Genomic DNA, 56,255 nt, shown 5'->3' with positions numbered 1-56,255 from the left:
GTCGTAGAACCCGGCACCGCGGCCCAGCCGAACTCCCCGGTAATCGACGGCCAGAGCGGGCACGAACACCAACGAACACCGTGTCACGGACTCCGGGTCCAACACCGGACCGCTCGGTTCGAGCAATCCGTAGGGAGCCGCCCGAAGGCTGCCCCGACCTGTGTATTCTGCCCAGTGCAACGGCCCCGGTTCCCTCGCGACCGGGACCAGAACCTGGGGGGTTCGATGAAGAAGTCCGTCGAGCAGGTCGAGTGAACCAGGTTCGCTCCCGACCGGCACGTAAGCAGCCACAGCACTCGCTCCCCGCGCCGAATCAGCCGCGGCATGACAGAGTTTCCTGGATTCCTCGGCGTGAAGTTCGGCGCTGAGAGCGCGACGAGCGGTCAGGACATGACGTCGCCACGCGTCCTTGGACACAGGCGTCGAAAACTCACCGTTCGTCATAAGTTTTCAGCTTAAGCACCAACGGAAAACAGCCATCACACGCGGAGCGAATCCGCAGCGAGCATGGATAGGGTAGGCAATATGACAGACGCGTCGACAGGTCCGGTACGGCATTTCAGAACTGCGATCGTTCCCGCCGCAGGAATGGGAACCCGATTCCTGCCTGCCACCAAAACGGTCCCGAAAGAATTGCTGCCCGTCGTCGATACGCCGGGGATCGAATTGGTCGCCGGTGAGGCCGCCGATTCCGGCGCACAGCGTCTGGTGATCGTCACATCGCCCGGTAAGGACGGTGTCGTCGCACACTTCGTCGAGGACCTCGTCCTGGAGACCAAGCTCGAAGCCAGCGGCAAGCTGAAGATGCTCGAGAAGGTCCGGGTGGCGCCCGCGCTGCTCGACGTCCAGTCGGTCGTACAGAAGGAGCCGCTCGGACTCGGCCACGCCGTCGCGTGCGCCGAGGAAGTGCTCGACGACGACGAAAGCGCCGTGGCCGTGCTGCTTCCCGACGACCTGGTGCTTCCTCGCGGTGTTCTCGACGTCATGTCGCGCGTCCGTGCCAAGCGCGGCGGTTCCGTCCTGTGCGCATTCGAGGTCCCGGAAGAGAACGTCTCCGCCTACGGCGTCTTCGAGGTCGAGACGGTTCCCGACGCCGTCAACCCGAACGTGCTCAAGGTCACCGGCATGGTGGAGAAGCCCAAGCGCGAAGACGCCCCGTCGCTGTTCGCCGCGGCGGGCCGCTACCTGCTCGACCGTGCGATCTTCGACGCGCTCCGACGCATCGAGCCCGGCGCGGGCGGCGAACTTCAGCTCACCGACGCCATCGCACTCCTCATCGAAGAAGGCCACCCGGTCCACGTCGTCGTCCACCGCGGACCCCGACACGACCTCGGAAATCCCGGAGGATACCTCCGCGCTGCGGTTGACTTTGCTCTCGAACGTGATGATTACGGTCCGGCGTTGCGTGAGTGGCTGACCGAGCGTCTGAGTGACGACTGGGCGCCGCAGCTCACGAAGTACGAGTAGGCCCGCGAAGTGTGAAAATCGGAGGAAGGGCCAGATGCGCTCGGTTGAGGATCAGCAGACCCGAGTGACTGCTGCGGCAGTTGCACCGCGGCCTGTTCGGGTCGCGATCTCGGAAGCGCAGGGCCTGCTCTGCGCGGAAGAAGTCGTCACCGAGCGCCCCCTGCCCGGCTTCGACCAGGCGGCCATCGACGGATACGCCGTCCGCAGCGTCGACGTCGCACAGGCCGGTACCGACCTGCGCAACGAGGACGACGAGCGGATCGAACTCACCTTGCCCGTCGTCGGTGAGGTGAGCGCAGGGTCGCGTCAACCGATCCGATTGCAGCCACGGCAGGCCGTGCGCGTCGACACCGGTGCACCGCTACCGACGCTCGCCGACGCGGTGTTGCCGCTCGACCGCACCGACGGTGGACACGCACGGGTGAAGGTCTATCGACCGGTGCGCTCGGGCGACTACGTCCGCAAGATCGGCGACGACGTACAACCCGGCGACGTCGCCGTCCGGTCCGGAACCATCATCGGAGCTGCTCAGGTGGGCCTGCTTGCCGCCGTCGGGCGAGACAAGGTGCTGGTACACCCGCGCCCGAGGCTGTCCGTGATCTCGGTGGGTGGCGAACTCGTCGACACCGATCGGACGCCGGGCCCAGGGCAGGTCTACGACGTCAACTCCTATTCACTGGCCGCCGCGGCCCGCGACGCAGGCGCCGACGTCAACCGCGTCGGAATCGTCAGCACCGACCCGAAGCGACTGCGCGAAGTGGTGGAAGGTCAGCTCATCCGCTCGGAGATCGTGGTCATCGCGGGTGCGGTCGGTGGCGGTGCATCGGACTCGGTACGCGAAGCGCTGTCCGAACTGGGCGATCTGGAAGTCGAACGTGTCGCCATGCACCCCGGATCGGTCCAAGGCTTCGGCCAGCTCGGACGCGACGAGGTCCCGACCTTCCTGCTGCCCGCGAACCCCGTCAGCGCGCTCGTGGTCTTCGAGGTGATGGTCCGGCCGCTCATTCGCATTGCGCTGGGACGCAGGCAGCCGATGCGCCGCACCGTCACCGCACGCACCGTCGCGCCCATCACGTCCATCGAGGATCGCAAGGGATTCCTGCGCGGCCAGCTGATGCGCGACGAGGAAACCGGTGAATATCTGGTCCAGGCACTCGGGGGAGCGCCGGGCGCGTCGTCTCACCTCCTGGCGACGCTCGCCGAGGCCAACTGTCTGGTCGTCATCGACCCCGACGTCACCGAAATTCGGACCGGTGAAGAGGTCGACGTGTCCTTCCTGGCGCAGAGGGGATAGCGCTTCATTCGAGTGGAAATGCGTCCTGGGGGACGCATTTCCACTCACATACTCAGGGCGCCTAATATCGAAAAATGTCACGCACGTGGTCGAGCCACCCTGGGTGGCCGGCGAAGTTGGGTCCTCTGACGGTGTCGGCCGGAACGGTGACGCTCCGCCCGGTGCGCCTGCGTGACGGTGCATCCTGGAGCCGGACGAGGATCGCCGATCGTGCACACCTCGAGCCGTGGGAGCCCACAGGTGAAGGTGCATGGGTTGCACGCCATCACATTTCTGCTTGGCCAGGCCTCGTGTCGGGTCTGAAGTCGGAGGCCCGCAAGGGCCACATGCTGCCGATGGCGATCGAGCTGAACGGCGACTTCTGTGGCCAGCTCACCGTCGGCAACATCGTCCGCGGGGCGCTCCGATCGGCGTGGATCGGATACTGGGTCGCCAAGGAAGTCAACGGCCACGGCGTCGCAACGGCGGCGCTGGCGCTGGGCCTGGACCATTGCTTCGGCCCCGTCGGCCTGCACCGAGTCGAAGCGACGGTGCGGCCGGAGAACCACGCGAGCCAGGCCGTGCTGCGCAACGTCGGGTTCCGCGAAGAGGGACTGCTGAAGAACTACCTCGACGTCGACGGACGGTGGCGCGACCACGTTCTGGTGGCCATGACGTCCCACGAGGTACAGGGGACCGTCGCGGATCGATTGGTACGGGCAGGCCGAGCAGCCTGGGCGTGAGCATCTCCGCTGACGGCTCGAGGCTCGTGTGACTAAAGTGACGTGTGTGTAATTCGGGTCGGCGCGTCTCCGCGGTTAGGGCACCTCTTCCGCATAGCCTGATCCAGTCACCGATGTAACCGGATCTGCCTCGGAAGGAGAACGCGCGCGATGCCCAACTCGATCATCTGGATCGGTCTGGTCGCCATCTGGGTGTTCGTTCTGCTCCCGATGATGACGAGCAAGCGTCCTCGGATCATGCAGACATCCGACGTCGCCTTGGCCACCCGCGTACTCCATCGCGGCGGCACCAAGCGGACGGCACGAGGGCCCGCAGCCGGCCACGCCAGCGACCCGGACTGGCGGCCCGAATACGACGAGCGCGTATCCGCTCCGGCGAGCGTCGTCTTCGGACGGCGCTCCGAGCACACCGACCCATCCGGTCGCGAACACCCGAACACCCAGGCGGAGGACCGTATGGACACTCACGCAGATCCCGATATGGACGACATGAACGACACGGACGTCGCCGACGAGCGGGACTACGTTCCCAACCGCCGGGGGCGCGGCGGATTCGATCCCGAGGCCGACGCCATCGCCCGTGCCGCCCGCTACTCGTTCCGCCAGCGCGCAGTGCTGGGACTGGTCTTCGCGGCCATCACCACCGGCGCGCTAGCCGTGATCCTCACTCCGATGCTGTGGTGGGCGTGCGGTCTGGCGGTGCTGTCGTTGGTGGGGTACCTCTACTACCTCCGCCGTCAGGTGCAGATCGAGCAGGAGATCCGTCGCCGACGCATGACTCGCATGGGCCGCTCCAGGCTCGGTGTCGAGTCTCGTACGGACGACGAGCTCAAACTGGTCCCGCAGCGTCTGAGGCGACCGGGTGCCGTGGTCCTCGAAATCGACGACGAGGACCCGGAATTCGACCACCTGGACCATTACGACGAGCCGTTCCAGCAGCAAGGTTCGATGGACGACGACATCCGACGCGCCTCGGGAGCATGACGCCTGCGCGCCTTTGATATGGTTGCTCAGCGGTTCGCGAGGATCGCAAGAAGGGGCTGTGGCGCAGTTGGTAGCGCGTCTCGTTCGCATCGAGAAGGTCAGGGGTTCGATTCCCCTCAGCTCCACCAAGAATCCAGCTCCACCAAGAATTCAGCTCCACCAAGAATTCAGCTCCACCAGAAATGCTCGTACGAACAAGATGAGGCTCGGCCCGGTTATCCGGGCCGAGCCTCATTTGTTCGGTGCGTCTGGGATCAGTTGGAGGAACCAGCGCCCAGCAGGTCGATGATCGGGATGTCCGATGCGGAGCTTCCCGTGGTGCTGCCGGTGGAGAGAAGGCTGGAGATGAATGCTGCGAGATCCATGCGGTGAGCTCCTTGTACTGAAGGGGTGTTGTTCGCGAACGTCGTCGGCACTGACACCGACAAGAAGTATTGATACAGGATTCAATTCGGTCACGTCCACGGTTACGGAAGAAATCATCCCACTGCAGTCTGTTTTTGAGAGGTATCACAAGCAACTGGTCTCGGCGGGGCCATCCGATCGTGATGAATTACTGGTCTGTGGGCACAGTCCGTCGTGATGGCGGGGAGATCGAACCGGTAGGCTTTGGCCGGAAAATGTTTCAATCAGTATCGATGGTCGACGTCTACTGGGGAAGCGTCACCCCGGTCGCGGGCTTGTTCGCCGCGACCCCGAGGTAGTGGAGTGGTGTATGGCTTTCGAGATCGTCGACCTCGAAGAAACCTGGGTTGCCGGTCTTCCGGTTCGCAGCCCCAAGCGTGCGCTGGGGCGGCTGAACGACCCTGCTCTCGATCAGGCGTGGTCCTCCGTTCTGAAGCAGGACATCGGTGGCCCACTTGCCTCCGTCTACACCGATTTCGCACCGGGCATCGGCTCGTACAACACCCAGATCGTCGGTTACCGCTGTTCGGCACTCTCCGAGGTCACGCGGGGGCATCTGGTCGCGCGTATCCCGGCCGCCAAATACGCCAAGTTCTCGTCCGTCGGCCATTTCCCGGATGTGATGGTCCGGTTGTGGCAGCAGATCGAGCACGCGGAAGAGCAGCACGAGATCACGCGTACGTTCACCGCCGATTACGAGTGTTATCCGCACGCCTACAAGATCGACCTCTATCTGTCGATCGAGCAGTCGGGGACGCGGGCGTGAGTCATCGAGTGACCGCACGTAGCGCGGAGCTGTTCGGCGGCCTCGTCGCGCCCAGGATCACCCCGGGCGCAGAGGCCAGCACCAGCGAGCTGTTCCGGTTCCTGCGCGAACGAATTCGCGATCAGCACTTGGGGCCTGTCGACATCAGCACCGTGTACGTCCCGGACGCGGCCGGTGATTACAACGCGGTCGTCGCAACGCCGTTCGATTCTCCGTCGGACGTTCCGGTGGGTGACGTATTCGTATCCGTACCCAGTGGGGTGTATGCGGTATTCGTCCCCGATGGGGTAATTCAAGACCCCATCGAGGACGTGTGGGCCCAGGTCGAGGACGCCACAGCTAATGGCGAGCTATTCCGGGCATACAAAGAAGACATCGAAGTCGTTACAAAAACCGGCGAAGTGGAACTTTATATTTCGATAGTTATCTGATTCGTCCAACGCGTCACTTATTCGTCACTCGTGGATCACAATAGTGATACATGTGAGGTTAGTATTGTCCTGCGCAACCGGACTGTCGGGTGGGTCGGCGAATTCGAAAACACGGGTTCGGAGCATTCCTCGAGCGGTCTCAGCAGGGCGGCGTCGGTGTCATGAGTAGGCAACTGAGCAGGGGTGAGTAGTTCATGGTTAGGCAACTGAGGGCAGAAGCCACGCGTGCAGCAGCATTGCGGGCGGCCGCAGATCTTTTTCTCGAGGTCGGACACGCAAATGCCACACTGAGCCAGGTGTCGGCGAAGTCCGGAGTGACCAAAGGCGCTCTGTATTTCCATTTCGCGTCCAAGGAAGAGCTCGCTCGCGCCATCGTCGACGAGGGCCATGAGCGCGTCTCCACCGCATGTGCCGGCCTCGTGGATTCGCGGTCGCCCGCACTCGAGTCGGTCATCGGCATCTCCTACTCCGTCCTCGAACTCGCCGCGTCGGATCCGCTGGTCCGCGTGATGTACCGCCTGCAGATGGAGATCGACGGTTCCGAGACGGCACGCGGCAGTGTGTTCGGCACCTGGGGCAACATCTTCGAGCACCTCTTCGACCGTGCGATCGAGCACGGGGACGTGGCCGACCATCTGGATTCGTCCAACGCAGCCCTTCTCGTGTGCGAGATGCTCGCCGGCGTGTTGATGGTGTCCGAGGCTCAGTCGACGTTGGAAACCGCGCCGTCGAGGATGGAGAAGGTGTGGAACACCGTTCTGCCGTCTCTGGTGCCGCCGAACAAGCTCGGATACTTCCGCGAATTCGCGGCCCGCAGCCTGTCCAGTTTCGTTCCTGCCTCCGAGCTGGTGAACGAGTCCGTCCACGTCTGACGCCTGCTTGCGGAGTCTCGGAACCAGGCGGACACTGTGTGACATGAACCACACAGCACTGACCGAGCATCGAATGTCCGACGCCGAGCTCCGCAAAGCAATCAAGACGCTGCAGAGCAGGGCCGACGACGCCCGCCATCGCGGAGACGAGGACGATGCGACGCGCATCGAATCGACCGTCGCCGATTACCGTGAGGAAATGTCGAAGCGCCTCTAGCCGAATCGTTCGGTTTTGATGCGTGGCGGTAGGTGGCCGTCCTGCACCAGCAGGTCTGCTGCTGCCTCGACGAAGCCTGTCGGTCCACACACGAAGCACGACGGCGCGAACTCGGCGGGCCATCCGTCGGCGACGAGATCGTCCGACGTCAGTCTGCCGACGCGGCCTCGGTACCCGTCGGGTGCCTCCCTGGTGAAGCGGTATGCGACGTCGATCCCGCCTGGCATCGAGCGAAGCTCGGACGCGTACATGACCTCCGCGGGTGTGCGTACCGAATAGACGAGGCGGAAGGGAGTCTTGCGTACCGCCGTCCTGCGGGCGCGAAGCATCGACATCAGAAGAACGACGCCGGAGCCGCCTGCCAGGAGCAACACCGGGGAAGGGTCGGATTCGTTCCAGACGAACCATCCGCCGATCGGTCCGCGCATTTCGACCTGCTCGCCGACCTCGAGGACCCCGGTGAGATACGGCGACACCTCGCCGTCGTCGACGTTCTGAACGGTGAGCGCGACGGTTTTGCCGTCCGTAGGAGTTGCTATCGAGTAACTACGCTGCGCCGAGTAACCGTCCTCGGCGGTGAGGCGCACGTCGACGTGCTGCCCCGGCAGGTGGCCCGGCCAGTCCGGAATGTCGAAGACGAGGGTCTCGGCGGTCGAGGTTTCCCTGATCTTCGCGACGAGTGTTGCAATCAGCCATTTCAATCTCCCTGATACCTCTGCTCCTGCCACGGATCGCCGTAGTCGTGGTACCCGTTGCGTTCCCAGAACCCGGGCTCGTCGCGCATGAGCAAGGTCAGCTTCTCGATCCACTTGGCCGATTTCCAGAAGTACAGGCCCGGAACGAGCAGGCGCGCCGGCCCACCGTGCTCGGGGTGCAGCGGTGTGCCGTCGTATTCGTATGCGAGCCAAGCCTTTCCGTTGCGCAACTCGCTCAGCGGCAGGTTGGTGGTGTACCCGTCACGCCCATGGGCCATCACGTGGGTTGCGGTGGTCTCTATCCCGTCCAACACCGTGTCCAGTGACACCCCGCGCCACCGAGTGTCCAACTTGGACCACTTGGTGACGCAGTGGATGTCCACCGTCGGCTTCTCCGCGGGCAGAGCGCGCATCTCGTTCCACGTCCAACGATGCTTCTCGCCGCGCTCGGTGACGACCGTGAACTCCCAACCCTCGGTACGAACGCGAGGGGTAGGCCCGACGGACAGAACCGGGAAATCGTCGGTTCGGTACTGGCCGGGCGGGATACGGGACGAGTCGCCTCTGTTCTTGCCGACGAATCCCCTCGACACTATTGCCATCGGACCAGTCTCCTCCGTCGACACCACCAGCGACAACCGGGCGGGCGCGTAGGGTGCGAAGGACACATTCTTCGAGTTCGTGGGGGACGAGACACACGATGACCATCAAGGATCTGCGCGGAAAGAAGACGCTCGTCACGGGGGCGGGCAGCGGAATCGGGCGTGCCACGGCCATCGCCGCGTCCAAAGCGGGCGCAGCGCTGTACCTCACCGATATCAACGAGGTGGGATTGAAGGAGACCGTCGCGGCGGTCGGCTCGTCGGTCGAGATGTACGAGGCCTTCGACGTCTCGGACTACGAGGCCGTGACGTCGTTCGCGTCCACAGTGCACGAGTCCGTCGACAGCCTCGACATCGTCATGAACGTCGCAGGGATCTCGGCGTGGGGAACGGTGGAGAACCTCGAGCATAGGCACTGGAAGTCGATGATCGACGTCAACCTCATGGGCCCGATCCACGTCATGGAGAACTTTCTTCCCGCGATGGTGAAGGCAGGCCGCGGTGGTCATCTGGTCAACGTCTCGTCCGCGGCCGGTCTCATTCCACTGCCGTGGCATGCCGCCTACAGCGCCAGCAAATACGGATTGCGCGGAGCCTCGGAAGTCCTGCGCTACGACCTCAAGCGGCACGGCATCGGCGTCAGCCTCGTCGTACCGGGCGGGGTCAAGACCGGCCTGGTGAACACCGTGGAGATCGCGGGCGTCGACCGCGAGGATCCGCGAGTGCAGAAGCTGCAGCATCGATTCGAGAAACGCGCCGTCGAACCCGATGTGGTGGCGGACGCGATCATCACGGGAATCGTCAAGAACCGCTATCTGGTCTACTCGTCCAACGACATTCGCTTCGGGTACTGGTGGGCTCGAAAGTTCGCGCCGCCCTACGAGTTCGTGCTGCAGAAGGCCAACGACCAGTTCGGGAAATTGCTGAAGAAGTCATAGGTCGACGTCCAGACGACGTGCGCCCGGTCCACTACCTGCCAACTCGTCGCCCGGATTGGCGAGCGCGCAACTGGAGAGCGACAGGCAGCCGCACCCGATGCAGCCCGTCAGATCGTCTCGGAGCCTGACGAGTTGCTCGATGCGGCGGTCCAGGTCGGCATGCCAGTGGCCCGAGAGCTTGGCCCAGTCGCGTTTGGTGGGTGTCCGCTCCTCCGGGAGGTCGGCCAACGCGTCGCGAATGCGTGACAATGGAATGCCGACCTTCTGCGAGATGCGGATGAACGCAACGCGCCGCAGAGTGTCGCGGTGGTAGCGGCGTTGGTTTCCCGACGTGCGTCGGCTGGTGATGAGACCCTGCTTTTCGTAGAAGTGCAAGGCCGACACCGCAACTCCGCTGCGCTCGGACAGTTGGCCTGGGCTCAGTTCACGTACTTTCCAGTCGGGCATCGGCATACCTCGACATTACTTGCGCTTACAGAACCTCGCGCACCTTGTCGGCAGGCCGAGCGAGCACAGTGCCCTTGTCCGTCACGACGATCGGACGTTCGATGAGGATGGGGTGTTCGACCATTGCTGCAACGAGAGCCTCCTCGGATGCATCCTTCAAACCGAGTTCCTTGTAGAGCGCCTCTTTTCGACGGATCGCCTGGGAGGCCGTCAGGCCCGCGTCGTCGAGAATCTTGCGCAGGCCGTCCTTGGTGGGCGGAGTCTCGAGGTACTTCACGACGGTCGGCTCGATCCCCGCTTCCTGGATGGCCTTCAATACGGTGCGCGAGGTGTTGCATCGGGGATTGTGGTAGATGGTCGCAGACGAAGTCATGGACATAGATAGTGCCACTGTTTGTGGTCCGAGTCGGTCGGGTAGTCGAGTGCAATGACTGATCGACGAGTAGTGATCGCAGGCGGACACGGCAAGATCGCGCAGCACCTGATTCAGGTTCTCACGGCACAGGGCGATCGAGCGGTGGCATTGATTCGAAATCCCCATCATGTCGACGCCGTAACGGCGTTGGGCGCACTTCCCGAGGTCGTGGACCTCGAAAGCGCATCGGTGGACGACGTCGCTGCCCTGCTGCACGACGCCGATGCCGTGGTCTTCGCAGCGGGCGCCGGCCCGTCCGGCGGCGTAGAGCGCAAGGACACCGTCGACAGGGCGGCGTCGGTGTTGCTGGCCGACGCGGCAGAGAAGGCGGGTGTTGCTCGGTTCGTGCAGATCAGCTCGTTCGGAGCGGGTGAACCGGTTGCGGACGACGCCGAAGACACCTGGAAGGCGTACATCGCTGCGAAAACGGCGGCCGAGGAAGACCTGAAGTCCAGGCAGAAGTTGGACTGGACCATTGTGCGTCCCGGTGGATTGACGGACGACGAGCCGACCGGCCACGTCACATTGACGGCGCCGCCGCTGGAGCGTGGGACGGTTCCGCGCGCTGACGTCGCTGCCGTCATCGCAGCGCTGATCGAAGCTCCGGCCGCCGCAGGCAAGACCCTGATGTTGACGTCGGGCGATACCACCGTGGAGGACGCTGTCTCCGCGGCCTAGTCGCGTGGGTGCGTGATAGAAAGTCCAGCATGCGCATCCACGTCGACCCTGCGTCCGGGACTCCGTTGTTCGAGCAGGTCAGGTCGGGGATTCTCGATCTGGTACGCAGCGGGGAACTGGTCGCGGAGACCAAGATTCCGACGGTGCGCGGTCTGGCCGAGGAACTGTCCATCGCTCCGCACACCGTTGCGAAGGCGTACAAGGAACTCGAGGCGCAAGGCGTCATATCCGCTCGCGGGCGTCTGGGGACGTTCATAGCCTCCGGTGGTGACCCCACCGAGGACAATGCGGCGCGCGCCGCGCGCAGATACGTGACCGAGCTGCGTGCCCTCGGTCTGTCCGACGACAGGATTCGGAGCCATGTCGACACAGCACTAAGTTGACGCTTCAACATAACTGTGCCAGGGTAGGCCCGTTCCCATTTGCCGTGCCCGAAGGATCTGACATGAACTCGACCATCTTCCGCGACATCGCAACTCTCGTTGCCCGAATTGGCCTGGGCATCGTGTTCATTGCCCACGGGTGGCAGAAGCTCAACACCAACGGCCTCGACGCAACCAAGGCCGGCTTCGAAGGTATGGGCGTGCCGTTGCCCGCAGTCTCCGCGTACTTCGCCACCTTCGTCGAACTGATCGGCGGCGTGGCGCTGGTAGTCGGCATCTTCACCCCGATCATCGGCATCCTGCTGTTCCTCGACATGCTCGGCGCATTCCTGTTCGTGCACTACGACCTGGGTGTGTTCGTCGCCGAAGGTGGCTACGAGCTCGTCGTCGCACTCGGCGTCGCCTCCCTGTTGATCGCTGCGGTCGGTGCAGGACGCTTCAGCCTCGACGCCGCAACCGGCGGCCGGACGAGCTTCGCGAAATCGCGCGCCTGACCCCTGTGCTCGACCCGAACCCTGGGACCTACTCGGAAATTCGCCACGCCACCACGGTGTTAGTGCTTCACTTCACCTATGGCAACGAATACCGAGCGGTCCCAGGGTTCCGTCGTTTCCGGCTCGACACCGCACCCACCGCGGACGGACTACCTGGTGTTCGGTACCACCGCGGCGATAACCGCCGCCATTCTGGTGTGGGGTCTGCTCGCCGCCGACTCGCTCGAATCCACGACGTCCTCCATCCTGAGCTGGCTGGTGACCAACATCGGGTGGCTGTTCATCATCGCGGCCTCGGGGTTCGTCGTGTTCTCGATCTACCTCGCAGTCAGCAAGTTCGGCAAGATCCCGCTCGGACAAGACGGCGAGAAGCCGGAATTCAAGACCGTCAGCTGGATCGCCATGATGTTCAGCGCCGGCATGGGGATCGGATTGATGTTCTTCGGCGTCGCAGAACCCCTCTCTCACTTCGTCTCTCCGCCACCGGGATCGGACGGCACCGTCGGGGCTGCGATGGCCACGACGATGTTCCACTGGAGCCTGCATCCGTGGTCCATCTACGCGGTGGTCGGCCTCGCCGTGGCCTACGGGACGTATCGACGCGGCCGCAAGCAGCTGATCAGTTCGGCGTTCATCCCCTTGCTCGGGCGCCGCGCGGAGGGCCCCATCGGCAAGGTCATCGACATCCTCGCGATCTTCGCCACCATGTTCGGCACTGCAGCGTCGCTCGGCCTCGGCGCACTTCAGATCGGCTCGGGATTCCAGGTTCTCGGCTGGCTGGGGGAGGCGGGCACGCTGTTGCTCGTCGCGATCGTGGCACTGTTGACGCTCGCATTCGTCGCCTCGGCTGTCTCTGGCGTCGCGAAAGGCATCCAGTGGCTGTCCAACATCAACATGGTGCTGGCGTTGGTTCTCGCGGTCTTCGTCTTCGTCCTCGGACCGACCGTGCTGATCCTCAATCTGATTCCGACGACCATCGGTGACTACGCCAGCCAGCTCGTGCACATGTCGGCTCGGTCCGCAGCGGCCGGCGACGGCGGCGAGACCGCCACCTGGCTGTCGTCGTGGACCATCTTCTACTGGGCGTGGTGGGTGTCCTGGACGCCGTTCGTCGGTATGTTCCTCGCACGAATCAGCCGCGGCCGTACCGTCCGTGAGTTCGTCATCGGCGTGATCCTCGTTCCCAGCACGGTCAGCCTGGTCTGGTTCTCGATCTTCGGTGGCGCCGGGATCGCCGAACAACAGAACGGAATCGATCTCGCCGGCCGGGACAGCAGCGAGTCCCAATTGTTCGGAATGCTCGAAAACCTGCCCGTCGCCGGGATTTCGAGTGTGCTGGTGATGGTGCTCGTGGCCATCTTCTTCGTCTCCGGAGCCGACGCCGCATCGATGGTGATGGGCACGCTGAGCCAACGCGGAAGTCAGGAACCGAGCAGATGGATCGTCGTGTTCTGGGGCGTGCTGACCGGCGGGATCGCCGCGCTGATGCTGTGGACCGGAGGTGCCGACGCATTGAACGGTTTGCAGACCATGACGATCATCGCCGCCGCGCCGTTCGTGCTCGTGATGATCGGGCTGTGCGTCTCGCTCTACCGCGACCTCTCCCGCGACCCCCTTGTGAGTGGAACTCGGACTCCGGGTCGCTCCGCCGGCTCCGCTCCAGGCTTACGTTTCGGCTCACGTGCGGGGAAAGGGGCCTAACGCCAGGACGGCAACCAGAGCTGCTGCTGCCACAGATCAGGAGTGATGGGCATTCCCGTCAGGATCGGCCACAACCAGATGAAGTTCGCCACGACGAGTGCCACGTAGAGACACACGAGCATCAGCCCCGTGCCACGCCGCTCCGCCGACGCGCGCGCCCGGCCGATGATCTGCCCCAGAATCAGTGCGAATCCCATGACCATGAACGGCGCGAGCGCGACAGCGTAGAAGTAGTACATCTGTCGATCCAGCGTGGCGAACCACGGCAGATACGCCGCGCCGTAGCCGGTCAGCACGACGGCGAATCGCCAGTCCCGACGGACCAGCATCATCCACAGGCACCACAGCAGCATCGGTACGGCGAGCCACCACATGGCCGGGGTGCCGATGAGCATGATCGCCTTGACGCACGAGCTCGCCGAGCATCCCTGCACGGTGTCGCCCTCGGCGAAGTAGTACAGCATCGGCCGCAGACCCATCGGCCACGTCCACGGCTTCGACTCCCACGGGTGGACGTTGCCCGCGGAGTTCGTCAGACCCGAGTGGAACGTGAGCACGTTTCCGCTGTAGTACCACAGCGAGCGCAGCGCAGCGGGCACGAACGAGAACGGCCCGTCCGTGCCGATCTGGTTGCCGACGGCATGCCGGTTCACGCTGGTCTCGCTGGCGAACCACCCTGCGTAGGTGCACAGATACACGATCAGCGGGATCACCACCAGCGCGTAGAGCGCAGGACCGATGTCGCGCACTGCCGTGCCGACCCACGGCCGCTGCACCCCGCTCGCACGCCGTGCCGCGAGGTCGAACGCGACCGACAACAACCCGAAGAACACGATGAAGTAGATCCCGGACCACTTGGTTCCGCACGCCAGACCCAACAGGATGCCCGCGCCGAATCTCCACCAGCGCACCCCCATTCGCGGGCCGTACACGCTGGCGGCGATGCGACCCTCCGCCCGGACCTTCGCCATGCGTCGTCGAACGTCGTCTCGGTCGACGACCAGACATCCCATCGCGGCCGTGACGAAGAACGCCAGAAAGATGTCCAACATCCCGATGCGCGACGAGACGAACGTGACACCGTCGACGGTCAGCAGAATGCCGGCGATCGCACCGACCAGAGTCGAGCGAGCAAGACGCCGCACGATCCGAATCACGATCAGTACCAGTAGAGTTCCCGCAACCGCCGCGGAGAACCGCCAGCCCCACCCGTTGTAGCCGAAGAGCGCCTCGCCGACGGCGATCAACTGCTTTCCGACCGGAGGATGAACCACCAATCCGTACCCGGGGTTGTCCTCGATCCCACCACCGGTGAACACCTGCCAGCCCTGCGGCGCGTAATGCTTCTCGTCGAACACCGGAGTACCGGCATCGGTGGGGTAGCGCAGCATCGCGAACCGCGTGACGGCCGCGAGCGCAGTGATCACCAGCGTGACGATCCAGCCCCGCCGACGATCGGTGTCGCGGTAGTAGTCGGCAGCGGGTGTACTCGGCCCCGGACTGACTACGTATCGCTCGGTCGACTCGCGTAGGGCCACACACCGATCGTAGGGGGCGAGGCCCGGTGGAGAAGAATGGGCGCCATGCTGATCCTTGCCGCAACACCGATGGGCGATCTGGGTGACGCGTCCCAGCGACTCCGCGACGCCTTGGCCACGGCCGACGTCGTCGCAGCCGAAGACACCCGCCGGACGAAACAACTGGCCTCGGGGCTCGGGGTCGCCATCACCGGCAAGATCGTCAGCTTCTACGACCAGGTGGAAACGTCCCGGCTTCCCGGACTGGTCGACGCTGTCCGCGACGGCAAGTCCGTCCTGCTCGTCACCGACGCCGGAATGCCGTCGGTGAGCGATCCCGGCTACCGACTCGTCGCCGCATGCGTCGACGCCGACCTACCGGTGACGTGCCTACCCGGCCCGTCCGCCGTCACGACCGCCCTGGCGCTCTCCGGACTGCCCGTCGAACGCTTCTGCTTCGACGGTTTCCCCCCGCGCAAACAAGGCGGCCGACGCCGATTCTTCGAAACCCTGGCCGCCGAATCGCGCGCCTGCGTCTTCTTCGAGGCCCCTCATCGCCTCTCCGACTGCCTCGCCGACGCCGTCGCGGTACTCGGCCCCGATCGCCGCGCCGCGGTCTGCAGAGAGCTCACCAAGACCTACGAAGAGGTCAAGAGAGGCACCCTCGGCGAACTCGCCGACTGGGCCGCCGACGGCGTACGCGGAGAAATCACCGTCGTGCTCGCCGGAGCCGTCGCCGTGGCGTCGGAACCGGAAGACCTCATCGACGACGTCGAGGAGCTGGTGGCGTCGGGCATGCGGTTGAAGGACGCATGTGCCCAACTGGCAGTCGACGGCGTGTCCAAACGGGATCTCTACGAGGCGGTCTTGGCTGCGAGAAGCTCAGCCGACGACTTGCTGACGTAGCCCTTCGGTGGCGGCCGCGAGGATGGTCTTGGTGCCCTTCTTGACGAGGAAACCGGGGATCGGCATCTTCGGGTCGACCGTCAGCGAGAACGTCACGTGCGTTCCCTTGTCGGTCGGCGTGAGGGTGTACTCGCCGTGCTGGGACTTCTGCTGCGAACCCTCGACGAGGTCCCAGACGACTTTGTCCTCCGCCCACGTGTATTCGACGGTCTGCTCGTCGTTGATCCCGAGAATCGATACCGACATCTTCACGTGATGCGGCTTGCCGTCGTCGAATCGGTCGATGATCTCGATCTTCTTGTGGACAGGCGACCACGCGGGCAGCCCTTCGACGTCCATGAGTACGTCCAACACCGCTGCCGGCTCGGCTGCGATGTCGACCTCTGTATCTGCTGTGACTGCCATGAGAAGAAAGGTAACTCAGGCGGAGTCGGCAGTGGCGGACATTGGGCTGTGGGCTTTGACGAATGCGCCGAATTTGCGGACCGCGCGGTGCGCTTCGGGCACGAAGTCCGCGGCCTGGAACACGTGTACCTGGTTGTCCCACACCTGAAGTTCGCAGTCGACGCCTGCTGCGGCGAGACGCTCTGCCATCAGTTCGGCGTCGGCGAGCACCATCTCCGTCGAGCCTGCCTGGATCAGGACCGGGGGTAGGCCGACGAGATCGGCGTCGACGGGTGAAACTCGTGGTCCCCGTTCGCCTTCGACGACGATGCGAGCGTCCACGCGGTCGGCGAGGACCGTCAGGGCGGGTACGGCCCCGGCGGGGAAGACTGCGCACTTCGATGCGTTGGCGTGCTCGAGTTTGCCGCTGGGGTCCATGTCGGTCAGCGGCGACATGGTGGCGATACCAGCCGGTGTCGGTAAGCCGAGATCACGCAGCATCAGGGCGACCATGAAGGCGAGGTACCCGCCTGCGGAGTCGCCGGCGATGACGATCTGGTCGGCGCGGTACCCGGATTCCAGTAAAAAGCGGAAACCGTCGACGCCGTCCTCCACCGCATGGGCAATGGGGTTGCGCGGCATCATCCGGTAGTCGACCGACAGAACGGGGGCGTCGGCGCTGGCCGAGATGCGTGAGGTCAGCCGCCGGTGGCTGTTCAGCCCGCAACAGACGAACGCGCCTCCGTGCAGATAGAGCACCACGCGGTCGTTGGAAACGCCCTCGGCGCGGATCCATTCCGCATCGCACTCGGCGAGCGCGATCTTGCTGTGGCGGGTTCCCTTGAGCGGCGGAACAAGCATTCCCGCGTAGTCGACGAGGCCCATCGGCCACGGAAGAGCGGACGTCTTGGACCACACCGTGAGGAACGGACGAACCGTCAGCTGCAAATATGTCGAGAGAGCGCGCGAATGGATGCTGCGACCGTGCATGTCGAGCCTGGTGGGGACGCCTCTGGGCGTCGGCTGGGGCAGAGCGGTGAGCACGGTGGTCATCGTCCTCGCCTCCATTTCGCGTCTTCTTGGAACTCCTGGTAACGGACAATAACCCGTGACCTAGTCTGTCTAAACATGCGGTCGTGTTCGATGTCACACCGTGATCGAAACTAGGCGGAAAGGTGATCGCAGATGGCGCTCATGCCTGTTACCGAGTCCATGTTCTTGATCGCGGAGTCTCGCGAACACCCTATGCACGTCGGCGGGTTGCAGTTGTTCGTTCCGCCTGGTGACCCCCACGAACTTGCAGAAGAAATCCACAAACAATTCACAACGGGCGACGTCCACGAACTGTTTCGAAAACGTCCTGGCCGACCGGTGAACGTCATGGGAAGCCTCGCCTGGTCGAGGGAAGACGACATCGATTTCGAATATCACGTGAGGCGCGTCGTACTGCCCGCTCCGGGCCGGATTCGAGAACTCTTCCAATTCCTCTCCCTGCACCACAGTGCACCCCTCGACCGGTACCGGCCGATGTGGGAACTGCACATCATCGAGGGCCTCGCCGACGGTCGGATCGCGCTCTACACCAAGGTCCACCACTCGCTCGTCGACGGTGTCTCCGCGCTCAAGCTGATGATGAACACCCTCACCCCCGACCCGGACGACCGCACCGGCGTCGCCACGTGGGATCCGTCGCTGTTCAGGGAGAAGAAGCACAAGGAAGCGCCGGGGGCGCTGGAAAGGGTCTCCGGAGGGCTGTCCCTCGGTCGCAAGCTCGCCGGCGACATCGCGGACTTCGTGCCTGCCGCAGCACGATTGGGCGTACGCGCCGTCCGCAACGAAGGTGCGCAACTGCCGCTGCGTGCCCCGCGAACGATGTTCAACGTGCCGATCGGTGGTGCGCGACGCTTCGCGGCCGAAAGCTGGTCCGTCAGCCGAATGAACGCGGTCGCAAAGGCATTGGACGTGACCCTGAACGACATTCTGCTCGCCATGTGCTCGGGAGCCCTACGGGGATATCTGATCGATCAGGACGCTTTGCCTGACTCGCCCTTGATTGCAATGGTTCCCGTCTCGCTCCGCAAACCAGGCGAGGACAGTGGGCCGGGCAACTCGGTGTCCACCATCCTGTGCAATCTCGGTACACACCAACCGGATCCGCTCGACAGGCTCGCCACCATCACCGACTCCACCGTCAAGGGCAAGGACATGATGCGAGAGTTCAACACTCTCGAATCACTCGCCTTCGGCGCCGTCACCATGCTGCCGCTGCTGTTCGGACCGGTACCCGGCTTCGTCAACAACACCCCGCCGCCGTTCAACGTCATCATCTCCAACGTCCCGGGAACGAAGGACGAACTGTACTGGAACGGCGCCAAACTCGACGGAATCTACCCGGCCTCCATCGTCTGCGACGGCATGGCACTGAACATCACCGTCGCAAGCAACGGCGACTCGCTCAACTTCGGTCTCATCGGCTGCCGCCGCAGCGTCCCACACCTGCAGCGCATGCTCACACACCTGGAGAACTCACTGGAGGAACTGGAAAAAGCCGTATCCGTTGATCCGGCGTAGTCACCCGCCCCCTGCCCTGTCTCGCCCGGCCCCCGTTCGGCATGAATGGCACATGCCAACTGTCCAGACGTTGCTACGGACCATCGATGCCCGAACAGGGGATGAGGGGCGAACCCTCAGGCGTCCTTCACCTCGTACTTGGGGAAGACCGGTGACGGAGCGGGCAATGGCGAACCCGGCACGATGCGGGTGCCGATGTCGGAGAACTGGTTCGCCGGGCCGCCGAGGAGTTCGAGGATGCGAGCGGCCGACCCCGGCATGACGGGCTGGACCAGGATGCCGACGATCCGCAGGACTTCGAGCGTCACGTACAGCACGGTGGCCATACGGTCCGGGTCGGTCTTGCGCAGCACCCACGGTTCCTGCTGGGAGAAGTAGCGGTTGGTCTCGCCGAGTACCGACCAGATCGCTTCCAGTGCCGTGTGCAGCGCTTGAACGTCGAATTCCCGACGGCAGATCTCGAGCAGAGCATCCGCGCGGGCCAACAGGGCTTCGTCGTCGGCCGTGAACGGCCCCGGCGTCGGGACCTTTCCTTCGAGGTTCTTGGCCACCATCGTCAACGAGCGCTGCGCGAGGTTGCCGAGCTCGTTGGACAGGTCGGCGTTCATGCGGGTGACGATGGCCTCGGCGCTGTAGCTGCCGTCCTGGCCGTAGGAGACCTCGCGGAGGAGGAAGAAGCGCAGCGGATCGAGGCCGAACTCGTCGACGAGCGCGAACGGGTCGACGACGTTGCCGACCGACTTCGACATCTTCTCGCCCTTGTTGTTCAGGAATCCGTGGACGAACACGCGCTTCGGCAGTTCGATGCCCGCGGACATGAGGAACGCCGGCCAGTACACGGTGTGGAAGCGCGTGATGTCCTTGCCGATGATGTGCAGGTCGGCCGGCCAGTACTTCGTGAACTTCTCCGACGAGCCGTCCGGGTAGCCGACGCCGGTGAGGTAGTTGGTCAGGGCGTCGACCCAGACGTACATGACGTGCTCGGGATCGTTCGGGACCTGGACACCCCAGTCGAACGTGGTGCGCGAGATCGACAGGTCCTTCAACCCGCCCTTGACGAAGCTGACGATCTCGTTGCGCCGAGTGTTGGGCGCGATGAAGCCCGGGTTGGTCTCGTACAGCTCGAGCAACTTGTCCTGGTACGCCGACAGCTTGAAGAAGTATGTCGACTCCTCGGTCCACTCCACCGGCGTGTTCGTCTCGGTGGCGACGCGGGTCCCGTCGTCGGCGACGGTCGTTTCGCCCTCGGTGTAGAACGCCTCGTCGCGCACCGAGTACCACCCGGAGTACGTGTCCAGGTAGATGTCACCGCGTTCGACCATCTTCGACCAGATCGCCTTGCTTGCCTCGTGGTGATCGGCGTCCGTCGTGCGGATGAATCGGTCGTAGGAGATGCCGAGTGTCTCGTCGAGCTTCTTGAACACGTCCGAGTTGCGTGTCGCGAGGTCGCGGACGTCGATGCCTTCCTTGACGGCCGTCTGCTGCATCTTCAGGCCGTGCTCGTCCGTGCCGGTCAAGAACATGACGTCGTATCCGTCGAGTCGCTTGAATCGAGCGATCACGTCCGTCGAGATGTACTCGTATGCGTGGCCGATGTGCGGGACACCGTTGGGGTACGCAATGGCGGTCGTGACGTAGAAGGTGGGCCGTGAGGCATCAGCTGGCGCAGTCATGGTGCGCCTACTCTATCGACGTGAGTAGAGAACGTCCTGCACCACCTTTGCCGGAGGCGCTGTCGCCGCTCGTCGACGCGCACACACACCTCGATGCCTGCGGCGCATCCGACGCCGCGAGCGTGGCCGAGATCCTGGATCGGGCCGAGTCCGTCGGCGTCGGGAGAGTCGTGACCGTCGCCGACGACCTCGAGGCCGCGCGCTTCGCCGTCGACGCCGCGAACTGGGATTCGCGGGTCTGGGCGGCCGTCGCGATTCACCCCACGCGGGCGAACGTGCTGGACGACGACGTCAAGGCGGAAATCGAGCGGTTGGCGTCGAATCCGCGGGTCGTGGCCGTCGGCGAAACGGGGCTCGACTACTACTGGCCGGGCAAGCTCGACGGATGCGCGACCGTCCCCGAGCAGCAGGACGGTTTTCGCTGGCACATCGACCTCGCGAAGCGGCTCGGTAAGCCGTTGATGATCCACAACCGCGAGGCCGACGACGACCTGCTGTCCGTGTTGAAGGACGAGGGCGCGCCGGAGACGGTGATCTTCCATTGCTTCTCCTCGGGTCCGGACACCGCGCGAGCGTGCATCGATGCGGGCTACGTGCTCAGCCTGTCCGGCACGGTCAGCTTCAAGAACGCCCATGCACTGCGCGAAGCGGCCGTGCTCATTCCCGACGGTCAGCTTTTGGTCGAGACCGACGCACCGTTCCTGACGCCGCATCCGTTCCGCGGTGCACCGAACGAGTCGTACTGCCTGCCGTACACAGTGCGTGCCTTGGCGGACATCCGCGGCGACGATCCGGACGAGCTGGCGTCGCACGTCACTGCCAACGCCGAGCGGGTGTACGGCCTCTCCTGACGTTACTTTCGCTCACCTTCCAGTCATCCGCTCGTGTTGCAACCTGTGCGAGTGACTGAAACGTGTGCGGCAGCGGCCCCGGGTGACCGAATGTGACATTCGCTCCGGTGAGGGCGAGCAGAGTTGCGGTAGCTCCATCAATTCGTTACCGTACCGTGATCCAGCCGACGGGCTCTGCCCGAAGAACTCAGGAATTGCTTGTGTCCAGTATTGCCCGCCTGAACTCCTCCAGGTCCACGATGTTGTACCTGGTGGTCGCTGCGCTGCTGGCCACTCTGATCGTCGGGGGCGCCACCGCGGTCGCACGTCACAAAACGGTGACGATCGACGTCGATGGCGAAATGATCACGCTCAGCACCATGACGGGAGACGTCAACGGTGCTCTGCAGGCCGCAGGCTACGAAACAGGCGACAAGGACCTCGTAGCACCCTCGGGTGACTCGGAATTGTCGGATGGTGAGACGGTCGTCCTCCGTCGCGCTCGTGAGCTCAGTGTGACGGTGGACGGCCGGCCTCAGCAGATCTGGACGACGGCTCTGACCGTCGACGAGGCGTTGCAGCAGATGGATCTGGCCGAGGACGTGCACGTGTCCGCGTCGCGCGGCGAACGTCTTCCGCTCGAAGGCACCGAACTGGACGTGGCGCTGCCCAAGGCAGTGTCCCTGGTCGACGGCGCCGCACCTGCCGCACCGCTGACCCTGGCTGCGCCCACCGTGCGTGAGTTCCTGGAGGAAGCGGGCAAACCGCTCGAGCAGGCCGACACCGTGACCCCCGCGCCGGACGAGAAAGTCGAGGACGGCACCGAGATCGTCGTCACCCGTGACCGTACCGAGACCAAGACCGAGACCACCGACGTCGAGCCTCCGGAGCAGCGCATCGAGGACCCGACGATGAACATGTCCAGGACCGTCGTCGAGAATCCAGGTTCGCCCGGCGTCTCCGACATCACCTGGGAAATCAACACCGTCAACGGCCAGGAAGTAGGCCGCGAGAAGGTCGACGAGGACATCCAGGTTCCCGCGCAGCCCAAGGTCGTGCGTGTCGGAGCGAAACCGGGCACCGAGGTCCCGCCCGTCGAGAACGGTGCGATCTGGGATGCACTCGCGCAGTGCGAGGCGACCGGCAACTGGGCCATCAACACCGGCAACGGTTTCTTCGGCGGCGTGCAGTTCGACCAGAACACCTGGGAGCGCCAGGGCGGACTGAAGTACGCCCCGCGCGCGGACCTGGCCACCCGCGAGGAGCAGATCGCCATCGCGTCCGTCACGCAGAAGTCCCAGGGTTGGGGCGCATGGCCCGCGTGCACCTCGCGACTCGGCTATCGGTGACGAACCATCGAGTGACGGGTGCGTAGAGTTTTCACAGTGTCCGAACATGTGAGAGAACCCGCGGCGCTGCTCGGACCCGCGGAAGTACGGTCTCTCGCCGCAGAACTGGATGTCCGTCCCACCAAGCAACTCGGACAGAACTTCGTCCACGACGCCAACACCGTCCGACGCATCGTCGCCTCGGCGGGTGTCGGGGGAGCGGACACCGTGCTCGAGGTCGGTCCCGGACTCGGCTCGCTGACGCTGGCGCTGCTCGATGTCGCCGACGCTGTGATCGCGGTCGAGATCGATCCCAAGCTCGCTGCCCGCTTGCCGCAGACGGCAGCCGAACGAGCGCCGTCACACGCCGACCAGTTGACCGTCGTCGAGTTCGACGCGCTTCGGGTCACTGCTGCGGACATTCCCGGTGAACCGTCTGCTCTGGTCGCGAACCTCCCGTACAACGTCGCGGTTCCGGTTCTGCTGCACCTGTTCTCGCAGTTGCCTACGCTGCGCACTGCGCTGGTGATGGTGCAGGCCGAGGTTGCGGACAGGCTCGCGGCGGACCCGGGAAGCAAGATCTACGGAATCCCGAGCGTCAAGGCCAACTTCTTCGGCACCGTCAAACGTGCAGGCTCCGTCGGGCGTTCGGTGTTCTGGCCGGTGCCCAAGGTCGAATCAGGACTGGTTCGTATCGATCGGTATGCCGAGCCTCCGTGGCCGATGGACGACGAGCACCGCCGTCGTGTCTTCGCCGTCGTCGACGCAGCCTTCGCGCAGCGCCGAAAGACGTTGAGAGCAGCGCTCGCCGGATGGGCGGGTTCGCCGGCCGAGGCGGAGCGGCGTCTGCGTGAAGCCGACATCGACCCCAGTGCTCGCGGGGAAACCATCGACGCCGCAGCATTCGTGAGGTTGGCGGGCACTCGAGCCTGAGGGTTCACCCCTCCATCGCTCGACTGGCCCATTCATACGATCTGTCAGCTAGTGGGCGACATTCAGGCGCACACTCGCCAGATACCGCTCACTGAGAAGGCTGTGCCGCTGAGCCACTTTCAGGCATTCGTCGCGCAGTTCGGGCGGGTCGAGGACGGTGAACGGGGTGTCGAAGGCCGAGAGCCATCGTGCGATGGAGGCGAGTGAGTCACCGGACAGAATGAGTGTGCACGTGTCCTCCGAGCCGGATTCGAGAGTGCCCCACTGCTCGTCGACCATCGGTGCGATAGTTTCGATGGATGCCGCCAGCTCGATGCGTGCCTGCACTCGGCTGAAGGTGCGGTCGATTCCGGCGGCGACGAATGCCGCGGCCCCGCCGTCGGGAAGTGGTCGCGGGGTGAATCGTGGGCCGGTGGGGATCTTGGGTTCGAGCCTGTCCACGCGGAAGGAACGCCAGTCTTCGCGCATCAGGTCCCACCCGAGCAGGTACCAGCGTGCCCCCGAACGCACGAGGCTGTAGGGCTCGACTTCGCGACGGGCTTCGGTGCCGTCGTGGCGTCGGTAGTCGAACCTGAGGCGTTCGTGGTTGTGGCAGACCCCGGCGACGGTCGACAGCACCGTGGCGTCCACCGCGGACATCGCCGGGCGTTCGACGACGTCGATCCTCAGTGCATCGAGCCGGTGCTGTATGCGCGATGGCATCACCTGGCGCAACTTGGTCAGCGCGCGCAGCGACGCCTCCCCGATGCCCGCTACGGAGCCACCTGCTGCGGACTGGAGGCCGAAGGCGACGGCGAGGGCTTCGTCGTCGTCGAGGAGGAGTGGAGGCATCTCGGCTCCGGCGCCGAGTTGATAACCGCCGCCCACCCCGGCCGTCGCGTTCACGGGGTATCCGATCTCCCGGAGTTTGTCGACGTCGCGGCGGACGGTGCGCGGTGTGACGTTCAACCTGTCGGCCAGGTCGGCGCCGGCCCAGTCACGACGTGTCTGGAGCAGTGACAGCAGCTTGAGCAGCCGCGCAGATGTTTCCCGCATGGGTCCGATGATGACAGGTATTGCGGACGGATGCTGTCCTCGAACCGATGCTCGATTAGTCTTGAACACCGTGCTCTCCGTTGTCCACAGTCCCGTTGTCGTTCGGGCTCCGTCCAAGGTCAACCTGCATCTGTCCGTGGGTGACCTCCGCGAGGACGGTTACCACGAACTGACGACCGTCTTTCAGGCACTCTCGCTGTCCGACGAGGTCTCGGTGGTGCCGTCGCAGGGGCTGAAGGTGATCGTCAAGGGCGCCGACGCGAAGAGTGTGCCGACGGACGAGCGGAACCTCGTGTGGAAGGCCGCTGTGCTTCTGGCGGACAAGGTGGGGCGTGAGCCGCTGGTCGAGATCACCATCGACAAGGGCATTCCCGTCGCGGGTGGAATGGCCGGTGGTAGTTCCGATGCTGCAGCGACCCTCGTCGCACTCGATTCCCTGTGGAAGTTGGACCTCTCGCGCAGCGAACTCAGCGATCTCGCCGCGCAACTCGGCAGCGATGTCCCGTTCGTTCTGCACGGCGGAACAGCGGTGGGGACCGGTCGCGGCGAGAAGCTGCTTCCGGTGCTGTCTCGCAACAGTTTCCACTGGGTGCTGGCGCTGGCCAAGGGCGGCTTGCAGACTCCCTCCGTCTTCGCGGAACTGGACGAGCTGAGGGCGAAAGGCGATCCGCCCCGGTTAGGTGATCCGGATGCGTTGATGCAGGCATTGGTGAGCGGCGACGCGCACGCTCTCGCTCCGCTTCTGGGCAACGATCTCCAGGCCGCGGCGGTGTCGCTCCTTCCTCAGTTGCGCCGCACGTTGCGTGCAGGTCTGACCGCAGGTGCCCTGGCCGGGATAGTGTCCGGGTCCGGTCCCACCTGCGCATTTCTCTGCGCCGACTCCGATACCGCGGTGTCGGTCGGTGCTGAACTCTCCGGTGCAGGCGTCTGCCGTACCGTGCGTGTCGCGAGCGGACCCGTTCCCGGCGCTCGTGTTGTCACTAGTGAATCGATTGGTTTCCCCTGATGGTCAATCTCGTCAATCTCGAAAACGTCTCCAAGTCCTTCGGCGTCAAACCGCTGCTCGACGGCGTCTCGCTCGGTGTTCAGGAGGGCGAGCGCATCGGTATGGTCGGCCTCAACGGAGGCGGCAAGACAACCACTCTCGAAGTGCTCGCAGGTCTCGAACCGCCGGATTCCGGGCGCGTCAGCCGCGTCGGCGGGCTGCGGATGGCCGTCGTGACGCAGCGTGGGGTTCTGCCGCCGGGATCGACCGTCGGACAGGTCGTTCTGGATCCGCTCGGCATGGCCGAGCACGAGTGGGCGGGTGATTCGCGGGTCCGCAACATCCTGACCGGCATCGGTATCGCGGACCTCGGTCCGGCGGGCAGCTCGGGTCTCGACGCCACCATCGACAACCTGTCCGGCGGCGAGCGTCGCCGAGTCGCGTTGGCGGCGGCTCTGGTCCAGGATCTGGATCTGCTGGTGCTGGACGAGCCGACCAACCACCTCGACGTCGAGGGTGTGCAATGGCTTGCGGCGCATCTGGTGTCGCGACGCAGTGCGCTCGTCGTCGTGACGCACGATCGGTGGTTCCTCGACACCGTGGCCAACCAGACGTGGGAGGTCGTGGGCGGCAAGGTCGAGACGTACGAGGGTGGGTACAACGACTGGATCTTCGCGCGCGCCGAACGTGCACGCCAGGCCGATGCGTCGGAAGAGCGTCGTCGAAACCTCGCACGTAAAGAACTTGCCTGGTTGCGACGCGGTGCTCCGGCTCGAACGTCCAAGCCCAAGTACAGAATCGAAGCCGCCGAAGCCCTCATCGCCGACGTGCCTGCTCCTCGAGACTCCGTGGCGTTGGCGTCCTTCGCCAAGCGCAGGCTCGGACGTGTCGTCATCGAACTCGAGGACGCTCGCCTCGAAACTCCCGACGGCCGTGAGCTGGTGAAGGATTTCACGTGGCGCCTGGCGCCGGGTGAGCGCGTCGGGCTCGTCGGCGTCAACGGTTCCGGCAAGACCACGCTGCTGCGTACCCTCGCCGGCGAGCTGGAACCGGCGACCGGCAAGAGGATTCAAGGTCAGACCGTGGAGATCGGTTGGCTGAGGCAGGAATTGGACGATCTGCCGAAGAACCTCCGCGTACTCGACGCCGTGAAGGAAGTAGCCGAGCGAATCACCCTCGGCGACAAGGAGATCTCCGCCGGTCAGCTGGCTGAACGGTTGGGCTTCACCCCCGCCCGTCAGCGCACGCCCGTCGGTGATCTGTCCGGCGGTGAACGTCGCAGGCTCCAGCTGACGCGTGTGCTCATGGCCGAGCCGAACGTGCTGTTGCTCGACGAGCCGACCAACGACCTGGACATCGACACGCTCCAGCAGCTGGAGGATCTGCTCGACGGCTGGGCCGGAACACTCGTGGTGATCAGTCACGACCGCTACCTGATCGAACGTATCTGTGATTCGACGTGGGCGCTGTTCGGTGACGGCAAGCTCACCAACCTGCCCGGTGGGATCGAGGAGTACCTGCGGCGGCGTGCGGTGCTCGCGGCCGAAGCAACGCCGGATTCCTTGACGACCGGGGGTACGGCAAAGAAGGCCGTCCGCGACGCAGCCTCGGAGCGGGCAGCGCGTAAGGAGCTGAGCAAGCTCGAGAAGCTGGTGGTCCGATTGTCGGATCGCGAGATCGCGCTGCACGCGGAACTCGCGGAAGCGGCCACGGATCCGAGCAAGCTCGTGGAACTCGACACCGAGTTGAAGAAGGTCCTGGCGGACAAGGACGTCGCCGAGGAACGCTGGATGGAACTGGCTGCCGAGCTCGACTGACCTACGTGAGTGGCTTCGAGGTGCCTGTGGTCACTCCGCGGGCTCCGCTCCTGCCCCTGCCCTACATTTCCACTCACATAGGGTGGGGTGCATGAACCCGACGCTGGTGCTCATGGACCCCGAGCGAGTCCGGCAATGGCTCGGCGGTACCAGGGAACGGTACGTCGCCGAGCGCGTCGCGACGGGAGAGACGCAGGCCGAGGCGGAAGCCAATGCGGAGATCTCCTATCGGCTCACCTTCCCCGGCGGAGTGCCCACGCCGACCCAACGCATCTTCGACGTGTTCGACGACGACGTGCGCGTCGGTTACCTGTGGATCGCTCCGCGAAACGACGCGGAACCGCTGCACTGGTGGGTGTGGGACATCGAGATCGACGAGGTGTTCCGCGGCAGGGGGCTCGGTCGGGCGACGATGAAACTGGCGGAGGATGCTGCACGGGCGGAGGGTGCTGTGTCGTTGGGGCTCAACGTCTTCGGTGGCAACGCCGTCGCTCGGCAGTTGTACACCTCGTTGGACTATCGAGAAACGTCGATTCAGATGAGGAAAGATCTATGACATCCGTTGTGCGTACCGCTCTCGGAAGCGAGTTCGAGAAGCTCCATCCTAAGGTGCAGTGGAGGTTCGGTCTCGCATCCGGAGACCACCGCTGCCAGCTCGGCGTCGGTGTCATGGAGGAGATGCGGCACTCCAAGTTGATCCCGCCGCCGGTGTTGTGGCTCGGTGGAAAGCGTGGGCTGTTTCCCGGTGGGCGGGGGGTGGACGTGCCGTTCACGATCGAAAACTATGCGTATGTCGACGCCGTCGGCCGCGAGACCATGGCTTTCATACGACGGTTTGCGTTCGTCGGATCACCTCAGGGGATGAACTCCGTGATGGTGACGCCCGCTCGTACGCCCGGCGCGGACTTCGCGCTGGACTACCTCGGCTTCTCCTCGGACATGATTGTCCGGACGACGTGCTCGGTCGACTCCGCCGGTGGCCTCGTCCTGGAGAGCGGTGCACCGCGGGTACTGGGAATCAGCATTCCGCAGTTGGCGTCTGCCCTGACCTCCGCGCGGGAGTGGTGGGACGAGGACGAACAGAAGCACCGGGTGCAGATCGACGTCACGAGCCCGGTGCTGGGCACTCTGTTCCACTATCACGGCTGGTTCACCGCAGAAGAACGCGAGTGCGCTCCAGCCGACATCCCGGCCGGAGCACACCCGTCGAAGCTGGTGGAACGGGAGTGACCTAGCGGGTCAGCGGTAACCCTTGGCCGGGTTCAGCAGGTCGAGAACGATGGTCTGGCCGTTGGACCGGACGTGAATCTCGGGGTTCTGCAGACCGCCGGACACCAGGTACTCACCGAGGAGCTGCAGCAGCTCGTCCGGGCCGACGGACGTGTCAGGGGTGCGAATGTCGCCGGTGCGGCTACCGAGCTCGTTCTGGGTGAGGCGGCCCGCGATGCGCACGGACGCGACGCCCATGGCGGTACGGCGGTCAGGGGCTCCGCCGCGGCCGGCGGCCGTGGACGTCGAGCCCGACGAGTGGGTGGAACGGCCATTGGTGGGCAGGCCGTGCTCGGAGATCTGATCGCTAGTAGTCACTTCAACCTCGTTCGAATCCTTGGAGGGCTGCTTCGGCGTCGTGCTTTCGGGTTCTTGCTTCGTCTCGGCCTTCGATGCGGAGTTCTCGGTCGACTTCGCTGCTGCTGGGTCCGCAGCGGCACTGTCTGTCGCCGCGTCCGAGGGAGAGTTCGACTTGGACGCCGAGACGCCACTGGCCAGCTTGGGAGTAGGCGTGCTCAGACGATGAGCCGGCGCCTGGCCGATCTTGATTCCCGCCAGCGGATAGCTGGATCCCTGCGTCATAGCGAGCCCTGCGTCATATCCAACCCCACATCAGAAGCGTCAAACTCTACGATTTCCGAGGAAAACCTACTCGAAGTCCGTTCGGACCACCGAAGAATAACACTTCACCCGTTTAGGCGGAGATTTTCGAAGTACCGTTCGCCTTCTGAATGCGCAGCCACACCACGAAACCCCAGGCCACGAAGGCTGCATACACAAGATACAGAAATGCGGACGGGTAGAAACCGGCACGGAACAGCAGCGGCACACCCACCACATCGACGCCTATCCAGATCAGCCAGAATTCGGTGATTCCCCGTGCCATGCCGAACGTCGCAAGCAAGGATCCGGTGAAGATCCACGCGTCGGCCCATTTGCCGTAGGACCCGAGATAGCCGAACAGTTGGGCGAACGCCGCGGTGCCGACGACCATCACCGCGATCATCGCGATGCGTTCCTTCGCCGACGCCCACCGCGGCAACACCGCCGTCTTGCGAGCCCGCGAGGTGCGCAGCCACTGCGACCAGCCGTAGACACTGACCGCGATGAACAGCAACTGCCGCCCGGCCTGGCCGTAGAGATCCAACGCCTGCGGGGTGTGGAAGGCGCCGCCGAGGAACACGGTGAACAGCAAAGCGTTCCCGATGATCCCCACCGGCCACGCCCACACCACTCGTCGCATTCCCCCGATCGCCGACGCCAGACCGAAACCGTTACCGACGATCTCGCGCCACAGGATGGGGTGTCCCGCGATGGAGACCTGCGCGTCGAGCAGCCCGAGGAGCACTATTCGCCTGCGGCGACGAGAGGCTCCAGCGTCAATTCGGGCATTTCCTTCTCGAGGTACTGCAGGCGCCACTTGTCGCTGACCAGAGCCAGCAACGCGCCGTCGGTACGAGTGAAGACCTCGACGCCGCGCTGGCGACCGAGTTCGACGGCGGATTCCGTGTCGGTGCGGCGTGCGACGGAGTACCCGAGTGGTTCGAGCCGCGCGTCGACGCCGAACTCGGACTTCATGCGCGCGGTGACCACCTCGAACTGCATCGGCCCGACGGCGGCGAGGACAGGGGAGGCGTCGCCGCGAATATCGTTGCGCAACACCTGAACCACGCCTTCGGAGTCCATCTGTTCCACGGCGCGACGGAACTTCTTGTACTTGTCCGCGCTGTCGACGCGCAGGGCAGCGAAGTGCTCGGGCGCGAAGGACGGGATCGGCGGAAACTCCACCTTCTTGTCGGTGAAGAGGGTGTGGCCGGGTGCCAACGCGGTCGCGTTGACCAAGCCGACGACGTCACCGGGGTAGGCGTTCTCCACGGTGGTGCGTTCGCGGCCGAACACCGTCAGCGCGTACTTCGTCGTGAACGGTTTACCGGTCTGCGCGTGGGTGACCACCATGCCGCGCTCGAACACGCCGGACACGACGCGCATGAACGCCAACCGGTCGCGGTGCGCGGTGTCCATTCCCGCCTGGACCTTGAAGACGACGGCGCTGAAGGGATCGGTGACGTCTCGGACACCGCCCTTGACGTCGTCACGCGGGCCGGGTGCGGGCGCGAGAGCGACTAGCGTGTCGAGAATCTGGCGGACACCGAAGTTCAGCATCGCGGAACCGAAGATCACCGGCGACGTCTGACCTGCCAGGAACAGTTCCTGGTCGTGAGCTTGCCCGCTCGAGACGAGCAGTTCGCTCTCCTCGAGAGCGGTCTCCCATTCGTCACCCTCGCGGGCGGCCGCGGCGTCGGCGTCGAGCAATTCCTCGGGGGCGATGGTCGCGCCGCCCGCGGTTCGGGTGAACCGAATGTAGTTGCCTGCGCGGACGTCGAGCAGACCGCGGAAGTCGCCCGCGATACCGACGGGCCAGTACAGGGGCGTCGGCGTCAGACCGATGCGCTGCTCGATCTCGTCGAGAAGCTCCAGTGGCGACTGGCCGGGCCGGTCCCACTTGTTGATGACGGTGATGACCGGGATACCGAACTGCCGGCACACCTGGAAGAGCTTGAGGGTCTGTGGTTCGAGGCCTTTGGCGGCGTCGATGAGCATGACCGCGGCGTCGACGGCCGTCAGGACGCGGTAGGTGTCCTCGGAGAAGTCGGCGTGACCAGGGGTGTCCACGAGGTTGATGACGTTGGTGTCGTCGACGGCGGCATCGACCTGGTAGTTGAACTGCAATGCCGTCGAACTGACCGAGATACCGCGCGCCTTCTCCATCTCCATCCAGTCGGAGACGGTGGAGCGCCTGCCCGCCTTGCCGTGGATCGCGCCTGCCTCGGAAATGACACGAGCGTGCAGCGCCAGGGCCTCGGTGAGCGTCGACTTACCGGCGTCGGGGTGGGAGATGACGGCGAACGTCCGGCGCCTGGAGACCTCGGCGGGAAGTTCCTTGTGTGCGTTCTTGGGGGCCGACTCGGCGGGCGCAGTGTTGGTCTCGACCGAATCCGGCGTACTCAAGCGAACCTCTTCTATTCACGGGGGCGGTGTTGCCGGTACCAGGGTACTCGTGGTCGTTCGTACGTTTTCTCGGGTAACGGCTCCGCGGGCATGCGAATTTCAATAGCGTGGGTACAGGTCGGACCGTCGGCACAGGAGATGAGTTTTGAGCAGATTCACCGAGGAGATGTTCTCGACGGCGCGCACGAGCAAGCGAGGGCTCGTCACCGGTGAGCCGGATCAGGCGCTGAGGCAGTCCTGGGGCGAGATTCACCAGGTGGCGCGGTCGATGGCGGGCGCACTCGCCGACGCAGGCATCGAACGTGGCGATGCGGTAGGCGTCCTCGCCGGCCAACCGGTCGACATCGCGCCTGCGTGTCAGGCGACGTGGATGCGAGGCGGATCGGTGACGATGCTGCACCAGCCGACACCGCGCACCGACCTCGGGGTGTGGGGCACCGACACCGAGACGGTCGTGAAGATGATCGACGCGAAGGCTGTCATCCTGGGCGCCCCGTTCGACATCGCGGCGCCCATCCTCGAAGAACGCGGCATCACCGTGCTGAAGATCGACGACATGCGTGCGGGCCGGGACTGCGATCCCGTCGACACCGACGAGTCGGACATCGCACTGCAGCAGTTGACGTCCGGATCCACCGGATCACCGAAGGCCGTGCGGATCACACACGAGAACTTCTACGTCAACGCGTACGCGATGATCGACCGCATCAAGTTCGACGTCGACTCGGACGTCATGGTCAGCTGGCTGCCACTGTTCCACGACATGGGCATGGTCGGCTTTCTGACGGTGCCGATGCAGGTAGGTGCCGAGGTCGTCAGCATCACGCCGCTGGATTTCCTCCGGTCACCGCTCCTGTGGGCCAAGCTGATCCACAAGTACGGCGGAACCGTCACCGCAGCACCCAATTTCGCGTACTCGCTGCTGGCGAGGAGGCTGTCGCAAGCCGAGGACGATCTCGATCTCGACCTCAGCTCGCTGCGCTACGCCTGGAACGGCGCCGAGCCCGTCGACCCGGACACGATGGCGGCGCTGGCCGAGGCAGGGGCGCCGTACAAGCTGGATCCGCTCGCGCTCGCGCCCGTGTACGGCATGGCCGAAACCACACTGGCCGTGTCCATCCCCGACCCGGGTCAGGGGCAGGTCCTCGACGTCGTCGACGCCGATCTGCTCGAGGCGATGGGTCGAGCCGTCCCGTCGACCAAGGGCAATCTGCGACGCCTCGCGACACTCGGCACGATGGTGCCGAACCTCGAAGGCCGCGTCGTGGACAAAGAAGGGCAGGTCCTCACTCCACGCGGCGTCGGCATCATCGAGGTCCGAGGTAAAGCCGTCACACCGGGATACATCACCGTCGACGGACCTGTTGCCACACAGGACGAGGACGGGTGGCTCGACACCGGTGACGTCGGCTACTTCACCGAAGAAGGACTGGTCGTCGTGTGCGGCCGCGTCAAGGACGTCATCATCATGGGCGGGCGCAACATCTACCCGACCGACATCGAACGGGCAGCGGGCTCGGTACGCGGCGTGCGGCCGGGCAACGCCGTCGCGATCAGGCTCGATGCGGGGGACAAGAGGGAGAGCTTCGCGGTTGCCGTGGAGACCAACGACTTCCAGAATCCCGACGAGGTGAAGCGGATAGAACACGACGTCGTCCACGCCGTGCACTCGGAAGTAGGAGTGCGGCCCAGAACCGTTGCCGTCCTCGGTCCAGGATCGATCCCCAAGACGTCCTCCGGCAAACTCCGTCGATCCAACTCGGCGGGGCTGCTGGGCTGAATGGGACCGAGTCAGCACCCTTTGTGAAGACTTCGCACGCTTTCCAGTGCGAGAGCACGCGTGCCAGCTCGGCAAAAACGGTGCTAGCTACCTCGGATGAACCTGGTTCTGCGCTGCTTCGAGGCCGACGCGCAGGAGTAGCTCGGCGGCGTCGGCGGCTTCTTCCACGATGACGCCGAGGTCCTTGCGTTCGGCCGAGGAGAAAGGTTTGAGGACGTACGACGCCGGGTCCATGCGGCCGGGCGGACGCCCGACGCCGACGCGCACACGCAGGTAGTCCTTGGTGCTCAGGTGCTGGGAGATGGAGCGAAGCCCGTTGTGGCCGCCTTCGCCGCCGCCGAGCTTGAGCCGGATGGCACCGAAGTCGATGTCGAGTTCGTCGTGGACGACGACGATGTTCGACGGCGAGGTGGAGAAGAACCGCGCCAAGCCTGCGACGGGTTGGCCGGAGAGGTTCATGAAGGTGCGGGGTTTGGCGACGATCACCGAACGGTCCGCGAGGCGTGCTTGGACTATGTCGGAGTTCGACTTCTTGTGTGAGGAGAACTTCGCACCGATCCGGGCTGCGAGCACGTCGGCGACCATGAATCCGACGTTGTGGCGGGTCGTTTCGTACTGTGCGCCGGGGTTACCCAGGCCGACGATCAGGGCCGTATCTGCAGTCACGGTTGATCATGCTCCCATCGAGAAGGGTGAAACGAGAACGCGCCGCTCCCGACGAGGGGAGCGGCGCGTGTCGTGATGCGGGGCTGAGATCAGCTCTCGTCGGAGCTTTCCTCGGATGCCTCTTCTTCGTCGACGACGTCGCCGGTCGGAGCCTCTTCGCCCTCGGCTTCGAGGTCTTCCTCGGTCGGTGCCTCGACGACGTTGACGAGCAGGAGCTCGGGGTCGGAGATCAGGGTGACGCCGGCCGGAAGGGTCAGGCCGCCTGCGAGAATCTGGGTGCCTGCCTCGACGCCCTCGACCGAGACCTCGACGGACTCGGGGATGGACAGTGCGTCGGCCTCGATCTCGACGACGGTCGAGTCGGTGGTGACCAGGGTGCCGGGGGCTGCGTCACCCTCGACGACGACGTTGATCTCGACGGTGACGCGCTCGCCCTTGCGCAGGACGAGGAGGTCGGCGTGCTCGATGCTGCGCTTGATGGGGTGAACGACGACGGACTTGGTCAGTGCGACCTGCTCCTTGCCGTCGATGTCGAGGGTCAGAACGGCGTTGGTGCCGTCCTTACGCAGGACTGCGGCGAATGCGCGGGTGTCGAGTGCGAGGTGCTGCGGGTCGGTGCCGTGTCCGTACAGAACGGCGGGGACCAGGCCGTCGCGGCGTGCACGGCGTGCAGCGCCCTTGCCGAACTCGGTGCGTACAGCAGCCTTGAGGTTGTTTACATCGTTCGACATCAGAGAACAGCTCCTTGAGATCACGGTGTGGGCAAGTGCTTCGTCGGGGCAGACACGAACGAGCACGGCCGAGGAGCCGAGCCGCGTCGATCACGGTAGTTCCTGTGCGGAGCTACCCTCGCCGAGACAACCCGGGAGACTCTACACGACCCTCTCCTGTGAGGGGAAACGTAGACCTGGGGGAAGGAGCGGAGCCTGCGGAGCGACCGGACTGCAAGGCTCCATTCACAAGGGTGGAGGCGATGGATCGGGCGACGTCGACGGCGTCGGCGCGAGCTCCTGCGGTGCTCATCACGACGGCGCCTTCGTGGATCAGGGACAGTTTCAGGCCGAGCTCGTCCGGTGCCGGCAGGCCTGCGTCCTCCGCGAGCTGGACGAACAGTGCTCGCGTCCAGTCCTTCTCGGACCGGATGACCTCGAGAGCCGGATGGTCGGTCCCGCCGTACTCGGCGAAGGCGTTGACGAACCCGCAGCCGCGGTGGTTGTCGCGCATCCAGGCGGCCAGTGCGTCGTAGATGCTCAGAACGCGATCGGGTCCGGTGGGGATCGGTTCGAGATAGGCGAGGACGAACTCGCACCATCTTTCGAAACGTCGCTCGAGATAGCGCATCACCAGCCCGTCCTTGGAGCCGAACCGGTCGTAGAGCGTCTTCTTCGTCGTCCCGGCTTCGTCGGCGATGAGGTCGACGCCGACCGCGCGGATGCCGCGCTCGTAGAACAGTGCGCTGGCGACGGTCAAAATCCGCTCGCCCGCAGGCGTCAAAGCTTTGGTCATGTGTGCCTCCGATCACAGGTGCACTGCAAGTATACAGACCTGTATGGTTACCTCGTCGGTATGGACAAACTAGCCGCCATCGCTCTGGTGATTCTGTGGAGTTCCGGATTCATCGGCGCGGAAAACGGAACCGCCCACGCACCCGCGCACACGCTGCTCGGATGGCGATACCTCGTTGCGGTCGCCATCCTCGGTGCCTGGTGCTGGTATCGCGGACTCCGCACGACCTGGGCAGGGGTTCGCCGACAGAGCGTGCTCGGCTTCTTCAGCCAGTTCCTCTACCTGGCGTGTGTGTTCGGGGGTGTCGGCCTCGGAGTTCCGGCCGGCACGGCCGCACTCATCGCAGCCATGCAGCCCTTGGTCGTGGCGGGCCTGGCCGTACGTGTGTTGGGTGAGGGCTTCGGCGTCGGCAAGTTCGTGTCTCTGGCCGTTGGGTTCGGTGGAGTCGTCGTCGTGGTCGCAGGTGACCTCGGCGGTGAGGGTGCGCCCTGGTTCGTGTATTTGCTGCCTCTGGCGGGCATGGTGTCGCTGGCGGTCGGCACCGTTCTCGAACGCAAACTGCAGACGACGGAACCGATTCCGCTCGCAATGCTGATCCAGGCGTGCGTCGCGGCAGGACTGTTCATGACGTGGAGCGCGGCCCTGGGCGACGCAGCGCCGCCCGTCACGATCGGCTTCTGGGGCGCGGTCGCGTGGTTGGTCGTGCTGTCGACGTTCGGCGCATACGGCACCTACATGTTCGTCCTGCGCCGCAGCGGTGCCACGCGTGTCAGCGCCCTGCTCTACCTCACACCTGCGACGACGATGGTGTGGGCGCTACTGATGTTCGGCGACCCCATCACCTGGACGGCCGTGGCCGGGACGGCGATCAGTGCCCTCGCCCTGTGTGCATGGAGGCGACCAACTCGTCCAGCTGATCGAACGTCACGAAGTAGTGCGGGGATGCACGAATCACCGAGTCCAACCCCCGCAGGTTCATGTCCACGAGCGTCGAACGTCGATGGCTGACCGTCACGGTGATGCCCTTCGCGGCCAATTCGTCGCGCACGTCGGTGGGGTTCCTGCCGTCGACGGTGAAGGACACGATGCCGCTGCGGCGGTCGCCGAGGTCGTGCACGGTGACCCCTGCGACGGTGCGAAGGCCGGCTCGCAGGTGTTCTGCACGTGCGCTGACGGCGTCCTGGACTGCGTCGATTCCGATGTCCAGTAGGTAGTCGACGGCCACGCCGAGTCCGAGCCGGGCCGCGACGGAGCACTCCCAGAACTCGAACCGCGAGGCGTCGGCTGCGAGTTGGTACTCCCGTTCGCCGGTCCACTGTGCGCTGTGCAGGTCCAGTGCCGGTGGTTCCAGTGTTTCGGCGAGGCCAGGTCGGACATAGAGAAATCCGGTTCCGCGGGGCCCCCGCAACCACTTTCGGCCCGTCGCGCTGAGAGCGTCCACTCCGAGTTCGCCGACGTCCACTCGCACCTGTCCGATGGATTGGCATGCATCGAGCAGGACGAGCGCGCCGACTCGGTGCGCGAGTTCGGACACCTCTCGTGCGGGGTTGACGAGTCCACCGTTGGTGGGCGCGTGGACAAGTGAGACAATTCGGACGCGTTCGTCGAGCATGTTCTCGAGCGCGGCCAGGTCGATCTGCCCCGAGGGGTCGCTCGGTACGAACTCGACGCTGGCGCCCGTCGCGGTCGCACGCTGCAACGCAGCTATCGCGTTGGAGGCGTACTCGACCTGGCACAGCAGTATCCGATCACCGCGTGTCAGCGGGACGGAGTAGAAGAAGTCGCTCCACGATCGAGTTGCGCTGTCGCTCAGAGCAATGCCCGACGGCGTCGCGCCGATCAACCGGGCAATGGAGGTCTTGACTGCCGCGAGGTCGGCCATGCGCTCGTTCGCGGCGCGGTAGCCACCGACGACTGCCTCGCGGCGGATGTGCGCGACGGTGGCGTCGACGACGGGGTCGGGCGGCAGTGACGACCCTGCGCTGTCGAGGAATATCGAGGACACCGCAGCCGGTGTGTCCCGGCGGATCCGATCGAGATCGAACATGTCGACGCCTTCCTGGTGCACTGCTGGGGAGTCGTGGTTACTGTCGTAAGCGGAGCCGGCCGAGTCGTTCCGCAGGCTCCACTCCCGCAAGGCTTTCACATAGGCTCGGTTTCGGGCCGAATTGCCTCGGGTAGGCGTGTGCAACTCGGGTAGTCGGGACGAACACAAGGAGATGGCAATGACGTCCACGGTCAAGTCCCGCGAGCTGAGCACACGGCCCGCAGCGGCGGCGTACGTCGAACGTGTGTGCTTCAAACTCGGCCCACCTCGGCTGATCGGTGCCGAGTTGGAGTTCTTGACACACACGCCGGATGGGGCGAGGCCCGCATTGGACTCTCTGGCTGCTGCCCTCGGGGAGTACGCCCCGCGAAACATCTCGTCCACCTCGCCCGGCCGTCCGCTCCCCGGCGGGAGCGTCGTCACCATCGAGCCCGGTGGCCAGGTGGAACTGTCGAGTTCGCCGTACCCATCGGTGCAGGAGCTCGCGCGATCGGTCGACGCGGACACGCGTCGTCTCGAGTCGATGCTGAATGCCGCACGGATCGGTATGGTCTCTGTTCCTGCCGATCGTGATCGCGAACCCCAACGTCTGCTCGTTCTCCCTCGATACTGCGCGATGGAGGACAGGTTCACGACAATCGGCCCTTTCGGCAAGTTGATGATGTGCAATACCGCAGCCGTCCAGGTGAGCGTCGACGCCGGGCGGGACCGCGAGGATGTGGCGCGCCGGTGGACGATGCTCGAAGCTGTCGGGCCGGCTCTCGTCGCGGCGTTCGCGTGCTCGCCGACGCTACGAGGCGCACCGGCGGGGAGCTGGGCGTCGCAACGTATGCGGACGTGGCTCGAATTGGACAGCAGTAGAACGGAAGTGCCCAGTTCAGGCGATCCGATTGCGGACTATTCCGCCTGGGCGCTGGACGTCCCGCTGTTGTGTATCAGGGGCGAGGGCGAGAACTGGGAGGCCCCACCGGGGACGACCTTCGCGGACTGGATTGCCGACGCCGCTCGCGTCGGTCGACCACCGACTACCGAGGATCTGGATTACCACCTCACCACGTTGTTTCCGCACGTTCGCGCGTGTGGGCATCTCGAGATCCGCTACCTCGACGCGCAGCCGGACGGCCAGTGGGTGGTTCCCGCCGCGCTGTTCGACGCCTTGTTGTCCGGCCCCGATGTGATCGACCGTGCAGGGCGGATCGCGGCAGAGACTGCCGGGCGCTGGGTCGACGCTGCCCGCGACGGGCTCGCCGATCCCGGTCTCCGTAGGGCAGCGGAATCGTTGGCGCACTTGGCCGCCGAGAACTCGCCCGATCACCGCACACTGTTACTGGACCTTGCCGAGCGATGTCGTCGTGCAACGGCACCGACCGATCGGCACTCCACCGGAAAGGAATCGGCATGACGAGCACCGAAGAACTGCGCAGCACCGTCGAGCGGGTACTCGCCCGAAGTCGGGCGCGCAGCTCGGCCCTCACCGACGCCGTGGACGACGCAGACCTCACCGCCCAGCATTCGCCTCTGATGAGCCCGCTCGTGTGGGACCTCGCGCACATCGGCAACCAGGAAGAACTCTGGCTGGTGCGCGACGTCGGCGGGCGCGAACCGGTGCGGTCCGACATCGACGAACTGTACGACGCGTTCAAGCACTCCCGGTCCAGCCGTCCGTCGCTGCCGTTGCTGACGCCGGACGAGGCACGGGCCTACGTCGGGTCCGTCCGCGACAAGGTGTGGGACGTCCTCTCTGCCAGTCCGCTGGACGGGCGCAGGCTCGAACGCGACGGCTTCGCGTTCGGCATGGTGGCCCAGCACGAGCAACAGCACGACGAGACGATGCTCGCGACACACCAACTACGTACCGGTCCAGCGGTTCTCCACGCACCGCCTCCTCCCACAGCGCAGACCCCCGCGGCCGGGGAAGTGATCGTCGACGGTGGTGTCTTCACCATGGGCACCACGCTCGATCCCTGGGCACTCGACAACGAGCGACCCGCACATTCGACGTACGTCGCCACGTTCGCCCTCGATGTCGCACCCGTGACCAACCGTCAGTACGAGGTGTTCGTCGCCGACGGCGGATACTCCCGTCCGGAACTGTGGAGCGAACGCGGCTGGGCACACAGAACCACCGAGGGGCTCGTCGCCCCACAGTTCTGGGAACGCGACGCCGACGGCAGCTGGTGGCGTCGGGCATTCGGAGTGACGGCACCGATCAAGCCCGACCAGCCCGTCGTACATGTCAGTTTCTTCGAAGCCGAGGCGTACGCGCGGTGGGCAGGCAAAAGGCTCCCGACCGAAGCGGAGTGGGAGAAGGCGGCCCGCTTCGATCCGGCGACCGCGACGGTACGCAAGTACCCGTGGGGAGATGCCGAACCGACGGAGGTGCACGCCAATCTCGGTCAGCGGCACCTCGAACCGGCCGACGTCGGTGCTTATCCGGCCGGAGCGTCACCGCTCGGAGTGCAGCAGTTGATCGGCGACGTGTGGGAGTGGACGTCGTCGGATTTCGAGCCCTACCCGGGCTTCGAGCCGTTCCCGTACGCCGAGTACTCCGAAGTATTTCTGCGCGGTGATTACAAGGTCCTGCGCGGCGGATCCTTCGGGACCGACGAGGTCGCGTGCCGTGGCACGTTCCGCAACTGGGACCACCCGATCCGGAGGCAGATCTTCGCCGGCTTCCGGTGCGCACGAGATGTGTAGACATCTGGGCTATCTCGGGCCGACACGGTCGGTCGCCGACGTCATGACCGCCGGTGAGAACTCGTTGTTCGTTCAGTCCTGGGCGCCGAAGGACATGCGGGGCGGCGGCACGATCAACGCCGACGGATTCGGCGCGGCGTGGTGGGACGCCGACGGCGCACGCAGCTATCGCAACCCGATGCCGATCTGGTCGGACCCGGCGGTCGACGACGTACTCGGTGCGACGTCGTCGACGGCCGTGCTCGGAGCCGTTCGGTCTGCAACCGTCGGGATGCCGATGGAGCGCAGTGCATGTGCCCCGTTCACGGACGGGACGTGGGCGTTCAGTCACAACGGTGTCGTGTTCGGGTGGCCCGACGCATTGGCCGACCTTGCGTCCGAGGTGCCGCCGACAGAGCTCCTGGCACTGCCGGCACCGACGGATTCTGCTGCGCTGTGGGTGATCCTCCGGAACCTGCTGCGGCAGCACGATCCGGAGAAGGCGTTGCGGGTGTTGATCTCTCGCGTAGAGCAGTCGTCACCCGGTCCGCGTCTGAATCTCCTGCTGAGCGACGGCCACACGCTGTACGCGAGCGCGGTGTACCACTCGCTCTCCGTGCTGGACACGGGGGACTCCGTCACCGTGGCATCCGAGCCCACCGACGAGGACCCCCGGTGGGTGTCGCTCGCGGACCGAACGTTCGTCGTCGCCCGACCGGGGCATGTCGACGTCACAGATCTCGATTGAGGGGAAGCATATGGCTGACATTGCTCTGGACGTGCACATCTCACCCGAAAGGCTGCTCGACGATCTTCGTTCCGACGTGCGGTTGGGTATGACGGCGACGCCCAAATGGATTTCTCCCAAATGGTTCTACGATGCGCGTGGGAGCGAGCTGTTCGAGCAGATCACCGAACTGCCGGAGTACTACCCGACTCGCACCGAGCGTGGACTGATCGAGACACACGCCTACGACGTCGCCGAGCGGACGAACGCCGCGATCCTGGTGGAGTTGGGTTCGGGGTCCTCGGAGAAGACACGACTGTTGCTGAATGCAGGCATCAAGCACGGATCGCTGCGCAAGTACGTACCCCAGGACGTGTCTCCGACGGCACTCGAGGGGGCGATCGAGGTGATCGCCCGCGAGCATCCCGGGCTCGAGATCCAGGGGATCGTCAGCGATTTCACCGATACCCTGCAGAACCTTCCTGCCGACGGCAGCCGAACCATTGCGTTCCTGGGCGGCACTCTGGGCAATCTCATTCCCGAGGAGCGTGCACTCTTTCTCGCCGACATCGCCCAGGCTCTGATCGCCGGTGAATTCCTGCTGCTGGGAGTGGGATTGGTAGTCGAAGAGAGTGTGGTCGTCCCGGCGTACGACGACGCGGCCGGTGTGACGGCGCAGTTCAACGCGAACGTACTGTCGGTGCTGAACGAACGCCTGAACGCGAACTTCGATCCACAGCAGTTCGAGCATGTAGCGCTGTGGAATTCGGAGGCCGAGTGGATCGAGATGCGTTTGCGGGCTCGCACGGCGCAGGACATTCGAATCGAGGATCTCGATCTCGACGTCCACTTCGACGAGGGCGAAGAGTTACGGACGGAGATCTCGGCCAAGTTCAGGGAAAAGGGGATAGAAGCAGAACTCGTCGACGCGGGGTTCCGCGTCGACGAGTTCTGGACCGATCCGGAAAGCAGGTTCGCTCTCATCCTCGCCAGTCGGACATCACTCGGACAGCGCGACGACCGGTGAGATGGAGTTCGCTCGACGCGACGGCATGAGAGAGGCCACCAGCGCCAGCACTGCAGCCGACAGAACGGTTCCGGCGATGATCGCCCACGGCAGCGTCGGCAGGCCGATGCCGGATTGCGCGATGGAACCGAGCAGCGATTGCGCGGCCGCCCATCCGTAGACGATGCCGAGGAGAAGCCCGAAACCCATCGACGCGATCACCATCTGCGCGCTCTCGGACACGATCATTCCGCGGACCTGCTTGCGGGTGAAGCCGAGAGCGCGCAGCAGGCCGAGTTCGCGGGTGCGCTGCATGACACTGAGCGAGAGGTTGTTGACCATACCGACGGCCGCGATGACACCCGAGAAGCCGATCAATCCGGTCATGATCCCGACGGTCACCGTCAGCACCTGATCGAGCGATTCTTCGCTGAACTCGTGTTGCAGCATCGTTCGGTAGCTGTACATCGCCACGGCGAACGTCACCACCAGCGTGACGCCGATCAGCAGACCCAGCGCTGTGCGCGTGGCACGCTCCGGGTACCGCGTTGCGTTCGCTGCGGCCAGGCGCGCCGACGGCGTGCTGCCGAAGAGCCTGCCGACTACTCGCAGGACCCACGGCACGATTCGGTGTGCGCCGACCATGATGCCGGTGAACGACGCGGCGCCGCCGAAGAAGGCGATGAGCACACCGGCAGGGGTCACCGCGCCGACGAGCACCCCGAGTCCCAACAGCACTGCGCCACCGGCGATGAGAACGATCGACAACGTCGTGCGTGCGGCTCGGCGCCGCGAATCCTCGGATGCAGCGGTCACGGCGACGCCCGTCGCCCGAACAGGCGTCACGTCGAGAACGCGTTTGCTTCCGATGTACGACGCCGCCCACGTGGTTCCCACGACGATGACGACCGGCAGCGCGACGAGTGGCTGCACCGTCGTGTATGCGACGTCGGGTAGCTTGCCTGCACCGACGGCGATCGCTCGGGCCAGGTGACTGCCGGCGACGCCCACCACCAAGCCCACCGCCGAACCGAACAGTCCGACGGACAGTCCTTCACGGGACACGGAGCGACGCAGTTCTCGGCCGGAGGCACCGAGGAGTCGTAGCAGCGCAATGGTCTTCGTACGGCCGGCGACGATCGTGCCGAACGTGTTCGCGGTGACGACCGACGCGACGTACAGTGCGAGAAGGACGAACACCATTGCGACGCTGTAGAGCGCGACGGCGACAGCGCCTTGTCCGTCGGTGCCGAAGATGTCGAGCAGGAATGACGTTGCCTGGATCAGCACTACACCGAAGAACGATGCGAGCGCTGTGACGAGGATGCTCGCACCGTGTTCACGATGCGGTGTCGACGCGGTTGCGGCCCTCACGCGACCTTCTCCATCGCCAGCATGTAACCGGAGATCTGCTCGGGCGTCGAACGCGCCCGCTCGTCGACGATTCGTCCGTCCGCCAGGAACACGATCCGATCCGCATAGCTGGCGGCCACCGGGTCGTGAGTGACCATGACGATCGACTGGCCGTACTCGCGAACTGCGGCCGCGAGGAGCGCGAGAACCTCACGGCCGGTGCGGGAATCGAGGTTTCCCGTCGGCTCGTCCGCGAAGATCAGGTGTGGCCGCGAGCCGAGCGCTCGTGCGATGGCGACCCGCTGCTGCTGTCCGCCGGACAGCTGATGGGGGCGATGAGACGTCCGTTCGCTCAGGCCCAGGGTGGCGATGAGTTGTTCCACCCACGCGGCTTCCATCTCGGTCGGCGCATGACCGTCGAGCTCGAACGGAAGCAGGATGTTGGACCTGACGTCCAGCGTCGGGACCAGATTGAACGCCTGGAAGATGAAGCCGATCTGGCGTCGGCGAAGCTCGGTGAGGGCATCGTCGCCGAGATCGGTGATGTCGGTGTTCGCGAGTACGACTTGTCCGGACGTCACCGAATCGAGGCCCGCCATCACATGCATGAGGGTCGATTTGCCGGAGCCCGACGGGCCCATGATGGCCGTGAACTCTCCGGAGCGGATGTCGAGCGACACGTCGTCGAGCGCGTTCACATGGTTGGCTGCGTCGCCGTAGCTCTTGTGGACCCGGTGAACCCGGGCTACCGGTGCTGGTGTTGTGGTCATGTCTGTAGAAACTACGAACCACAGGGGTGAAAAGAATCAGGCTGCAGTCTCTGCTTCGTACATCCAGAGGATGATCTGGGGTCGGTGCATCGGGGAGTTCAGCGCACCAGACCGTGTTCGAAGGCGTACACGACCAACTGGACCCGATCCCGCAGACCGAGCTTCGTGAAGATTCTGCTGATGTGAGTCTTGACGGTTGCTTCGCTCAGGAACTCCTGTGCCGCGATCTCGGAGTTGCTCGCACCCCTCGCCGCCAGGTGAAACAGCTCGCGTTCGCGTGCGGTGAGAAGGTCGAACTCCTTGGGCGCCTGCGGAGTTGCCGGGGTGTCGGTGAAGTGACCGAGCAACGCGGTCGTGGCCGACGCCGCGATCACCGAGTTGCCTGCGTGGACGGTGCGGATCGCCGCGAGCAAGAATTCAGGGTCGGCGTCCTTGAGTACGAATCCGCTCGCGCCGGCCTTGATCGCCTTCGCCGCACTCTCGTCGAGATCGAAGGTCGTCAGCACAAGGATCCTCGGGGGTTCGCTCGATGCCGCGACGATCTCCGCTGTCGCCGCAATGCCGTCGAGAACCGGCATCCGAATGTCCATCAACACGACGTCGGGGGAGACCTCGGCCGCCAACTCGACCCCGGCCTTGCCGTCGCCGGCCTCGCCGACGAACTCGAGATCGGGTTGCGACGAGATCAGCATCCTGATCCCGGCACGAAAAAGCTGCTGATCGTCGACCAGCGCCACTTTTATACGGCTCATTCCGCAGGCTCCATTCCTGTGAGTGCTCCGGGAATGTGCGCGACGAGTGTCCACACACCATGATCGTGGCTGGTCTTCAGTGTGCCGCCGGACAGGAACGCACGTTCGCGCATACCGATGAGGCCGTGCCCGCCTGTGGATTCGGATGCTGCTCGCACGGAGTTGCGCACGGTAAGCGTCGTGCCGGTGGGTACGGACTCGACGGTTACCGATACCGGGCGCGACGAGTCCCCGTGTCGCAGAGCGTTGGTCAGCGCTTCCTGCGCTATCCGGTACAGGGTGAGGTGGCCGCCGGCACCCAGGTCGGTGGCGTCGCCGGCGGAATCGAAGTCGATTCGCAGACCGGCCGCGCGCATCCGGTCCACCAACGTGGACAGGTCCTGCGATTCCGTGGCCGGAACGTCGTCGGTGTTGTGGCGTAGCTGGGCCAGCACGCCGCGGACGTCTCGTAGTGCATCGCGAGCGGTGCCTGCGATGGTGCCGAGGGCCTCGTCGACAGCCTCGGGATCCGCTTTGCGTGCGTACCGGGCACCGTCTGCCTGCGCGATGACGACGGCGAGCGAGTGCGCGACTATGTCGTGCATGTCGCGAGCGATTCGATTGCGCTCGTGTTCGACGGCAATATCCTGCAGTGCCCGTTCCTGCTCGATCTCGGCCAACGCGCGTTGGTGCTTCTCCTCGATGGACATCCGGTTCGCCAACGCGATACGCCCCAGAGCCCACGACAACCCAAGGACAGCCCACGAGGCAACCAGCAGGATGATCAGTTGCTGCGCGTAGTCGCCGACGGAGCGGCTGCCGTCCGGTGAGACGTTCGGGTCACCGACAAGGGTGAGGAAGGTAGCGGCGACGATGCCGCCGACGACGGTGGACACGAGACCGATCTTGCGAACGCGGTCCGAACCGTATGCAGCAGTGGCGAACAGCACGAACAGGATTGCAGTGTTGGCGCCTTGGGTGCCGAGGCCACCCGCCATCTGACCGATGGCGAAAACCCAGGAGATCGCCAGCGCAAGGGGAGGCGAGAGACGACGCAGTGCCAGCGCGACGCCGTAGCCGAGCAGGACGACGACGGCCAGCACACCGTTGTGCGCGACGGCGGACGGAAACAGCACGGCCGTGAAGACGGCAGCGAAGCCGACGTCGATGGCGACCTGATAGCGCGCTAGCGTCCTGAACACCCGTCCAGGGTACGTACCGCCGAGGGTCAGATGCGGCGACGCGCCTTCTCGAGCGCACCGAGGGTGGTGAGGACCGTGGTGCGCTGCTTCTCGAGATCCTTTCGGCGAGCGCGTGCCGGCAGGCTCTCCTGTCCCTCGAGCGCGCTGATCTGCGAGTCGACGTCGGTGAGCTGAGCGAGCAACTTCTGCACCCGCGACTCGAGCTCGATCATGTCGATGCCACTGACACCCGCCTGCTGCTTCTTGGGAGCGGCCGGCTTGCTCGCTGCAGCAGAGGAGGCAGACGACGAGCTTGCACTGCTCGGCGCCTGGCGAGGAGCAGCAACTGCAGCAGCAGCCCTGGGGCGCAACGCTTTGCGGACCGCAGCCGGATCCGGCAGCTTCTCGAGACGAATGCTGTTCAGCACGGCACGAGCATCACGAGCAGTGACGCGGTACTCGCGCTCCTCCTCGTCATCGGACGCAAGAGTGCCGCCGAGGGGGCGCAGACCGTACATGCCGATGAAGTGCTTCGCCTCGTCGATGACGGCTTCTTTTTCACGGCACAGGCCGCAACGCGGTTCGTTGCGATAAGTTTCGATCGAGTCGGTGCTTCCGCACCACACGCACCCGCCCGGAGTCCACCGGGCGATACGGACGGTAGAAGTTGCTGCAGGGCTGTCCATGGTTTGCGCGTCGATCACGACGAGTCATCTTAGGGTACAACGCAACCCGCCCCGCACACCCCCTCCCTCCCGAACTGCGCTTTCCATCACCGAAGTGACGAAGCTCATTTCAAGGGGCCGAGGTCTGCGGAGCGGGTGTAAAGAAACCGAACGTGATGTTCGGTCAGTTGGGTGGACCGCCCGTTCGGAGCGAAAGTGGCGTTCGGTCCGTTAGACGGACTGAACGTGGTGTTCGGTCAGTTGGGTGGACCGTCCGTCTGGAGCGAAAGTGGCGTTCGGTCCGTTAGACGGACTGAACGCCACGTTCGCTCCCGAAAGGGCGGACCTGCACCACCGGAGCCTGCGGAATGGCTTAGGCGGAGCCGTTGAACAGGCTTGTGACGGATCCGTTTTCGAAGACTTCGCGGATGGTACGGGCGAGGAGAGGTGCTATGGACAGCTCGGTGAGGGTGTCGAAGCGCTTCTCGTCGGTGATGGGGAGGGTATTGGTGACGACGACTTCCTTGGCTCCGCAGTTGGCGAGGCGTTCGGCGGCCGGGTCGGAGAGGACGCCGTGGGTGGCGGCGATGACGACGTCGCCTGCTCCGGCTTCCTTGAGGACCTTGACGGCGCCGGCGATGGTGCCGCCGGTGTCGATCATGTCGTCGATCAGGATGCAGGTGCGGCCTTCGACGTCACCGACGACGCGGTTGGACTTGACCTGGTTGGGCACCAATGGATCACGGGTCTTGTGGATGAACGCGAGGGGTGCGCCGTCGAAGCTGTCGGCCCACTTCTCTGCGACGCGCACTCGGCCGGAGTCGGGGGAGACGACGGTGATGTGTTCGAGGCTGTACTTGTCGCGGATGTGCTCGGCGAGCTGGCTGTGTGCGTGCATGTGGTCGACGGGGCCGTCGAAGAAGCCTTGGATCTGGTCGGTGTGGAGGTCGACGGTGATGATCCGGTCGGCGCCTGCGGTCTTGAGCAGGTCGGCGACGAGACGCGCGGAGATCGGCTCGCGTCCGCGGTGCTTCTTGTCCTGGCGGGCGTACGGGTAGAACGGCAGGATCGCGGTGATGCGCTTCGCCGACCCACGCTTGAGCGCGTCGATCATGATGAGCTGTTCCATCAACCAGGTATTGAGAGGGAAGGGGTGGCTCTGCAGGACGAAGGCGTCCGATCCTCGGACCGACTCCTCGAAGCGAACGAAGATCTCGCCGTTTGCGAAGTCGCGTGCGGTCTGCGGGGTTACCTCGATCCCCAGTTCCTTCGCAACCTGCTGTGCGAGTTCGGGGTGTGCTCGACCCGAGAAGAGCATGAGGTTCTTCTGGTTGTCGATCCAGTTCGGGGTGGTCACTGCTGTTCGCCGTCCTTTGATTTTTGCGCGTTTGCCGATTCGGCCGCCAGAGCGCGTGCTGCAGCGTCCGCTGCGGCAGTGCCTGGACGCTTCTTCTCGACCCAGCCTTCGATGTTGCGCTGGGAACCAGCGGAGACGGCGAGCGTCCCCGGTGGTACATCGTTGCGGAGCACGGTGCCTGCTCCGGTGTACGCGCCGTCGCCCACTCGCACGGGGGCGACGAACATGTTGTCCGAGCCGGTGCGGACGTGGGATCCGACTACGGTGCGACTCTTGTTGACGCCGTCGTAGTTGACGAACACGCTCGACGCTCCGATGTTGGAGTGTTCGCCGATGGTCGCATCTCCGACGTACGTCAGGTGCGGCACTTTCGAGTGGTTGCCGACGGTCGAGTTCTTGGTCTCGACGAAGGTTCCGATCTTGGCGCTGTCCCCGATGTCGGATCCGGGGCGCAGGTACGCGAAGGGCCCGACGGTTGCGCCGGGCCCGATGGTGGATTTGTCTGCCTGCGTACGTACGACGGACGCGCGTTCGCCGACGACGACGTCGCGCAGAGTCGTGTCGGGTCCGATGACGGCGTCCTCACCGACGTGGGTGTTGCCGAGCAGCTGGACACCCGGCTCGAGACGGACGTCGGCGCCGACGGTGACATCGATGTCGATCCAGGTGGTTGCGGGGTCGACGACGGTGACTCCCGCGCGCATGTGCTTTTCGACGATGTGGCGATTCAGGACGGCCGTGACGTGGGCGAGCTGCACTCGGTCGTTGACGCCCATCACCAGGTCGGGGTCGGCGAGCTGGGTTCCGTAGACGGGGAGTCCGCTGCTCTTGCTGATCTCTACGACATCGGTGAGATACAGCTCGTGCTGCGCGTTGGCGGTACTGAGCTTGCCCAGCGCAACGCGCAACGCGGTCGCGTCGAACGCGTAGACGCCGGAGTTGACCTCGTCGATCAGGACCTGCGCGGGGGTGGCGTCGGCGTGTTCGACGATCTCGGCGACTTGGTCGTCGTCGGCGCGCACGATGCGGCCGTACCCGTTCGCGTCGTCGGGCACGAACGTAAGAACCGTTGCCGCTGCAGGCAGCGGCGCGCTCAGGTGCTCGTCGAGCAGAGCCTTCAAGGTGTGTCCGTCGAGGAGGGGAACGTCGGCCGCGGTGACGAGGATCGTTCCCTCGAAATCGTCGGGGAGCGCGCTGAGCCCGCACTGCACGGCGTGGCCGGTGCCCAACTGCTGTTCCTGCACCGTGGTGACGATGGTGCGTCCGAGTTCCTCGCTCAGTTCGACGACGGATTCGGTGACACGTTCGCGGTCGTGTCCGACGACGGTGACGAGGTGATCGGGGCCCAGATCAGCGGCGGCGTGCAACGCGTGCGCGAGCATCGTTCGCCCACCCAGCGGATGCAGCACCTTCGGGGTCTTGGATCGCATTCGGGTGCCTGCACCTGCTGCGAGAACGACCACGGCGGTATGCAACGGCAACGGGGCTCCTCGGGCGACGATCGCTGAACTGGATCTTCAGGGCAATGTTTCTCGCTCCGCCGCCAGGACTCGAACCTGAACTATCTGAACCAAAATCAGAGGTGCTGCCATTACACCACGGCGGATCATTTCACCAGCGGTTTCTCCGGTCGCCGGTGTCTGCACAAGACAGACTACTGGCCTCGAAGCTCCCGCCGAGCGCAACGAGTCTCGCATGCGGGGTGGCCCGAGGTCGAACCGCTCCCGTCGATCGGTGTCATTCGTCCCATAAGCTCGGGTTTCGACGCTGGGAGACCGGAGGCCCGGTTTCGACGCCGGGGAAACCGGCAGGAGAACAGATCGCAGGGAGGTACGTCTTGTCCGAGCCCGAGAAGGCGCCGCGTGTCCGGATGACAGGAACGCAGCGTCGCGAGCAGTTGATCGAGATCGGTCGCTCCTTGTTCGCCGAGCGAGGGTACGAGGCGACGTCGGTGGAGGAAATCGCGGTCCGGGCGACTGTGTCGAAGCCCGTCGTCTACGAACACTTCGGGGGCAAGGAAGGCCTCTATGCCGTCATCGTCGACCGTGAGATGTCGACGTTGCTGCACATGGTGACTTCGTCGTTGTCGCAGAACCGATCGAGGGTGAGGGTCGAGCGGGTTGCTCTTGCATTGCTGACGTACGTGGAGGAGCGAACCGACGGGTTCCGCATCCTGGTCCGTGATTCTCCGGTCGCTGCGGCCGACGGCAAGTACTCGTCGCTGTTGAACGATGCAGTGAGCCAGGTCGGGCACATCCTTGCGGGAGACTTCACTCGACGCGGATTCGATGCCGGATTCGCTCCCTTGTACGCGCAGGCGCTGGTCGGGATGGTGTCCATGACGGCTCAGTGGTGGCTCGACGTGAGGGAGCCGTCGAAAGAGGTCGTCGCGGCGCACGTCGTCAATCTGTGTTGGAACGGTCTCACCAATCTGGAGGCCGCGCCCCTATTGGCCGGTGAATGAGGCGAGTATTTCCCCACGTGTCGGTGAAAGAGCGGGTAGGGTTTGGTTTGCGTCCATGAGACCTACTTCACAGCGACGCATGTATGTTGTTCGGACCATCTGTACGTTGACCAAGGTAAGAATGCCACCGAGTGGTACCGTTCGCTCGTAATTTGCGCAGTGGCAGTCGAGTATTGCGAAGGCGGATCCAATGGTCAGACAGGCACGCGCTGAGATCACGCGCGACACCGTGCTGTCGGGTGCCGCGAATGTGTTCTTGCGCCTGGGCTACGCGAACGCGAGCCTCAGCGAGATCATCTCTCAGTCCCAGGTCACCAAGGGTGCCCTCTACTTCCACTTCGGGTCGAAGGAAGAGTTGGCGCGTGCGGTCATCGACGAGGGCAATGCCCGGCTGACGGCGGCGTGCCAGCAGTTCAACGACGGACGTATCCCGGCGTTGGAAGCGGCCATCGGCATCTCCTACATCGTCGTCGACATGTCGGTCAGTGACCCGATGGTGTCGGCGATGCTGCGGCTCAGCCACCAGATCGGTGATTACCGGGGCACCCAGGGCAACGTGATGTCCGGCTGGAGCGAGTCGTTCAACGCTTTGGCGGCCAAGGCGATCAAGCAGGGCGACCTTGCGGCCGATGCGGATCCCGCGACCATCGGTGCCCTCGTCCTCGAGATCCTCACCGGCGTGCACATGGTCGCCGTCGCCACGGGCAACACGGAGGAACTTCCGTCACGGATGGAACGTCTCTGGTACTACCTCCTTCCGTCACTCGTGACGGCGGGCAAGGTCGAGTACTTCCGTGAGTTCGCGGCCCGGCGCGTCATCCGGCACTAGTTGCCCGTAGCTGGACGTATGTAAAGGACGCACGACGTCGGCGGTAGGATCGATCGCGATATCCATTGCGCCGATCTCGCTCAGGAGCCCCGCAGTTGTCTTCCGATTCTTCGCTTGCACTGTCGGGCCTCGCGCGCGTCGCACTGTCGGACTCCACGCTCGCCGCCGTGCGCGACGCCGTCGGAGCCGCGGAACGCACCCTCGTCGGACCCAACTCGTCGCGGCCGTTCGTCGCGTCCGCCATCGCCGAACGAGCGCAGGTACTCGTCGTCACCGCTACCGGCCGCGAGGCCGATGATCTGACGACCGAACTGCAGCAGATTCTCGGCGACGCCGTCGCACAATTCCCGTCGTGGGAGACACTGCCGCACGAGCGGTTGTCGCCGAGCGCGGACACCGTCGGCCGACGCCTCGAGGTTTTGCGACGTCTGGCCCGGCCGGACGACAAGGACTACGGCCCGACGCTTCAGGTCATCGTCACCACCGTCCGCTCGCTCGTGCAGCCGATGGCGCCGGGGCTGGGGGAGATCGAACCCATCGGCTTGCGCGTCGGCGTCGAGATCGACTTCGACGGGCTCATCCACCGCCTCGTGGAATTGGCCTACACGCGCGTCGACATGGTCGGAAAGCGCGGTGAATTCGCCGTTCGCGGCGGCATTCTCGATATCTTCTCGCCGACGGCCGATCACCCCGTTCGTGTCGAGTTCTGGGGCGACGAGGTCACCGAACTGCGCGCCTTCTCTGTTGCGGACCAGCGGTCTCTCCCGGACGTCGACATTCAGTCGGTCATCGCGCCGCCGTGTCGTGAGCTGATCCTCACCGAGACGGTCCGCGATCGCGCGGCCGCCCTCGCTGCGGACAACCAGGCGGATGCAGCGCTGGTCGAGATGCTGGACAAGCTGTCCGCGGGTGTTCCCGTGGAAGGCATGGAGGCACTGCTGCCGCTGCTGCAGCCCGGTGAGCTCCAGTTGCTCGCCGACGTGCTGCCCGACGGCGCGCACGTCCTTCTGTGCGATCCGGAGCGAATCCGCACGCGTGCAACCGATCTGGTGCGGACCGGCCAGGAGTTCCTGGAAGCGTCGTGGACGGCCGCGTCGGTCGGAGGCGCAGCCCCTCTCGATGCGTCGACGGTCAACACCGACAGTCTCGGCGGAGTGAGCCTGGATCTCGGGGCGTCGGCGTACCGCTCGCTCAGGCAGATTCGCGAATCCGCGCAGGCTCTGGGTCGACCCTGGTGGACCATCAGCCCTCTCGCGTCCGGAAGTGAGGACGAGGTCGCACTCGTCGTCGAGTCGGTCCCCGAGGTCCGTGGCTCCGAGGAGTTGCTCGCCGGCGTGTTCGCGATGCTCCGCGCACACGTCTCGACGGGTGGGCGCGCGGTCATCGCCGTCGCCGGAGCAGGCACCGCCAACCGCATCATCGAGAGGCTCGGCGAGGCGGAAGTACCTGCGGCGCATATCGAGTCGGGCTCCGAGCCGTTGCCGGACGTCGTCAGCGTGCTGTGTGGCACGTTGAACGAAGGACTGATTCTGCCCGACGCCCGGCTCGTGGTCGTCACCGAGAGCGACCTCACCGGAAACCGAGTCGCGGCCACCGAAGGGCGAAAGCTACCGGCCAAGAGGCGAAATCAGGTCGATCCGCTCGCACTGGTTGCCGGCGACAGCGTCGTGCACGATCAGCACGGCATCGGTCGATTCGTGGAGATGATCGAGCGCACCGTCGGCGGTGCGCGACGCGAGTACCTCGTCATCGAGTACGCACCCAGCAAGCGCGGTCAGCCCGGCGACCGATTGTTCGTGCCGATGGATTCGCTGGATCAGCTCTCGCGCTATGTCGGCGGCGAGTTGCCGTCGCTCAGCAAGCTCGGCGGATCGGACTGGGCCAACACCAAACGCAAGGCACGCAAGGCGGTTCGTGAGATCGCCGGCGAGCTCGTGCAGTTGTACGCGGCGCGTCAGGCGGCGCCGGGCCACGCATTCGGTCCGGACACCCCGTGGCAGCGTGAGATGGAAGACGCCTTCGGGTTCACCGAGACCATGGACCAGATGACCGCGATCACCGACGTCAAGGCCGACATGGAGAAGGCGGTTCCGATGGACCGCGTCATTCTCGGCGACGTCGGCTACGGCAAGACGGAAATCGCCGTCCGCGCCGCGTTCAAAGCAGTTCAGGACGGCAAGCAGGTGGCGGTGCTCGTGCCGACAACGCTGCTCGCTCAGCAGCATCTGCAGACGTTCACCGCTCGAATGGCCGCATTCCCGGTGACAGTCAGGGGCCTTTCTCGCTTCACCCACGGCGCCGAGTCGAAAGAAGTCATGGCAGGTCTGGCCGACGGAACCGTCGACGTCGTCGTCGGCACGCACCGCCTGTTGCAGACGGGTGTCGTGTGGAAGGACCTCGGCCTCATCGTCGTCGACGAGGAGCAGCGATTCGGCGTCGAGCACAAGGAGCACATCAAGTCGCTCCGCACCCACGTGGACGTGCTGACGATGTCCGCGACGCCTATCCCTCGTACGCTCGAGATGAGCCTCGCGGGGATTCGTGAGATGTCGACCATCCTCACGCCTCCCGAGGAGCGCCATCCGGTCCTGACCTACGTCGGCGCGTACAACGACAAGCAGGTCGCGGCCGCGATTCGTCGTGAACTGCTGCGCGACGGTCAGGTGTTCTTCGTGCACAACCGCGTCAGCTCGATCGACAAGGCAGCCAAGCGCATTCGAGATCTGGTGCCGGAAGCTCGGGTGACCACCGCGCACGGTCAGATGAACGAGGAAACTCTCGAACGCACGGTGCAGGGCTTCTGGGAACGCGAGACCGACGTGCTCGTGTGCACCACCATCATCGAGACGGGCCTCGACATCTCCAACGCCAACACGTTGATCGTCGAGCGCAGTGATTCCCTCGGCCTGTCGCAGCTGCACCAACTTCGAGGCCGTGTCGGGCGTAGCCGCGAGCGTGGATACGCGTACTTCCTGTACCCGGCGGAGAAGCCGCTCACCGAAACTGCCTACGACAGGCTGTCCACCATCTCGCAGAACTCCGACCTCGGTGCCGGTATGGCCGTCGCCATGAAAGACCTCGAAATCCGCGGCGCCGGAAACGTTCTGGGCGCCGAACAGTCCGGCCACGTCGCCGGCGTCGGATTCGATCTGTACGTGCGGTTGGTCGGCGAAGCCGTGGAGGCGTACCGAGCGGCCGCCGACGGCAAACCGATCTCCACGGACGAAGCGCCGAAGGAAGTGCGCATCGACTTGCCCGTCGACGCACACATTCCGCCGGACTACGTCACCAGCGACCGCTTGCGTCTCGAAGCGTACCGAAAGCTGGCCGCAGCAACGAATTCCGACTCGATCACGGCGGTGTTGGACGAGCTCGTCGACCGCTACGGCCCGCTTCCCGAGGAAGTGGGACGCCTGGTGTCCGTCGCCAAGCTTCGCCTGATCGCGAAGGAATACGGGCTGACGGACGTCAATGTCGCCGGTACGCAGGTCAAGCTCGCACCCATGGATCTGCCCGATTCCAAGCAGATCCGACTCAAGCGGCTCTACCCCAACGCTGCGTACCGGGCCACCACCGGTGTGGTGCAGACGCCTCTGCCTCGCGTGGAGGGAGGCGGCGTCGGTGCTGCGCGAGTGCGGGACGTCGAGTTGGTCCAGTACATCGCCGACCTCATACTGTCACTCGACGGTAAACCGTCCAGGTCGGTGTTGCTGGAGCAGACTGTGGGGGTGTGATGACGGTAGTGCTGCTGGATCCCGTTCGCCCGACGATGGTCCCGGCCGAGGCCGTGGAGTTCCTCAACGGAGTCGTCGAATTCACCGAGGAGGTTCCGGTGCGCACCCGGTGGCTGTTCTCGGGTACCGCGCACGCCGACGGCTCCGCCGAGGTACTCGTCAGCACCGACCCGTCGAACCCGGATGTGCAGCAGCGCATTCGGCGCGGTGACCGCGTGATCTCGTCGCCGAAGCTGCCTGGCGACGACCTGATCGCCGCCGTACTTCTGATGGACCGCCTTCGGGTCCGAGGTGGGTGGGAAGCTCAGCAGACACACGCGTCGTTGAGTGGTTACCTGCTGGAAGAGACGTACGAGCTCCTCGACGCCATCCACAGCGGCAACCTCGACGATCTGAAAGAGGAACTCGGGGACATCCTGCTGCAGGTGCTGTTCCATTCTCGGATCGCGCAGGACGCGTCGGACAATGCGTTCGACGTCGACGACGTAGCAGCGGGCCTCGTCCGAAAGCTGACCCATCGAACCCCGCATCTCGACGACGGATCGACCGGACCGATCGACGTCGCCGTGCAGGAGAAAGCGTGGGAGGAGAAGAAAGCCGCCGAGAAAGCCCGCGGTTCCTGCCTGGACGGCGTCGCGCTCTCCCAACCCGCGCTGGCACTGGCTCAGAAAGTCGTGGCACGCGCGAGCAAAGCCGGACTGCCCGACGAGCTGATCCCCGACGAACTCCGCGTCGTACACATCGGCCTCGACCACAGTCACGGCGGTGAGAGCGCCGAGGACCTGTTGCGGCGCAACGTCTTGCGCTTCGCCGACCGCATCCGCGACGCCGAAAAATCCGCCAAAGTCCACGGCGCAGTACCTGGCAAACTCACCGCAATCGAATGGATAGAGAACTGGGGTAGGCGGTAGGTTCACCCCCCCCTTGTCGCATGAATGGGCCCTGCTGGCTATCGGTACGCATGAATGTGACTTCCAAGCGATGCGGGGGGGGGG

Annotated in this window: 55 protein-coding genes, 2 tRNA genes and 1 pseudogene (1 of these 58 running past the window's edge); 33 read left to right on the top strand and 25 right to left on the bottom strand. The window is 64.8% G+C overall.

Translation table 11 applies throughout. The features are described 5' to 3' along the window. A protein-coding gene (locus CH293_RS03485) for a 5-formyltetrahydrofolate cyclo-ligase (RefSeq protein ID WP_052059295.1) crosses the window boundary here: on the bottom strand, nucleotides 1-444 show its 5' portion. 153 nt of this gene lie to the left of the window's left edge; the window shows 444 of its 597 coding nt (coding positions 1-444); it begins with the start codon at nucleotides 442-444; its stop codon lies beyond the left edge, outside the window. Nucleotides 445-525: 81 nt separating this feature from the next. On the opposite strand from CH293_RS03485, the gene CH293_RS03480 reads away from it, so the two are divergent. From CH293_RS03480 to CH293_RS28110, 9 genes are all read left to right on the top strand, one after another. Continuing rightward, a complete protein-coding gene (locus CH293_RS03480) occupies nucleotides 526-1,467 on the top strand; it encodes a UTP--glucose-1-phosphate uridylyltransferase (protein WP_037110633.1) in 942 nt (313 codons plus the stop codon). Between the two features lie 34 nt (nucleotides 1,468-1,501). Continuing rightward, complete coding sequence (glp, locus tag CH293_RS03475; RefSeq protein WP_037110634.1) at nucleotides 1,502-2,761, top strand: gephyrin-like molybdotransferase Glp; 1,260 nt, start codon at nucleotides 1,502-1,504, stop codon at nucleotides 2,759-2,761. 74 nt (nucleotides 2,762-2,835) lie between these two features. Further along, nucleotides 2,836-3,483, top strand: a complete 648-nt coding sequence (locus tag CH293_RS03470; protein ID WP_037110635.1) for a GNAT family N-acetyltransferase — start codon at nucleotides 2,836-2,838, stop codon at nucleotides 3,481-3,483. Nucleotides 3,484-3,633: 150 nt separating this feature from the next. Further along, nucleotides 3,634-4,467, top strand: coding sequence for a gephyrin-like molybdotransferase receptor GlpR (gene glpR, locus CH293_RS03465; RefSeq protein WP_094719384.1), 834 nt, complete (start codon nucleotides 3,634-3,636; stop codon nucleotides 4,465-4,467). A gap of 52 nt (nucleotides 4,468-4,519) precedes the next feature. Continuing rightward, nucleotides 4,520-4,595, top strand: a tRNA-Ala gene (locus tag CH293_RS03460). Between the two features lie 587 nt (nucleotides 4,596-5,182). Beyond that, nucleotides 5,183-5,638, top strand: a complete 456-nt coding sequence (locus tag CH293_RS03455; RefSeq protein ID WP_094719383.1) for a GyrI-like domain-containing protein — start codon at nucleotides 5,183-5,185, stop codon at nucleotides 5,636-5,638. An 8-nt stretch (nucleotides 5,639-5,646) separates the two neighbouring features. Next, nucleotides 5,647-6,069 carry an effector binding domain-containing protein gene (locus tag CH293_RS03450; RefSeq protein WP_094719382.1) on the top strand — a complete coding sequence of 141 codons (423 nt, stop codon included), beginning with the start codon at nucleotides 5,647-5,649 and terminating at the stop codon, nucleotides 6,067-6,069. 194 nt (nucleotides 6,070-6,263) lie between these two features. Beyond that, nucleotides 6,264-6,941, top strand: coding sequence for a ScbR family autoregulator-binding transcription factor (locus tag CH293_RS03445; RefSeq protein ID WP_026347686.1), 678 nt, complete (start codon nucleotides 6,264-6,266; stop codon nucleotides 6,939-6,941). A gap of 43 nt (nucleotides 6,942-6,984) precedes the next feature. After that, on the top strand, nucleotides 6,985-7,158 hold the full coding sequence (locus CH293_RS28110; RefSeq protein ID WP_020111410.1) for a hypothetical protein: 174 nt from the start codon (nucleotides 6,985-6,987) through the stop codon (nucleotides 7,156-7,158). Here CH293_RS28110 and CH293_RS03440 read toward each other — a convergent pair. Further along, the gene (locus CH293_RS03440; protein WP_094719381.1) at nucleotides 7,155-7,859 is read right to left on the bottom strand and encodes a ferredoxin reductase; all 705 of its coding nucleotides are present in this window, start codon (nucleotides 7,857-7,859) and stop codon (nucleotides 7,155-7,157) included. The two genes, CH293_RS28110 and CH293_RS03440, sit on opposite strands and share 4 nt — an antisense overlap. Further along, nucleotides 7,856-8,455, bottom strand: coding sequence for a sulfite oxidase-like oxidoreductase (locus tag CH293_RS03435; protein WP_037110775.1), 600 nt, complete (start codon nucleotides 8,453-8,455; stop codon nucleotides 7,856-7,858). The genes CH293_RS03440 and CH293_RS03435 overlap by 4 nt, the downstream gene beginning before the upstream one ends. A gap of 98 nt (nucleotides 8,456-8,553) precedes the next feature. On the opposite strand from CH293_RS03435, the gene CH293_RS03430 reads away from it, so the two are divergent. Next, a complete protein-coding gene (locus CH293_RS03430) occupies nucleotides 8,554-9,393 on the top strand; it encodes an SDR family oxidoreductase (protein ID WP_037110640.1) in 840 nt (279 codons plus the stop codon). On the opposite strand, the gene soxR is transcribed toward CH293_RS03430, so the two are convergent. Next, nucleotides 9,388-9,846, bottom strand: coding sequence for a redox-sensitive transcriptional activator SoxR (gene soxR, locus CH293_RS03425; protein WP_026347689.1), 459 nt, complete (start codon nucleotides 9,844-9,846; stop codon nucleotides 9,388-9,390). The genes CH293_RS03430 and soxR overlap by 6 nt on opposite strands. 19 nt (nucleotides 9,847-9,865) lie before the next feature. Then, complete coding sequence (arsC, locus tag CH293_RS03420) at nucleotides 9,866-10,213, bottom strand: arsenate reductase (glutaredoxin) (protein ID WP_369597555.1); 348 nt, start codon at nucleotides 10,211-10,213, stop codon at nucleotides 9,866-9,868. A gap of 54 nt (nucleotides 10,214-10,267) precedes the next feature. On the opposite strand from arsC, the gene CH293_RS03415 reads away from it, so the two are divergent. The 4 genes from CH293_RS03415 to CH293_RS03400 all read left to right on the top strand — a co-directional run bounded on the left by CH293_RS03415 (nucleotide 10,268) and on the right by CH293_RS03400 (nucleotide 13,511). Continuing rightward, nucleotides 10,268-10,933, top strand: coding sequence for an NAD(P)-binding oxidoreductase (locus tag CH293_RS03415; protein ID WP_037110642.1), 666 nt, complete (start codon nucleotides 10,268-10,270; stop codon nucleotides 10,931-10,933). 29 nt (nucleotides 10,934-10,962) lie between these two features. Beyond that, on the top strand, nucleotides 10,963-11,316 hold the full coding sequence (locus CH293_RS03410; protein WP_037110643.1) for a GntR family transcriptional regulator: 354 nt from the start codon (nucleotides 10,963-10,965) through the stop codon (nucleotides 11,314-11,316). Between the two features lie 62 nt (nucleotides 11,317-11,378). Next, the gene (locus CH293_RS03405) at nucleotides 11,379-11,810 is read left to right on the top strand and encodes a DoxX family protein (RefSeq protein ID WP_037110644.1); all 432 of its coding nucleotides are present in this window, start codon (nucleotides 11,379-11,381) and stop codon (nucleotides 11,808-11,810) included. Nucleotides 11,811-11,888: 78 nt separating this feature from the next. Further along, on the top strand, nucleotides 11,889-13,511 hold the full coding sequence (locus tag CH293_RS03400; RefSeq protein ID WP_241483797.1) for a BCCT family transporter: 1,623 nt from the start codon (nucleotides 11,889-11,891) through the stop codon (nucleotides 13,509-13,511). Here the strand turns inward: CH293_RS03400 and CH293_RS03395 are convergent. Then, nucleotides 13,508-15,049: a dolichyl-phosphate-mannose--protein mannosyltransferase gene (locus CH293_RS03395; RefSeq protein WP_094719379.1), complete on the bottom strand. Its 1,542-nt coding sequence runs from the start codon at nucleotides 15,047-15,049 to the stop codon at nucleotides 13,508-13,510. The two genes, CH293_RS03400 and CH293_RS03395, sit on opposite strands and share 4 nt — an antisense overlap. Before the next feature lie 36 nt (nucleotides 15,050-15,085). On the opposite strand from CH293_RS03395, the gene rsmI reads away from it, so the two are divergent. Continuing rightward, nucleotides 15,086-15,934, top strand: a complete 849-nt coding sequence (rsmI, locus tag CH293_RS03390) for a 16S rRNA (cytidine(1402)-2'-O)-methyltransferase (RefSeq protein ID WP_094719378.1) — start codon at nucleotides 15,086-15,088, stop codon at nucleotides 15,932-15,934. On the opposite strand, the gene CH293_RS03385 is transcribed toward rsmI, so the two are convergent. Continuing rightward, nucleotides 15,911-16,339: an SRPBCC family protein gene (locus CH293_RS03385; RefSeq protein WP_037110647.1), complete on the bottom strand. Its 429-nt coding sequence runs from the start codon at nucleotides 16,337-16,339 to the stop codon at nucleotides 15,911-15,913. The two genes, rsmI and CH293_RS03385, sit on opposite strands and share 24 nt — an antisense overlap. A 15-nt stretch (nucleotides 16,340-16,354) precedes the next feature. Beyond that, nucleotides 16,355-17,371, bottom strand: a complete 1,017-nt coding sequence (locus CH293_RS03380; RefSeq protein WP_255122684.1) for an alpha/beta hydrolase — start codon at nucleotides 17,369-17,371, stop codon at nucleotides 16,355-16,357. 132 nt (nucleotides 17,372-17,503) lie between these two features. On the opposite strand from CH293_RS03380, the gene CH293_RS03375 reads away from it, so the two are divergent. After that, on the top strand, nucleotides 17,504-18,889 hold the full coding sequence (locus tag CH293_RS03375) for a wax ester/triacylglycerol synthase family O-acyltransferase (protein WP_094719376.1): 1,386 nt from the start codon (nucleotides 17,504-17,506) through the stop codon (nucleotides 18,887-18,889). Between the two features lie 116 nt (nucleotides 18,890-19,005). Here CH293_RS03375 and metG read toward each other — a convergent pair whose 3' ends face one another. Beyond that, complete coding sequence (gene metG, locus CH293_RS03370; protein WP_094719375.1) at nucleotides 19,006-20,562, bottom strand: methionine--tRNA ligase; 1,557 nt, start codon at nucleotides 20,560-20,562, stop codon at nucleotides 19,006-19,008. 20 nt (nucleotides 20,563-20,582) lie between these two features. On the opposite strand from metG, the gene CH293_RS03365 reads away from it, so the two are divergent. From CH293_RS03365 to rsmA, 3 genes are all read left to right on the top strand, one after another. Next, nucleotides 20,583-21,413, top strand: coding sequence for a TatD family hydrolase (locus CH293_RS03365; RefSeq protein WP_037110651.1), 831 nt, complete (start codon nucleotides 20,583-20,585; stop codon nucleotides 21,411-21,413). 200 nt (nucleotides 21,414-21,613) lie between these two features. After that, on the top strand, nucleotides 21,614-22,741 hold the full coding sequence (locus CH293_RS03360) for a resuscitation-promoting factor (RefSeq protein ID WP_094719374.1): 1,128 nt from the start codon (nucleotides 21,614-21,616) through the stop codon (nucleotides 22,739-22,741). A gap of 36 nt (nucleotides 22,742-22,777) precedes the next feature. After that, on the top strand, nucleotides 22,778-23,653 hold the full coding sequence (rsmA, locus tag CH293_RS03355; RefSeq protein ID WP_094719373.1) for a 16S rRNA (adenine(1518)-N(6)/adenine(1519)-N(6))-dimethyltransferase RsmA: 876 nt from the start codon (nucleotides 22,778-22,780) through the stop codon (nucleotides 23,651-23,653). A 48-nt stretch (nucleotides 23,654-23,701) separates the two neighbouring features. Here rsmA and CH293_RS03350 read toward each other — a convergent pair whose 3' ends face one another. After that, entirely contained in the window at nucleotides 23,702-24,688 is a 987-nt protein-coding gene (locus CH293_RS03350) for a YafY family protein (RefSeq protein ID WP_094719372.1), read from the bottom strand. Between the two features lie 70 nt (nucleotides 24,689-24,758). Here CH293_RS03350 and CH293_RS03345 point away from each other — a divergent pair, with 70 nt between their 5' ends. The 4 genes from CH293_RS03345 (at nucleotide 24,759) to CH293_RS03330 (ending at nucleotide 28,720) form a co-directional block, all read left to right on the top strand. Next, on the top strand, nucleotides 24,759-25,694 hold the full coding sequence (locus CH293_RS03345; RefSeq protein ID WP_176459896.1) for a 4-(cytidine 5'-diphospho)-2-C-methyl-D-erythritol kinase: 936 nt from the start codon (nucleotides 24,759-24,761) through the stop codon (nucleotides 25,692-25,694). Continuing rightward, nucleotides 25,694-27,490 (top strand): ABC-F family ATP-binding cassette domain-containing protein, encoded by a 1,797-nt coding sequence (locus tag CH293_RS03340; RefSeq protein WP_037110656.1) that lies wholly within the window; start codon nucleotides 25,694-25,696, stop codon nucleotides 27,488-27,490. The genes CH293_RS03345 and CH293_RS03340 overlap by 1 nt, the downstream gene beginning before the upstream one ends. A 91-nt stretch (nucleotides 27,491-27,581) precedes the next feature. After that, nucleotides 27,582-28,046 carry an N-acetyltransferase gene (locus CH293_RS03335; RefSeq protein WP_037110657.1) on the top strand — a complete coding sequence of 155 codons (465 nt, stop codon included), beginning with the start codon at nucleotides 27,582-27,584 and terminating at the stop codon, nucleotides 28,044-28,046. Beyond that, entirely contained in the window at nucleotides 28,043-28,720 is a 678-nt protein-coding gene (locus CH293_RS03330; protein WP_094719370.1) for a DUF4166 domain-containing protein, read from the top strand. The genes CH293_RS03335 and CH293_RS03330 overlap by 4 nt, the downstream gene beginning before the upstream one ends. Before the next feature lie 9 nt (nucleotides 28,721-28,729). Here the strand turns inward: CH293_RS03330 and CH293_RS03325 are convergent, their stop codons facing one another. From CH293_RS03325 to CH293_RS03315, 3 genes are all read right to left on the bottom strand, one after another. Beyond that, nucleotides 28,730-29,341, bottom strand: coding sequence for a hypothetical protein (locus tag CH293_RS03325; protein WP_037110659.1), 612 nt, complete (start codon nucleotides 29,339-29,341; stop codon nucleotides 28,730-28,732). A 112-nt stretch (nucleotides 29,342-29,453) separates the two neighbouring features. Then, nucleotides 29,454-30,107, bottom strand: a complete 654-nt coding sequence (gene pnuC / locus CH293_RS03320) for a nicotinamide riboside transporter PnuC (RefSeq protein ID WP_037110660.1) — start codon at nucleotides 30,105-30,107, stop codon at nucleotides 29,454-29,456. Further along, the gene (locus CH293_RS03315) at nucleotides 30,107-31,768 is read right to left on the bottom strand and encodes a peptide chain release factor 3 (RefSeq protein ID WP_019664546.1); all 1,662 of its coding nucleotides are present in this window, start codon (nucleotides 31,766-31,768) and stop codon (nucleotides 30,107-30,109) included. Before CH293_RS03315 ends, pnuC begins: the two co-directional genes overlap by 1 nt. 145 nt (nucleotides 31,769-31,913) lie before the next feature. Between CH293_RS03315 and CH293_RS03310 the strand changes: the two genes are divergently transcribed. After that, nucleotides 31,914-33,548 (top strand): fatty acyl-AMP ligase, encoded by a 1,635-nt coding sequence (locus CH293_RS03310; RefSeq protein ID WP_094719369.1) that lies wholly within the window; start codon nucleotides 31,914-31,916, stop codon nucleotides 33,546-33,548. 87 nt (nucleotides 33,549-33,635) lie between these two features. On the opposite strand, the gene pth is transcribed toward CH293_RS03310, so the two are convergent. The 3 genes from pth to CH293_RS03295 all read right to left on the bottom strand — a co-directional run bounded on the left by pth (nucleotide 33,636) and on the right by CH293_RS03295 (nucleotide 35,720). Beyond that, nucleotides 33,636-34,214 carry an aminoacyl-tRNA hydrolase gene (gene pth / locus CH293_RS03305; protein WP_037110663.1) on the bottom strand — a complete coding sequence of 193 codons (579 nt, stop codon included), beginning with the start codon at nucleotides 34,212-34,214 and terminating at the stop codon, nucleotides 33,636-33,638. A gap of 89 nt (nucleotides 34,215-34,303) precedes the next feature. Further along, entirely contained in the window at nucleotides 34,304-34,945 is a 642-nt protein-coding gene (locus CH293_RS03300) for a 50S ribosomal protein L25/general stress protein Ctc (RefSeq protein ID WP_176459895.1), read from the bottom strand. A 112-nt stretch (nucleotides 34,946-35,057) separates the two neighbouring features. Then, nucleotides 35,058-35,720 (bottom strand): TetR/AcrR family transcriptional regulator, encoded by a 663-nt coding sequence (locus CH293_RS03295; RefSeq protein WP_094719367.1) that lies wholly within the window; start codon nucleotides 35,718-35,720, stop codon nucleotides 35,058-35,060. Between the two features lie 60 nt (nucleotides 35,721-35,780). Between CH293_RS03295 and CH293_RS03290 the strand changes: the two are divergent. Then, nucleotides 35,781-36,545, top strand: a pseudogene (locus CH293_RS03290) (DMT family transporter); the annotation flags it as partial. Between the two features lie 43 nt (nucleotides 36,546-36,588). Here CH293_RS03290 and CH293_RS03285 read toward each other — a convergent pair. Continuing rightward, nucleotides 36,589-37,767, bottom strand: a complete 1,179-nt coding sequence (locus CH293_RS03285; protein WP_037110782.1) for an aminotransferase class V-fold PLP-dependent enzyme — start codon at nucleotides 37,765-37,767, stop codon at nucleotides 36,589-36,591. Between the two features lie 178 nt (nucleotides 37,768-37,945). Between CH293_RS03285 and egtA the strand changes: the two genes are divergently transcribed. From egtA to egtD, 4 genes are read left to right on the top strand one after another with little or no spacing between them, the layout of a single operon-like run. Next, nucleotides 37,946-39,169, top strand: a complete 1,224-nt coding sequence (gene egtA / locus CH293_RS03280) for an ergothioneine biosynthesis glutamate--cysteine ligase EgtA (RefSeq protein WP_176459894.1) — start codon at nucleotides 37,946-37,948, stop codon at nucleotides 39,167-39,169. Next, on the top strand, nucleotides 39,166-40,464 hold the full coding sequence (egtB, locus tag CH293_RS03275) for an ergothioneine biosynthesis protein EgtB (RefSeq protein ID WP_176459893.1): 1,299 nt from the start codon (nucleotides 39,166-39,168) through the stop codon (nucleotides 40,462-40,464). The genes egtA and egtB overlap by 4 nt, the downstream gene beginning before the upstream one ends. Further along, complete coding sequence (gene egtC, locus CH293_RS03270; protein WP_094719365.1) at nucleotides 40,457-41,191, top strand: ergothioneine biosynthesis protein EgtC; 735 nt, start codon at nucleotides 40,457-40,459, stop codon at nucleotides 41,189-41,191. Before egtB ends, egtC begins: the two co-directional genes overlap by 8 nt. 10 nt (nucleotides 41,192-41,201) lie before the next feature. After that, nucleotides 41,202-42,197, top strand: a complete 996-nt coding sequence (gene egtD / locus CH293_RS03265; protein ID WP_094719364.1) for an L-histidine N(alpha)-methyltransferase — start codon at nucleotides 41,202-41,204, stop codon at nucleotides 42,195-42,197. On the opposite strand, the gene CH293_RS03260 is transcribed toward egtD, so the two are convergent. From CH293_RS03260 to CH293_RS03225, 8 genes are all read right to left on the bottom strand, one after another. After that, on the bottom strand, nucleotides 42,171-43,550 hold the full coding sequence (locus tag CH293_RS03260; RefSeq protein WP_094719363.1) for an FtsX-like permease family protein: 1,380 nt from the start codon (nucleotides 43,548-43,550) through the stop codon (nucleotides 42,171-42,173). The two genes, egtD and CH293_RS03260, sit on opposite strands and share 27 nt — an antisense overlap. Next, nucleotides 43,547-44,299 (bottom strand): ABC transporter ATP-binding protein, encoded by a 753-nt coding sequence (locus CH293_RS03255; protein WP_037110672.1) that lies wholly within the window; start codon nucleotides 44,297-44,299, stop codon nucleotides 43,547-43,549. Before CH293_RS03255 ends, CH293_RS03260 begins: the two co-directional genes overlap by 4 nt. A gap of 98 nt (nucleotides 44,300-44,397) precedes the next feature. Next, nucleotides 44,398-45,051 (bottom strand): response regulator transcription factor, encoded by a 654-nt coding sequence (locus CH293_RS03250; protein ID WP_094719362.1) that lies wholly within the window; start codon nucleotides 45,049-45,051, stop codon nucleotides 44,398-44,400. Next, entirely contained in the window at nucleotides 45,048-46,232 is a 1,185-nt protein-coding gene (locus CH293_RS03245) for a sensor histidine kinase (protein ID WP_094719361.1), read from the bottom strand. The genes CH293_RS03250 and CH293_RS03245 overlap by 4 nt, the downstream gene beginning before the upstream one ends. A gap of 26 nt (nucleotides 46,233-46,258) precedes the next feature. Continuing rightward, on the bottom strand, nucleotides 46,259-46,837 hold the full coding sequence (locus tag CH293_RS03240; protein ID WP_037110675.1) for a hypothetical protein: 579 nt from the start codon (nucleotides 46,835-46,837) through the stop codon (nucleotides 46,259-46,261). Between the two features lie 412 nt (nucleotides 46,838-47,249). After that, on the bottom strand, nucleotides 47,250-48,233 hold the full coding sequence (locus CH293_RS03235; RefSeq protein ID WP_037110677.1) for a ribose-phosphate diphosphokinase: 984 nt from the start codon (nucleotides 48,231-48,233) through the stop codon (nucleotides 47,250-47,252). Then, complete coding sequence (gene glmU, locus CH293_RS03230; RefSeq protein ID WP_176459892.1) at nucleotides 48,230-49,714, bottom strand: bifunctional UDP-N-acetylglucosamine diphosphorylase/glucosamine-1-phosphate N-acetyltransferase GlmU; 1,485 nt, start codon at nucleotides 49,712-49,714, stop codon at nucleotides 48,230-48,232. The genes CH293_RS03235 and glmU overlap by 4 nt, the downstream gene beginning before the upstream one ends. A 54-nt stretch (nucleotides 49,715-49,768) precedes the next feature. Further along, a tRNA-Gln gene (locus CH293_RS03225) sits at nucleotides 49,769-49,839 on the bottom strand. Nucleotides 49,840-50,103: 264 nt separating this feature from the next. On the opposite strand from CH293_RS03225, the gene CH293_RS03220 reads away from it, so the two are divergent. The 4 genes from CH293_RS03220 (at nucleotide 50,104) to CH293_RS03205 (ending at nucleotide 56,171) form a co-directional block, all read left to right on the top strand. Next, complete coding sequence (locus CH293_RS03220) at nucleotides 50,104-50,697, top strand: TetR/AcrR family transcriptional regulator (RefSeq protein ID WP_170945156.1); 594 nt, start codon at nucleotides 50,104-50,106, stop codon at nucleotides 50,695-50,697. Between the two features lie 190 nt (nucleotides 50,698-50,887). Beyond that, nucleotides 50,888-51,526 carry a ScbR family autoregulator-binding transcription factor gene (locus tag CH293_RS03215; protein WP_037110680.1) on the top strand — a complete coding sequence of 213 codons (639 nt, stop codon included), beginning with the start codon at nucleotides 50,888-50,890 and terminating at the stop codon, nucleotides 51,524-51,526. A gap of 95 nt (nucleotides 51,527-51,621) precedes the next feature. Continuing rightward, nucleotides 51,622-55,260: a transcription-repair coupling factor gene (gene mfd / locus CH293_RS03210; RefSeq protein ID WP_094719359.1), complete on the top strand. Its 3,639-nt coding sequence runs from the start codon at nucleotides 51,622-51,624 to the stop codon at nucleotides 55,258-55,260. After that, the gene (locus CH293_RS03205; RefSeq protein WP_094719358.1) at nucleotides 55,260-56,171 is read left to right on the top strand and encodes a MazG family protein; all 912 of its coding nucleotides are present in this window, start codon (nucleotides 55,260-55,262) and stop codon (nucleotides 56,169-56,171) included. The genes mfd and CH293_RS03205 overlap by 1 nt, the downstream gene beginning before the upstream one ends. The last annotated feature ends 84 nt before the right edge of the window (nucleotides 56,172-56,255 follow it).

This window comes from Rhodococcus sp. 14-2470-1b (genome assembly GCF_002259415.1).
Classification (GTDB): Bacteria; Actinomycetota; Actinomycetes; order Mycobacteriales; family Mycobacteriaceae; genus Rhodococcoides.
The sequence above is the reverse complement of the archived record's forward strand: the minus strand, read 5'-3'. Positions and strand labels throughout refer to the sequence as shown.

Bases quoted from the DNA above. Each gene is read 5' to 3' on its own strand.
- CH293_RS03480 (WP_037110633.1), top strand. From the start codon at position 526: ATGACAGACGCGTCGACAGGTCCGGTACGGCATTTCAGAACTGCGATC.
- glp (WP_037110634.1), top strand. From the start codon at position 1,502: ATGCGCTCGGTTGAGGATCAGCAGACCCGAGTGACTGCTGCGGCAGTT.
- CH293_RS03470 (WP_037110635.1), top strand. From the start codon at position 2,836: ATGTCACGCACGTGGTCGAGCCACCCTGGGTGGCCGGCGAAGTTGGGT.
- glpR (WP_094719384.1), top strand. From the start codon at position 3,634: ATGCCCAACTCGATCATCTGGATCGGTCTGGTCGCCATCTGGGTGTTC.
- CH293_RS03455 (WP_094719383.1), top strand. From the start codon at position 5,183: ATGGCTTTCGAGATCGTCGACCTCGAAGAAACCTGGGTTGCCGGTCTT.
- CH293_RS03445 (WP_026347686.1), top strand. From the start codon at position 6,264: ATGGTTAGGCAACTGAGGGCAGAAGCCACGCGTGCAGCAGCATTGCGG.
- CH293_RS28110 (WP_020111410.1), top strand. From the start codon at position 6,985: ATGAACCACACAGCACTGACCGAGCATCGAATGTCCGACGCCGAGCTC.
- CH293_RS03435 (WP_037110775.1), bottom strand. From the start codon at position 8,455: ATGGCAATAGTGTCGAGGGGATTCGTCGGCAAGAACAGAGGCGACTCG.
- CH293_RS03430 (WP_037110640.1), top strand. From the start codon at position 8,554: ATGACCATCAAGGATCTGCGCGGAAAGAAGACGCTCGTCACGGGGGCG.
- soxR (WP_026347689.1), bottom strand. From the start codon at position 9,846: ATGCCGATGCCCGACTGGAAAGTACGTGAACTGAGCCCAGGCCAACTG.
- arsC (WP_369597555.1), bottom strand. From the start codon at position 10,213: ATGACTTCGTCTGCGACCATCTACCACAATCCCCGATGCAACACCTCG.
- CH293_RS03415 (WP_037110642.1), top strand. From the start codon at position 10,268: ATGACTGATCGACGAGTAGTGATCGCAGGCGGACACGGCAAGATCGCG.
- CH293_RS03410 (WP_037110643.1), top strand. From the start codon at position 10,963: ATGCGCATCCACGTCGACCCTGCGTCCGGGACTCCGTTGTTCGAGCAG.
- CH293_RS03405 (WP_037110644.1), top strand. From the start codon at position 11,379: ATGAACTCGACCATCTTCCGCGACATCGCAACTCTCGTTGCCCGAATT.
- CH293_RS03400 (WP_241483797.1), top strand. From the start codon at position 11,889: ATGGCAACGAATACCGAGCGGTCCCAGGGTTCCGTCGTTTCCGGCTCG.
- rsmI (WP_094719378.1), top strand. From the start codon at position 15,086: ATGGGCGCCATGCTGATCCTTGCCGCAACACCGATGGGCGATCTGGGT.
- CH293_RS03385 (WP_037110647.1), bottom strand. From the start codon at position 16,339: ATGGCAGTCACAGCAGATACAGAGGTCGACATCGCAGCCGAGCCGGCA.
- CH293_RS03380 (WP_255122684.1), bottom strand. From the start codon at position 17,371: ATGACCACCGTGCTCACCGCTCTGCCCCAGCCGACGCCCAGAGGCGTC.
- CH293_RS03375 (WP_094719376.1), top strand. From the start codon at position 17,504: ATGGCGCTCATGCCTGTTACCGAGTCCATGTTCTTGATCGCGGAGTCT.
- metG (WP_094719375.1), bottom strand. From the start codon at position 20,562: ATGACTGCGCCAGCTGATGCCTCACGGCCCACCTTCTACGTCACGACC.
- CH293_RS03350 (WP_094719372.1), bottom strand. From the start codon at position 24,688: ATGCGGGAAACATCTGCGCGGCTGCTCAAGCTGCTGTCACTGCTCCAG.
- CH293_RS03340 (WP_037110656.1), top strand. From the start codon at position 25,694: ATGGTCAATCTCGTCAATCTCGAAAACGTCTCCAAGTCCTTCGGCGTC.
- CH293_RS03335 (WP_037110657.1), top strand. From the start codon at position 27,582: ATGAACCCGACGCTGGTGCTCATGGACCCCGAGCGAGTCCGGCAATGG.
- CH293_RS03330 (WP_094719370.1), top strand. From the start codon at position 28,043: ATGACATCCGTTGTGCGTACCGCTCTCGGAAGCGAGTTCGAGAAGCTC.
- CH293_RS03325 (WP_037110659.1), bottom strand. From the start codon at position 29,341: ATGACGCAGGGATCCAGCTATCCGCTGGCGGGAATCAAGATCGGCCAG.
- CH293_RS03300 (WP_176459895.1), bottom strand. From the start codon at position 34,945: ATGTCGAACGATGTAAACAACCTCAAGGCTGCTGTACGCACCGAGTTC.
- CH293_RS03295 (WP_094719367.1), bottom strand. From the start codon at position 35,720: ATGACCAAAGCTTTGACGCCTGCGGGCGAGCGGATTTTGACCGTCGCC.
- CH293_RS03285 (WP_037110782.1), bottom strand. From the start codon at position 37,767: ATGTTCGATCTCGATCGGATCCGCCGGGACACACCGGCTGCGGTGTCC.
- egtA (WP_176459894.1), top strand. From the start codon at position 37,946: ATGACGTCCACGGTCAAGTCCCGCGAGCTGAGCACACGGCCCGCAGCG.
- egtB (WP_176459893.1), top strand. From the start codon at position 39,166: ATGACGAGCACCGAAGAACTGCGCAGCACCGTCGAGCGGGTACTCGCC.
- egtC (WP_094719365.1), top strand. From the start codon at position 40,457: ATGTGTAGACATCTGGGCTATCTCGGGCCGACACGGTCGGTCGCCGAC.
- egtD (WP_094719364.1), top strand. From the start codon at position 41,202: ATGGCTGACATTGCTCTGGACGTGCACATCTCACCCGAAAGGCTGCTC.
- CH293_RS03255 (WP_037110672.1), bottom strand. From the start codon at position 44,299: ATGACCACAACACCAGCACCGGTAGCCCGGGTTCACCGGGTCCACAAG.
- CH293_RS03250 (WP_094719362.1), bottom strand. From the start codon at position 45,051: ATGAGCCGTATAAAAGTGGCGCTGGTCGACGATCAGCAGCTTTTTCGT.
- CH293_RS03220 (WP_170945156.1), top strand. From the start codon at position 50,104: ATGACAGGAACGCAGCGTCGCGAGCAGTTGATCGAGATCGGTCGCTCC.
- CH293_RS03215 (WP_037110680.1), top strand. From the start codon at position 50,888: ATGGTCAGACAGGCACGCGCTGAGATCACGCGCGACACCGTGCTGTCG.
- CH293_RS03205 (WP_094719358.1), top strand. From the start codon at position 55,260: ATGACGGTAGTGCTGCTGGATCCCGTTCGCCCGACGATGGTCCCGGCC.